Annotated in this window: 48 protein-coding genes (2 of these 48 cut by a window edge); 23 read left to right on the top strand and 25 right to left on the bottom strand. The window is 71.2% G+C overall.

Going from position 1 to position 57,671, the window contains the following annotated elements:
- From OHA30_RS25240 to OHA30_RS25210, 7 genes are all read left to right on the top strand, one after another.
- Positions 1-87 carry the 3' portion of an Lrp/AsnC family transcriptional regulator gene (locus OHA30_RS25240; protein ID WP_328916161.1) on the top strand. 906 nt of this gene lie to the left of the window's left edge, so only the last 87 of its 993 coding nucleotides appear in the window; its start codon lies off the left edge, out of view; the stop codon is at positions 85-87.
- An 87-nt stretch (positions 88-174) separates the two neighbouring features.
- Positions 175-1,674 (top strand): aldehyde dehydrogenase family protein, encoded by a 1,500-nt coding sequence (locus OHA30_RS25235; RefSeq protein ID WP_328916160.1) that lies wholly within the window; start codon positions 175-177, stop codon positions 1,672-1,674.
- Positions 1,671-2,459 (top strand): gamma-glutamyl-gamma-aminobutyrate hydrolase family protein, encoded by a 789-nt coding sequence (locus tag OHA30_RS25230; protein WP_328916159.1) that lies wholly within the window; start codon positions 1,671-1,673, stop codon positions 2,457-2,459. Before OHA30_RS25235 ends, OHA30_RS25230 begins: the two co-directional genes overlap by 4 nt.
- Before the next feature lie 162 nt (positions 2,460-2,621).
- Entirely contained in the window at positions 2,622-3,098 is a 477-nt protein-coding gene (locus OHA30_RS25225; protein ID WP_328916158.1) for a DUF3830 family protein, read from the top strand.
- Between the two features lie 122 nt (positions 3,099-3,220).
- Positions 3,221-4,129, top strand: a complete 909-nt coding sequence (locus OHA30_RS25220; protein ID WP_328916157.1) for a transporter substrate-binding domain-containing protein — start codon at positions 3,221-3,223, stop codon at positions 4,127-4,129.
- A 10-nt stretch (positions 4,130-4,139) separates the two neighbouring features.
- Complete coding sequence (locus tag OHA30_RS25215; RefSeq protein WP_328916156.1) at positions 4,140-5,114, top strand: amino acid ABC transporter permease; 975 nt, start codon at positions 4,140-4,142, stop codon at positions 5,112-5,114.
- Between the two features lie 20 nt (positions 5,115-5,134).
- Entirely contained in the window at positions 5,135-5,890 is a 756-nt protein-coding gene (locus OHA30_RS25210; RefSeq protein WP_328917988.1) for an amino acid ABC transporter ATP-binding protein, read from the top strand.
- Between the two features lie 191 nt (positions 5,891-6,081).
- Here the strand turns inward: OHA30_RS25210 and OHA30_RS25205 are convergent, their stop codons facing one another.
- The 3 genes from OHA30_RS25205 to OHA30_RS25195 form a co-directional block, all read right to left on the bottom strand.
- Entirely contained in the window at positions 6,082-6,681 is a 600-nt protein-coding gene (locus OHA30_RS25205; protein WP_328916155.1) for a hypothetical protein, read from the bottom strand.
- 429 nt (positions 6,682-7,110) lie between these two features.
- Positions 7,111-10,218, bottom strand: coding sequence for a carbohydrate-binding protein (locus OHA30_RS25200; RefSeq protein ID WP_328916154.1), 3,108 nt, complete (start codon positions 10,216-10,218; stop codon positions 7,111-7,113).
- A gap of 493 nt (positions 10,219-10,711) precedes the next feature.
- Positions 10,712-12,727, bottom strand: a complete 2,016-nt coding sequence (locus OHA30_RS25195) for a beta-galactosidase (protein ID WP_328916153.1) — start codon at positions 12,725-12,727, stop codon at positions 10,712-10,714.
- Between the two features lie 250 nt (positions 12,728-12,977).
- Here OHA30_RS25195 and OHA30_RS25190 point away from each other — a divergent pair, with 250 nt between their 5' ends.
- The 4 genes from OHA30_RS25190 (at position 12,978) to OHA30_RS25175 (ending at position 17,259) form a co-directional block, all read left to right on the top strand.
- Positions 12,978-14,315, top strand: a complete 1,338-nt coding sequence (locus tag OHA30_RS25190; protein ID WP_328916152.1) for an ABC transporter substrate-binding protein — start codon at positions 12,978-12,980, stop codon at positions 14,313-14,315.
- Between the two features lie 32 nt (positions 14,316-14,347).
- Complete coding sequence (locus OHA30_RS25185; protein WP_328916151.1) at positions 14,348-15,265, top strand: carbohydrate ABC transporter permease; 918 nt, start codon at positions 14,348-14,350, stop codon at positions 15,263-15,265.
- Between the two features lies 1 nt (position 15,266).
- Positions 15,267-16,133: a carbohydrate ABC transporter permease gene (locus OHA30_RS25180; RefSeq protein ID WP_328916150.1), complete on the top strand. Its 867-nt coding sequence runs from the start codon at positions 15,267-15,269 to the stop codon at positions 16,131-16,133.
- A 79-nt stretch (positions 16,134-16,212) separates the two neighbouring features.
- Positions 16,213-17,259 (top strand): LacI family DNA-binding transcriptional regulator, encoded by a 1,047-nt coding sequence (locus OHA30_RS25175; protein ID WP_328916149.1) that lies wholly within the window; start codon positions 16,213-16,215, stop codon positions 17,257-17,259.
- A gap of 236 nt (positions 17,260-17,495) precedes the next feature.
- On the opposite strand, the gene OHA30_RS25170 is transcribed toward OHA30_RS25175, so the two are convergent.
- Positions 17,496-18,617 carry a glycoside hydrolase family 53 protein gene (locus OHA30_RS25170; RefSeq protein WP_328916148.1) on the bottom strand — a complete coding sequence of 374 codons (1,122 nt, stop codon included), beginning with the start codon at positions 18,615-18,617 and terminating at the stop codon, positions 17,496-17,498.
- Positions 18,618-19,560: 943 nt separating this feature from the next.
- On the opposite strand from OHA30_RS25170, the gene OHA30_RS25165 reads away from it, so the two are divergent.
- A complete protein-coding gene (locus OHA30_RS25165) occupies positions 19,561-20,838 on the top strand; it encodes a glycoside hydrolase family 16 protein (RefSeq protein WP_328916147.1) in 1,278 nt (425 codons plus the stop codon).
- Between the two features lie 94 nt (positions 20,839-20,932).
- On the opposite strand, the gene OHA30_RS25160 is transcribed toward OHA30_RS25165, so the two are convergent.
- The 4 genes from OHA30_RS25160 to OHA30_RS25145 all read right to left on the bottom strand — a co-directional run bounded on the left by OHA30_RS25160 (position 20,933) and on the right by OHA30_RS25145 (position 25,887).
- Positions 20,933-22,276 (bottom strand): alpha/beta hydrolase, encoded by a 1,344-nt coding sequence (locus tag OHA30_RS25160; RefSeq protein WP_328916146.1) that lies wholly within the window; start codon positions 22,274-22,276, stop codon positions 20,933-20,935.
- 109 nt (positions 22,277-22,385) lie between these two features.
- Entirely contained in the window at positions 22,386-23,063 is a 678-nt protein-coding gene (locus OHA30_RS25155) for a response regulator transcription factor (protein WP_328916145.1), read from the bottom strand.
- A complete protein-coding gene (locus tag OHA30_RS25150) occupies positions 23,036-25,405 on the bottom strand; it encodes a sensor histidine kinase (RefSeq protein ID WP_328916144.1) in 2,370 nt (789 codons plus the stop codon). Before OHA30_RS25150 ends, OHA30_RS25155 begins: the two co-directional genes overlap by 28 nt.
- Before the next feature lie 83 nt (positions 25,406-25,488).
- Positions 25,489-25,887 carry a hypothetical protein gene (locus OHA30_RS25145; protein ID WP_328916143.1) on the bottom strand — a complete coding sequence of 133 codons (399 nt, stop codon included), beginning with the start codon at positions 25,885-25,887 and terminating at the stop codon, positions 25,489-25,491.
- 533 nt (positions 25,888-26,420) lie between these two features.
- On the opposite strand from OHA30_RS25145, the gene OHA30_RS25140 reads away from it, so the two are divergent.
- Positions 26,421-27,770: a Fic family protein gene (locus tag OHA30_RS25140; RefSeq protein WP_328916142.1), complete on the top strand. Its 1,350-nt coding sequence runs from the start codon at positions 26,421-26,423 to the stop codon at positions 27,768-27,770.
- Positions 27,771-28,100: 330 nt separating this feature from the next.
- Here the strand turns inward: OHA30_RS25140 and OHA30_RS25135 are convergent, their stop codons facing one another.
- Together OHA30_RS25135 and OHA30_RS25130 are read right to left on the bottom strand one after the other, a co-directional pair.
- A complete protein-coding gene (locus OHA30_RS25135; RefSeq protein ID WP_328916141.1) occupies positions 28,101-29,483 on the bottom strand; it encodes an SGNH/GDSL hydrolase family protein in 1,383 nt (460 codons plus the stop codon).
- A 73-nt stretch (positions 29,484-29,556) separates the two neighbouring features.
- Positions 29,557-30,486 (bottom strand): DMT family transporter, encoded by a 930-nt coding sequence (locus OHA30_RS25130; protein ID WP_328916140.1) that lies wholly within the window; start codon positions 30,484-30,486, stop codon positions 29,557-29,559.
- Positions 30,487-30,833: 347 nt separating this feature from the next.
- Between OHA30_RS25130 and OHA30_RS25125 the strand changes: the two genes are divergently transcribed.
- Both OHA30_RS25125 and OHA30_RS25120 read left to right on the top strand, forming a co-directional pair.
- Positions 30,834-31,601 (top strand): SDR family NAD(P)-dependent oxidoreductase, encoded by a 768-nt coding sequence (locus OHA30_RS25125; protein ID WP_328917987.1) that lies wholly within the window; start codon positions 30,834-30,836, stop codon positions 31,599-31,601.
- Between the two features lie 77 nt (positions 31,602-31,678).
- The gene (locus OHA30_RS25120) at positions 31,679-32,440 is read left to right on the top strand and encodes a polysaccharide deacetylase family protein (RefSeq protein WP_328916139.1); all 762 of its coding nucleotides are present in this window, start codon (positions 31,679-31,681) and stop codon (positions 32,438-32,440) included.
- A 15-nt stretch (positions 32,441-32,455) separates the two neighbouring features.
- Here OHA30_RS25120 and OHA30_RS25115 read toward each other — a convergent pair whose 3' ends face one another.
- Entirely contained in the window at positions 32,456-33,547 is a 1,092-nt protein-coding gene (locus OHA30_RS25115; protein ID WP_405785300.1) for an MGDG synthase family glycosyltransferase, read from the bottom strand.
- A gap of 354 nt (positions 33,548-33,901) precedes the next feature.
- On the opposite strand from OHA30_RS25115, the gene OHA30_RS25110 reads away from it, so the two are divergent.
- Positions 33,902-34,819, top strand: coding sequence for a DMT family transporter (locus OHA30_RS25110; RefSeq protein ID WP_328916138.1), 918 nt, complete (start codon positions 33,902-33,904; stop codon positions 34,817-34,819).
- Positions 34,820-34,861: 42 nt separating this feature from the next.
- Here the strand turns inward: OHA30_RS25110 and OHA30_RS25105 are convergent, their stop codons facing one another.
- The 11 genes from OHA30_RS25105 to OHA30_RS25055 all read right to left on the bottom strand — a co-directional run bounded on the left by OHA30_RS25105 (position 34,862) and on the right by OHA30_RS25055 (position 46,006).
- Complete coding sequence (locus tag OHA30_RS25105; protein ID WP_328917985.1) at positions 34,862-36,190, bottom strand: ammonium transporter; 1,329 nt, start codon at positions 36,188-36,190, stop codon at positions 34,862-34,864.
- Positions 36,191-36,282: 92 nt separating this feature from the next.
- A complete protein-coding gene (locus tag OHA30_RS25100; RefSeq protein WP_328916137.1) occupies positions 36,283-37,245 on the bottom strand; it encodes an urease accessory protein UreD in 963 nt (320 codons plus the stop codon).
- 1 nt (position 37,246) lies between these two features.
- On the bottom strand, positions 37,247-37,867 hold the full coding sequence (gene ureG, locus OHA30_RS25095; protein ID WP_328916136.1) for an urease accessory protein UreG: 621 nt from the start codon (positions 37,865-37,867) through the stop codon (positions 37,247-37,249).
- 59 nt (positions 37,868-37,926) lie between these two features.
- Positions 37,927-38,784 (bottom strand): urease accessory protein UreF, encoded by an 858-nt coding sequence (locus tag OHA30_RS25090; protein WP_328916135.1) that lies wholly within the window; start codon positions 38,782-38,784, stop codon positions 37,927-37,929.
- Positions 38,785-38,788: 4 nt separating this feature from the next.
- Complete coding sequence (gene ureC / locus OHA30_RS25085) at positions 38,789-40,513, bottom strand: urease subunit alpha (RefSeq protein ID WP_328916134.1); 1,725 nt, start codon at positions 40,511-40,513, stop codon at positions 38,789-38,791.
- A complete protein-coding gene (locus OHA30_RS25080) occupies positions 40,513-40,971 on the bottom strand; it encodes an urease subunit beta (protein ID WP_328916133.1) in 459 nt (152 codons plus the stop codon). Before OHA30_RS25080 ends, ureC begins: the two co-directional genes overlap by 1 nt.
- The gene (locus OHA30_RS25075; protein WP_328916132.1) at positions 40,968-41,813 is read right to left on the bottom strand and encodes a sirohydrochlorin chelatase; all 846 of its coding nucleotides are present in this window, start codon (positions 41,811-41,813) and stop codon (positions 40,968-40,970) included. The genes OHA30_RS25080 and OHA30_RS25075 overlap by 4 nt, the downstream gene beginning before the upstream one ends.
- A 5-nt stretch (positions 41,814-41,818) precedes the next feature.
- Positions 41,819-42,124: an urease subunit gamma gene (locus tag OHA30_RS25070; RefSeq protein WP_328916131.1), complete on the bottom strand. Its 306-nt coding sequence runs from the start codon at positions 42,122-42,124 to the stop codon at positions 41,819-41,821.
- Positions 42,121-42,345, bottom strand: a complete 225-nt coding sequence (locus OHA30_RS25065; RefSeq protein ID WP_328917984.1) for a hypothetical protein — start codon at positions 42,343-42,345, stop codon at positions 42,121-42,123. The genes OHA30_RS25070 and OHA30_RS25065 overlap by 4 nt, the downstream gene beginning before the upstream one ends.
- A 503-nt stretch (positions 42,346-42,848) precedes the next feature.
- A complete protein-coding gene (locus OHA30_RS25060) occupies positions 42,849-44,264 on the bottom strand; it encodes a CBM35 domain-containing protein (RefSeq protein WP_328916130.1) in 1,416 nt (471 codons plus the stop codon).
- 422 nt (positions 44,265-44,686) lie between these two features.
- Positions 44,687-46,006: a helix-turn-helix transcriptional regulator gene (locus tag OHA30_RS25055; RefSeq protein WP_328916129.1), complete on the bottom strand. Its 1,320-nt coding sequence runs from the start codon at positions 46,004-46,006 to the stop codon at positions 44,687-44,689.
- A 369-nt stretch (positions 46,007-46,375) separates the two neighbouring features.
- Here OHA30_RS25055 and OHA30_RS25050 point away from each other — a divergent pair, with 369 nt between their 5' ends.
- The 6 genes from OHA30_RS25050 to OHA30_RS25025 all read left to right on the top strand — a co-directional run bounded on the left by OHA30_RS25050 (position 46,376) and on the right by OHA30_RS25025 (position 53,473).
- Entirely contained in the window at positions 46,376-47,536 is a 1,161-nt protein-coding gene (locus OHA30_RS25050) for a cytochrome P450 (RefSeq protein ID WP_328916128.1), read from the top strand.
- A gap of 79 nt (positions 47,537-47,615) precedes the next feature.
- Entirely contained in the window at positions 47,616-49,022 is a 1,407-nt protein-coding gene (locus OHA30_RS25045; RefSeq protein ID WP_328916127.1) for a peptide ligase PGM1-related protein, read from the top strand.
- 15 nt (positions 49,023-49,037) lie between these two features.
- Positions 49,038-50,000 (top strand): aspartyl/asparaginyl beta-hydroxylase domain-containing protein, encoded by a 963-nt coding sequence (locus OHA30_RS25040; protein ID WP_328916126.1) that lies wholly within the window; start codon positions 49,038-49,040, stop codon positions 49,998-50,000.
- A 31-nt stretch (positions 50,001-50,031) separates the two neighbouring features.
- Positions 50,032-51,180: a glycine amidinotransferase gene (locus tag OHA30_RS25035; RefSeq protein WP_328916125.1), complete on the top strand. Its 1,149-nt coding sequence runs from the start codon at positions 50,032-50,034 to the stop codon at positions 51,178-51,180.
- Positions 51,177-52,469 (top strand): ATP-grasp domain-containing protein, encoded by a 1,293-nt coding sequence (locus OHA30_RS25030; protein WP_328916124.1) that lies wholly within the window; start codon positions 51,177-51,179, stop codon positions 52,467-52,469. The genes OHA30_RS25035 and OHA30_RS25030 overlap by 4 nt, the downstream gene beginning before the upstream one ends.
- The gene (locus tag OHA30_RS25025; RefSeq protein ID WP_328916123.1) at positions 52,466-53,473 is read left to right on the top strand and encodes a hypothetical protein; all 1,008 of its coding nucleotides are present in this window, start codon (positions 52,466-52,468) and stop codon (positions 53,471-53,473) included. Before OHA30_RS25030 ends, OHA30_RS25025 begins: the two co-directional genes overlap by 4 nt.
- A gap of 160 nt (positions 53,474-53,633) precedes the next feature.
- Here the strand turns inward: OHA30_RS25025 and OHA30_RS25020 are convergent, their stop codons facing one another.
- Entirely contained in the window at positions 53,634-54,620 is a 987-nt protein-coding gene (locus OHA30_RS25020) for a phosphotransferase family protein (RefSeq protein ID WP_328916122.1), read from the bottom strand.
- A gap of 165 nt (positions 54,621-54,785) precedes the next feature.
- A complete protein-coding gene (locus OHA30_RS25015; protein ID WP_328916121.1) occupies positions 54,786-55,283 on the bottom strand; it encodes a MarR family winged helix-turn-helix transcriptional regulator in 498 nt (165 codons plus the stop codon).
- Between the two features lie 47 nt (positions 55,284-55,330).
- Between OHA30_RS25015 and pip the strand changes: the two genes are divergently transcribed.
- Positions 55,331-56,290 carry a prolyl aminopeptidase gene (gene pip / locus OHA30_RS25010; protein WP_328916120.1) on the top strand — a complete coding sequence of 320 codons (960 nt, stop codon included), beginning with the start codon at positions 55,331-55,333 and terminating at the stop codon, positions 56,288-56,290.
- A gap of 49 nt (positions 56,291-56,339) precedes the next feature.
- On the opposite strand, the gene OHA30_RS25005 is transcribed toward pip, so the two are convergent.
- Positions 56,340-57,671, bottom strand: the 3' portion of a protein-coding gene (locus tag OHA30_RS25005; protein ID WP_328916119.1) for a glycosyl hydrolase 2 galactose-binding domain-containing protein. The gene runs 1,227 nt beyond the window's last position; the window shows 1,332 of its 2,559 coding nt (coding positions 1,228-2,559); the start codon falls outside the window, past its right edge; its stop codon occupies positions 56,340-56,342.

The raw sequence follows: 57,671 nt of genomic DNA, 5'->3' as shown, positions 1-57,671 counted from the left end.
GGCTCGGTCACCGTCGCCCGGTCCTCGGTCGTCCTGGAGGCACTACGGCGGGGCCCGATGCAGATGGCGAACATGAGATACGAGTGAGCCACATCTGTCGGAACAAGAAAGAAACCATTGCCCAAATAGCCGAGTAGGCATAATCTCTCCTCATCCGGAACGTAGGAGAGATCGATGCAGCTTCACGACGCGGCTCCAGCCGCAGCGCTTGACTGGGCGGCCGGCCATCTGGTGGACGGCCGACGGGTCCAGCCGCACGGGGAGCGGGAGATCACCGTGGTCAGCCCGCGCGACGGCAGTGTCGTCGGGCGGCTGGCGGCGGCGGACGAGACGGATGTGGACCAGGCCGTCCGTACGGCCCGCCGGGCCTTCGACGACGGCCGCTGGTCGCGGCTGCCGGCCGCCCGGCGCGGTGAGATCCTGATCCGCTTCGCGGACCTGGTCGCCGCCCACGCCGAGGAACTGGCGCTGCGCGTCGCGATCGAGATGGGCAAGCCCGTACGCGAGGCGCTCGACGTCGAACTGGCCGCCGTCGCCGGCTGTCTGCGCTGGTACGGGCAGCTCGCCGACAAAATCGCGGACGAGAACCCGGCCTCTCCGGGCGACGCGCTCGCCCTGGTCACCCGCGAGCCGGCCGGAGTGGTCGGGGCGGTCGTGCCCTGGAACTTCCCGCTCACGATGACGGCGTGGAAGCTCGGTCCTGCCCTGCTCGCGGGCAACAGCGTGATCCTCAAGCCCGCCGAGCAGACGTCCTTCTCCGCGCTGCGGCTCGGGGACCTCGCCCTGGAGGCGGGAGTCCCCCCGGGCGTGCTCAACGTCCTGCCCGGGCTCGGCCCGGAAGCCGGTGCGGCGCTCGGCCGCCATCCCGACGTCGACGTACTGGCCTTCACCGGATCGGTCGCTGTGGGCCACCGCTTCCTCGGATACGCGGCCGAGTCCAACGGCAAGCGGGTCTGGCCCGAACTGGGCGGGAAGTCGGCCGGCGTGATCCTTCCGGACGCCGACGTCGCCCGGGCCGGGCGCACCACGGCCTGGGCCTGCTTCTACAACCAGGGACAGATGTGCAGCGCCTCCTCGCGCATGATCGTCCACCGGGACGTTGCCGAAGAGGCGATCGCCGCCGCCGTGGAGGAGGCGCGCCGGATGCGGCCGGCCGACCCGCTCGACCCCACGGCGCCCTCGGGCGCCGTGGTGAGCGAGGCCCATCTGGAACGGATCCTCGGCCACGTCCGGGGCGCGCTGCGGGACGGCGCGACGCTCGCCGCGGGAACCGCCGAACGCTTCGTCCCCGACCCGGCGCTCGCGGGGGGCAGCTATCTCGCACCCGTGGTGCTCACCGGAGTCACCGAGAAGATGGCCATCGCCCGCGAAGAGGTCTTCGGCCCTGTGCTGTCGGTGCTCGTCGTCGACAGCACCGACGAGGCGGTACGGCTGGCCAACGCCACCCCGTACGGCCTGGCCGCCGGTCTGTGGACCCGCGATCTGTCCACCGCCCACACAGTGGCGAGGCGGCTGAAGGCGGGATCGGTCTGGGTGAACTGCTACGAGGAGGGTTCCATGTCCATGCCCTTCGGCGGTACGGGCGCGAGCGGCTTCGGCCGTGACAAGTCCGCGCACGCGATCGACAAGTACACCGACCTCAAGAGCACCTGGTTCCAGCTGGAGCCCCGATGAACCGGCCCCTTTCTCACGTTCCTTCGGTTCCTACGGTTCCTCCGGTCCTGATCGCCGTCACGAGCTGGCGCCGACCGCTGGACACCTACCTGGGTGCCGGCACCGACCTCTACACCCTCGGTACCGAGTACGCGCACGCCGTCAGCGCGGCCGGCGGTGTCCCGGTGCTGACCCCCACCCTCACCGCCGAGGAGACCGAGGTGGTCCTGGACACGGTGGCCGGGGTCCTGCTGTCCGGCGGCGGCGACGTCCATCCCGCGAGCTACGGCGCCGCAGGCGCGGCCGGCGAGCACGACCCCGGGCGGGACGCGACGGAGACGGCCCTGGTCCGCGGCGCGCTACGCCGGAAGATGCCCGTCCTGGGCATCTGCCGAGGGTTGCAGATCGCCAATGTGGCCCTGGGCGGCACCCTCCGGGAGGACCTTCCGGTCACCGCGGCCCATCCGGCCGTGCACGGCCCCGAGGCCCTGCGGGACCTGCGGCACGAGGTGCTGACCGACGCGGCCTGGCTCCGTGACTGCCTGCCCGAACCCGCGCGGGTCAATTCCATCCACCACCAGGCCCTCGACCGGGTGGCCGTCGAGCTGCGTCCTGTCGCCTGGGCCGCCGACGGTGTGATCGAGGCGGCGGAGAGCCGTACGCCGGACTGGTACTTCCGGGGGGTCCAGTGGCACCCGGAAAAGATGGCGGCCCCCGGCGAACGGCACCACGCCGACATCCTGTTCGAGGACTTCGTGACCGCGGCCCGCCGGTACGCCGCCGTTCCACCCCGATCCGCCGCCTGACGACCACGGCCGCCGACGGACCTCCAGCCCGCTCATACCCCGCCATTCCTCGCACACCATGAACCTCCTCACAATCTGTTCCTGTCCGAAATATGGCGAACTATCGTTCGCTGTTGTATGCCGTCCCGTATGTGGGGACGGCCATCGCCCCCGGAGAAACCCATGAGCACCGACCGCCGGATCTACCTCCAGTTCGACGACGGCACCCGCGCCGTCGCCACCCTCGCCACGGATGACGCCCCCGCCACCTGCGCGGCCATCTGGGACGCCCTCGCGGAGCCCGTCACCGAGAAGGTCATGCACGCCATGTACGCCGGGCCGGAGATCATGTTCGGCCTCCCCGAGCAGGCGCACACCTTCGACCCCCGGGCCCTGCCCGCGGAGAACCAGCAGGTGATCCCCGGCGCCGGCGACCTCATCTGGTTCTTCCAGGAACCCGGTCAGATGTCCGGGCTGAACTTCGAACTGTGGGAGGTCGGCGTCTTCTACGGGAAGGGCGGCCGCGTGTTCGGGCCGCTGGGCTGGACGCCGTGCACCATCTTCGCCTCGATCACGGAGGGGCTGGCCGAGTTCGCCGCCGCCTGCGCCGAGACCCGGGTCAGCGGCGTGCGGTCGCTGACCATCGGGCGCGTCGAATAGCCGATTCACCTCCTCCCGAATCACCCCGAATCCCCCTGGATTCCCCTGAAACAGACCTGCCATGTGTGTCTCCGGTGCCGCACCGGGAGCCACCCATCTGCGAGAAAGTACGGCGCCCCATCATGAAGATCAGAAAAAGCATCCTCGCCGGCACCGCCGCGGTGGTCGCCGCCGGCGTCCTGACCGCCTGTTCCGGCTCCTCCGGCTCCTCCGCCGACACCAGCGGCGCCACGCCGAAGGACTCCGCCAGCAGCAGCGCTTCCGCGGCCGGCGTGCAGCTTCCCCCGGACAGCGCCAAGGGCGACCTGGTCGCGCCCATGGTCATCGGGTACCCGCCCTACGCGATGCTGGAGTCGGGCAAGCCGGTCGGCGTGGACGTGGACCTGGCCGACGCGCTCAGCGGACCGTTCGGCAAGACGGTCAAGCAGCGTAAGGACTCCTTCGAGAACGCGCTTCTGGGCGTGAACCGCGGAACGTACTTCGGCGTCTTCGGCGCGGACGTCACCGCCGAGCGCGAGAAGGCCTTCGACCAGGTCGCCTTCCTGGAAGACCACTACGAGTTCCTGTCGCTCAAGGACAGCCCGGCGCTCGGCACCTCGATGGACGCTCTCTGCGGCAAGAAGATCTCCATGGTCGCCGCCTCCAGTTCCGTCCCGGTCCTGAAGCAGCAGTCCGCCGACTGCGTCAAGGCCGGCAAGCCGGCCGTCGACGTCAAGACGTTCGCCGACCAGGGCGCCGCCACCCTGGCGGTGCGCAGCAAGCAGGTGGACGCCACGACCGCGACCGTCACCAACCTCGGCTACGTGGCCAAGCAGTCCGGGGACGTCTTCACCCTCGGCGGCCCCCGCTATCTGTCGGTCTACATCGGCGTGGCCACCAAGAAGGGCAACGGGATGGCCCAGGCGGTGGCCGACGGCCTCGACGCGCTGATCAAGGACGGCTCGTACCAGAAGATCCTGGAGCGCTACGGCGTCGAGAAGGCCGGCGTGACCAAGGCGCTCGTCAACCCCACCCCGAACCCGACCCACTGAGGATCCGGCCATGGCCGACACCAGCAAATCTCCCCAGGGGACAGCGCTCCCCGGGAACAACGTGCCGCCCGCGGCCGAACCCGTAGCGGGGGGAGCCGCCGGGCTCCCCCCGCACCCCTTCGCCGGGATGCACCGCTCCCCGCATCCCCATTACGTGCGCAAGGTCGCCGCGGTCGTGGTCGTCCTCGTGTGCGCGTTCTGGCTCCAGGGCCTGGCACGCAACAAGAACCTGGCCTGGGGCACCGTCGGCGACTACTTCTTCGACCACTCGATCATGGAGGGGCTGGAGCGGACGGTGATCATCACCGTCGTCTCCATCGCCATCGCCGTCGTCCTCGGCGCGGTCCTCGCCAACATGCGGCTCTCCGCCAACTCCGTGCTCCGCGGGGCGGCAGGCGCCTACGTGTGGTTCTTCCGCTCCATGCCGCTGCTGGTCCTGCTCATCCTGGTCTACAACTTCTCGCTGATCTACCCCGCGCTGGGGCTCGGCGTCCCGTTCGGACCGCAGTTCTTCGACGTCGACACCAAGAACCTGGTGCAGCCGGTCACCGCGGCCATCATCGCCTTCGGGCTCCAGCAGGCGGCCTACACCTCCGAGGTGCTGCGGGCGGCGATCCTGTCCGTACCGAACGGGCAGCGGGAAGCGGCGACGGCCCTGGGAATGTCGAACATCCGCACCTTGCGGCGGATCGTCTTCCCGCAGGCCCTGCGGATGGCGGTGCCGCCGATCGCCAACGAGTCGATCAACCTGCTGAAGTCCACCTCCCTGGTGGCCTTCATCTCCGTGCCTGACCTGCTCTACTCCGTCCAGCAGATCTACAACAGCAACTTCCAGGTCATCCCGCTGCTCATCGTCGCGAGTCTCTGGTACATGATCATCGTCTCGGTGATGTCGGTGGGCCAGACGCTGCTGGAGCGGACCCTGCGCAACACCCCCGGCCGGTCCGGGGCCCAGCCCAAGGCAATCGAGGTGGATCAGCCGTGACCTCCGCAGACACCGACCCCATCCTGCGCGCGGTGGACATCACCAAGCGGTACGGCGACCAGACGGTCGTGGACCATGTGAGTCTGGACGTGGCGCGCGGCGAGACCATCTGCCTGCTGGGCCCCTCGGGAGCGGGCAAGAGCTCGTTCCTGCGCTGTCTGAACATGCTGGAGAGGGCGGACGAGGGGGCCGTCCTCCTCGACGGCGAACTCCTCGGCTACCGGGCGCACGGCACCTCCGTCCGTGAACTGCCGAACCGCCTGGAGGCCGCGCAGCGCATACACATCGGCATGGTCTTCCAGGGGTTCAATCTCTTCTCCCACCTGACCATCCTCCAGAACATCATCGAGGCACCGGTCGGCGTACTGGGCCGGAGCAAGGCCGAGGCCACCCGGCGGGCGCGGGAACTGCTGGCCCTGGTCGGGCTCCAGGAGAAGGCGGACTCGTACCCCGCCGAGTTGTCCGGCGGCCAGCAGCAGCGGGTGGCCATCGCGCGTGCGCTGGCCATGGACCCCAAGGTCCTCCTCTTCGACGAACCGACCTCGGCGCTGGACCCCGAGCTCGTCGCCGGAGTGCTGGACGTGATCCGGTCACTGGCCAGTACCGGGATGACGATGCTGATCGTCACGCACGAGATCGGCTTCGCGCGTGAGGTGTGCGACCGGTTCGTGTTCATGGAGAACGGCCGGGTGGTGGAGACCGGCCCCTCCGCGCGGCTCACCCCGACCGGCGCCGCCCACGAACGCACACGGGCCTTCCTGTCGAAGGTGCTCTGAAGCCTCCCGGCCGGCCCTGTCCGCGACCGCCGGGCACCGGGCGGCCGTTCGGCGGCAGCGGTACCGGAAGTCATGTGCGCGGCAGAGCGGTAACGGTCATCACGCGCCGGTCGACTGCCGTGCGAGCAAACGCTCGGCCGGGAGACCCCGGCCGAGCGTTTGGTCGAGCCGGCCGCTAGGCCGCCATCAGGTCAGATCGTCGGTGTGTCATCGATGACCTCCTTGTGCGGTTCGACAACGAACTTCCAGCCGTCGCTGGGCTCCATGAACCGCACCCGGGTCGGGTGGATGTCCAGGGCGCGGCGGTCGCGGTTCTGGCTGCCGGTGCCTTTCCGTCCTCGGATCGGCTCCTCGAACAGGTCGACCTTGACGTCCGGCACCGCGACGACTTCCTCGTTCCAGCGCTGAACGATCCCCGCACCGAACGCGTCCCGCGCGGCGGAGTAAAGCGACTCCAGAGAATCCTTGTTCCCCTCGGGAACGAACAGGGCGAGGTTCAGGAGGACACCGGCACTCCGGAGAACTTCGATTGTTTCTCCTGCCTTGTCGGTGACCCAGACCCCGGACTCTTCGGTGCTGTCCGGGAGAACACTGATCTCGTCGCCGAAGATTGTCCTTGCGGTGAAGGACCCTCCCTCGAAATCCTTACCCGGCTTCACAAGAAAAGCCGGAGCGTAGCAGTCGAGAGGAAGACCGGCCGTCTCCGCCGAGACGAAGATTCCGTCCTGGAGGCCCAACTCCGCGACCTCACCGGCCGTAAGACGTCGAGCCGTAACCTTCTCGGTATTCACGCCATTCCCCTTTTTTCGGCGTCCCATGAATTCAACCCGACTCTATCATGGAATCAACGTGCCAGTTCCCGCTGTTCGCGGCTCCGCGGTCACGCGAGTTCCGGTCGACTCTGCGTGCGATTCGCCGACGACCCATGAAGTGAATCAACACACCACCTGGAATCGGGCGCAAGAAATTCCCCGGACCACTGCGGAAATCCGCCGGCCCCGGCAAAACAATCGAGCCATTATTCGGCGCATTGACGACCACGGAATCCAGTACGCCATTCTCACCGACTCCGCTCTTCCCGGGTCTGCCGCGGAAGACACGTCGGGGAAGACCACGAACAAAACCCCCGTGGCCCCGCCGGCGTGTGGAGCACGCCGGCGGGGCCACGGGGGTCGGACGGGGTCGGGTCGGACAGGTCGCCCGGGTCGTACGGGGTCGGGTCAGGAGTTCCAGACCTGGAAGTCCGAGATCTGGCCCGCCGGCCAGCCCGAGTTGCCCGTGACGTTCACCCGGAACCAGCGCTGAGTGGTGGCGGGGAAGGTGATCGTGACGGTGTTGTTGCTCGCCGGGTCGAAGCTGTAGGCCGCCGACGCCTTCACCGTCGTGAACGTGGAGCCGTCGGTGCTCCCTTGCAGGGACAGCGTCTGGGTGCGGGAACCCCAGTCGGCGGGCAGCCGCAGGACGACGCGGGACGCGCTCTGCGCGGAGCCGAGGTCCACCTGGACCCACTGCGGGAAGGCGTTGTTGGCGCTCTCCCAGTAGGTGGACTGGTTGCCGTCCGTCACGTTCGACGAGCCGTACGTCTGCGTGTGGCTGGATTCTCCGGTGCCCTTGCCGGCCGCGAGGTCGGTGCTCGGGGTGGCGCCGGTGCCGGTGCCGGACAGAGCCACGGTGGTGGGGCTGTTGGACGCGTTGCTGGTGACGGTGACGCTGCCGGTACGGGTGCCGGCCGCGGTCGGTGTGAAGGTGACGGCGATCGTGCAGGTGGCCCCGGCGGCGATGGACGTACCGCAGGTGTTGGTCTGCGCGAAGTCGCCGCCGGCCACGAGGGAGGTGACCGAGGCGGCGGCCGTACCGGAGTTGGTCACCGTGACGCTCTGCGCGGGGCTGGTGGTGTTCACCGTCCGGGCGGCGAAGGTCAGCGAGGCCGGCGAGGCCGCGAGGGCCGCCGCCGGGGTGCCGGTGCCCGCTGCCGTGAAGGTGAGGTGGTTGAGGTTCCAGTTGCCGTTGTCCTGGTTGAGTGTGAGGACCTGCCGGCCGGCCGGGAGTGTGACGCGGGCGGTGACCGTCGACCAGGTCTGCCAGTCGCCGGTGGCGGGGATGGCGACCGCTCCGCTGAGGTCGGTCCCGGACGCGTTGGACAGGTGCAGCGCGCCGGTCACCGCGGCGGGAGCCGCGACCCTCAGGCCGACGGTGTACGTACCGGCCGTGGCGACGTTCACCGTGTAACGGAACCACTGCCCGCCGCTGGTCCAGCCGAGGTTGTAGCCGCCGCCGGTGTCGGAGGTGGCCTCCAGGTCGACGCCGTCGGAGCGGTAGGCGGTGCCGTTGCCGTTGACCGAGTTGACGTTGTACGCGACGCTCTGGCCGCCGGTGTCGTAGTTCTCCGCCTGTACGGTGCCGGGCACCGCGGCCGGGGTGCCGCCGAAGGGCGCCTCGACCGGGGCCGGGCCGCCCTGCCAGCTGTTGCCGCTCAACGTCGCGGTGAAGCCGCTGGAGTTGTTGGCGAAGGCGGTGGCGCCGGCCTTGAGCCCGGACAGGGTGTTGCCGGTGATGTTCGCCGACCCCGTGGGCGCCGGGTAGAACGGCGGCGCGATCACGACGCCGTTACGGCCCGGGGTGGTGATCGTGTTGTTCTGGAGCAGGGTGTTGGTCGAGGTGGAGAAGCCGACCGCGTCGTAGAGGGAGTCGGTCACGGTGTTGCCGGTCACGGTGACGTGGTCGACGACCCCGGTGTTCTGGCCGTCACCGCCGTTGCCGATCTGGAGCGCGGGCTGGCCCTGGCTGTAGCCGTTGCCGCCCGACCTGACGACGACATTGCCGGACAGCGTCGCCGACAGCAGATCACTGCCGTTGACGCCGAAGCGGCCGGCGCCCAGGCCGATGTACCGCGCGGTGTCGCTGATGTAGTTGCCGCTGACCAGGTGGCCGCTGCCGCCGTAGATTCCGATGCCCTTGCCTCCCCACGGCGCGATCGTGGTGTTGTTGGTCATCGTGATGTTGGTCATCGCGTTGTAGTAGGTCGTGCTGCTGCCGTTGGTGTTGTAGTTGACCGAGTTGATGGCCATCGCGTCGTCACCGGTGCCGCGCACGAAGTTGTTGGTGGCGGTCAGGTTGTTTCCGGTGTTCGAGTCGAGCGACACGTTGTTCAGGTTGATCCCGTCGGCCCAGATCGAGGTCAGGCGGCTGTTCTGCACCTTGCCGCCGGTGCCCGAGGCCCAGAAGCCGGACATCGTGTGCTGGGTCCAGATGCCGTCGGCCGACCAGTTGGTGCCGGTGGTGTCCATGGCGCCGCCGTCGCCGCCGATGGTGCTGCGGCTGACGGCGTTGGCGTCGATGTGGAAGTTCCGCACGGTGCACGAGGTCAGGGAGAACAGCGCGGCCAGCGGGGTGTTGTTGGGCACCGGCACATCGCGGTAGACCGTGGTGTACCAGAGGCCGGCCCCGGCGATGGTGATGCCCCGGGCCTGGAGGCCCGCGGTGCCCTTCACATAGAAGGTGCCCTGGGGGATCCAGAGGATCTTGCCCTGGGACTGCGCCTGGTTGATGCAGTTCTGGATGGCGGGGCCGCTGTCCACCGACTGGCTGTCGGCGGACCCGTTGGTCGGGTTGCCGTCCGACACCGCGCCGCAGCTGGTGATGGAGATCGAGTTGGCGGGCTGGGCGATCGGCGCCGGCGGGTTCTCCACGTCGATGGCGTCCACGTCGTAGAACGACGCGCCGTTCGAGGAGTCCTTCTGCAGGGAGAAGGTGCTGCCGGGGGCGATGGGCGTGCCGGTGACGAAGGTGTGCGCCTCGTCGAAGAACACGCGCGGGGAGCCGTCCGACGGGATCTGGTCGTCGCTGTTGTTGTAGTTGTTGCTGCCCTCGTACACCCACGTCTGCTTGGAGTTGAGGTTCAGCGCCTGCCGGAAGGTGCCGTTGACGTACAGGTCGAGCGTGCCGGTGATGCCGCCGCCCGCCGAGGAGTCCGGGATGCTGGCACGGACGTTGACGAAGCTGATCGGCTGGCCGGTGTTGTTCGTCCACTGCACCGACTGGCCGGTGGCGCCGAGATGGACGTACGCGTGCCCGGACGCCTCAAGTGCGGCGCTGGAGTACTGAGTCGTCGGCGCCGAGGTCAGCGCGACCGTGCCGGCGCCCCCGCCCAGGGTTCCCGCCTCGGCCTCGTAGGTGGTGAACGGAGTGTCGGCGCCCGCCCCCGCGCTCGCGGCCGACGCCGCTGGAGCGGCCGCGGTGTGTGACGCGGCGCCGGCCGACGCGGCGGACATCCCCACCATGCCGAGCACGGCGACCAGAGCCACGGCCAGACGCGGGACGAGCCTCATGTCGCCTAAAGGTCTTGGGATCTCACGCATCTGACGCTCCTTCGAGGGCACGTGGATGGCGGGCGCCACGACCGTACAGAGCACGTCAGAAGACCGCAAGGTTCCGATCAGATAAAGAAAATATTACGCAGTGTATGGGAAGAGTGCGCGCCTACCCGCTGACTTCAGGTGACGGACCTCCTGACGCGCCGTGGGCGATCCGCCACGGCACCACCGAGCGCGCCCACGGCCCGCCGGGTCCGGCAGCGGCCCGGGCGTGCCGCACATCCGCGCGGGCGCCGGGCCGTACGGGGACGGTCGGCCCGGGGGAAGTCGGCCAGGGGGAAGTCGGCCAGGGGCCCCGGGCCGGGGGCAGTCGGCCGGGGCGCCCGCGCGGGGTCGGACAAGCGGTCGAACGGGCGGCCGGCAGGCGGCCGAACCGGCATGCGGTCAAAGGGGACGCAGCCGGCCAGGGCGCGGGCGCCAGGGGCGCGGGCGCATCGCCCTCAGGCCGTCACGGGTCGAGCCGGACCACGCGTACGGCGCCCGCCGGCAGGGCCAGGCTGCCGGCGACCCGCTCGTCGCCGAGCAGGTCGGTGCCGGCCCGCTCCAGCGGCACCTTCGCTTCGGCGGCGGTGTGGTTGATGGCGAAAAGGTAGGCGTACTCGGTGCCTTCGCGCACGACGACCTCGACATCGCGCGGCAGACCGGACCGGTCGGGGACACGGCCGCCGGCGCAGGCCCGGTCCAGTACGCGGCCCAGTCCCTCGGGCGTGAGCCGGGTGGAGACGTACCACGCCTGGCCGGCGCCCAGCATGTGCCGGGTGACGGCGGGGCGGCCGGCGGCGGGACCGTCGGTGTAGGTCCAGACCGGCTCCGCTCCGCGCGGCACCACGTCCTCGGTCCACACCGTGCCCCGCAGCGTGTCGCCGACGGTGGGGCCGGCCACCTCGCCCAGCCCCACCCGCTCCCCCTCCCGCAGCGGCAGGAACTCCTCGACGGTGAGCCCGAGCACGTCCCGCAGCACACCGGGGTGCGGCCCGGGGTGCACCCGGTCGTCCGTGTCGACGATGCCGGAGAAGTACGAGACGACGAGTGTGCCGCCCTGCTCGACGTACGCCCGCAGACCGGCTCCGGCAGCCTCGCTCGCCAGGTACAGGGCGGGCACGACCACCAGCGGATACGCCGTCAGGTCCTGCTCGGGATGGGCGAAGTCGACGGTGAGGTGCCGGTCGAAGAGGGCTTCGTAGAACGCGTCGGCGCGCTCGTCGGCGCGGTGGTCCTGGCTGGGCCGCCACTCCAGACCCTGCGCCCACCAGGACTGCCAGTCCCAGACGACCGCCGCGTCCGCGCGCACCCGGGTGCCGGCGATCTCGGCGAGTCGGCCGATGTCCGCGCCGAGGGCCACGACCTCGTGCCAGATCCGGCTGTCGGTACCGGCGTGCGGCAGCATCGCGGAGTGGAACTTCTCGGCGCCGTAACGCGAGGCCCGCCACTGGAAGAACATCGCGCCCTCCGAGCCGCGCGCGATGTGCGCGAGGCTGTTGCGGGCGAGTTCGCCGGGCCGCTTGGCGAGGTTGCGCGGCTGCCAGTTGACCGCGCCGGTGGAGTGCTCAAGCAGCAGCCAGGGGGCACCGCCGGCCACCGAACGGGTCAGGTCGGCGCTCATCGACAGGTTGACGTGGCTGCGCTCGGACTCGGAGACGAGGTAGTGGTCATTGCTGACCAGGTCCACCTCCGGCCCCCAGGCCCAGTAGTCCACGCTGCGGCACTGGCTGAGCGCGGTCATGAAGTTGGTGGTGACCGGGATGCCCGGGGACAGTCGGTGCAGGATGTCGCGTTCGGCCCGGAAGTTGGCGAGCATGGCGTCATTGCTGAAACGGGCGAAGTCCAGCTGCTGGGCGGGGTTGCCCGCGGTGGGCGTGAGCCGGGGAGTGCCGATCTGCGACCAGTCGCCGTAGCTCTGGCCCCAGAAGCGGGTGCCCCAGGTGTCGTTGAGCGCGTCGAGCGATCCGTACCGCTCGCGCAGCCACCGCCGGAAGTCGTCGGCGGAGACCTCGCAGTAGCACGCGGAGACCGGTGCGCCGTACTCGTTGTGGACGTGCCACAGGGCCAGCGCCGGGTGGTCCCGGTAGCGCCCGGCGAGCGCGGTGGTGATGTCGGCGGCGGCCGCGCGGTAGTGCGGGTTGCTGTGGCAGATCGCGGCGCGGCCGCCGAACGCCAGGCGCCGGCCGTCCTTGGTGACCGGCAGGGCCTCGGGGTGCGCCTGGTAGAACCAGGCGGGCGGGACGACGGTCGGGGTGCCCAGGTCGGCCCGGATGCCGTGGCCGTGCAGTTGGTCGAGCAGCCGGTCGAGCCAGCCGAAGTCGTGTACGCCCGGGGACGGTTCGAGCAGCGCCCAGGAGAAGATGCCGACGCTGACCATCGTCACGCCCGCCTCGCGCATCAGCGCCATGTCCTCGGCCCACATGTGTTCCGGCCACTGCTCGGGGTTGTAGTCCCCGCCGAAGGCGAGCCGCTGCCCGGTCATTCGATCTCCCCACCTGTCCGTGAACGTGCACACCGTAGTCCACCCACCGAGGGGATCGGCAAGGGGGCAAGTCCTTGGCCGCTCGGAAGGGAACACCGTGTTTTCTACGCAATGTTGGGGATTGTCCACGCTGCCACTTCGTTACTGCGCAATGCCTTGACAGGTATCGGGCTGATTTCCCTACTGTGAACGCTCACAGCAGCCGGGAGATGAGCCGCAACCTGCGGACGCGCTGCCAGAGGGAGGACCCATGCTTTCGAAGCACCGCCGTCTCGCCGTCGGAGTCGCCCTGACCGTGATGGTCGGCACTCTCGTCGCCGGCTGCGACGGATCGTCCGACTCCGGTGCGAAGGGATCGTCGTCCGCCACGGCCAAGGACTCCGCCGCCGGCCCGGTCAAGCTCACCTACTGGGCGTGGGCGCCCAACCTGGACAAGGTCGTCGCCCTGTGGAACACCTCCCACCCGGACATCCAGGTCACCGTCGAGAAGCAGGCCTCCGGCGACGACCTGCTCACCAAGGTCATCACCGCCTCCAAGGCCGGCGGCGGCCCCGACCTGCTCCAGGCCGAGTACCAGGCGCTGCCCACCCTGGTCAGCAACGACGTCCTGGCCGATGTCACCGAGCAGGCCGGCAGCGCCTCGGACAAGTTCGCTCCGGGCCTGTGGAAGCAGGTCACGCTCGGCACCGACGCCGTCTACGCCGTCCCGCAGGACAGCGGGCCGCTGATGTTCTACTACCGCAAGGACCTGTTCAAGAAGTACGGCCTGACCGTCCCCACCACCTGGGACGAGTTCGCCGCCGACGCGCGCAAGCTGCGTACCGAGGACAGCGGCAAGTACCTCACCACGTTCTCCAGCAACGACCCGGGGCTGTTCGCGGGCCTGGCCCAACAGGCGGGCGCCTCCTGGTGGACCACGTCGGGCGACACCTGGAAGGTCGCCATGAACGACGCCGCCACCCGCAAGGTCGCCGGCTTCTGGGGCGGCCTCGTCAAGGAGGGCGCGATCAGCAACCAGCCGATGTACACCCCCGCCTGGAACAAGGCACTGGACACCGGCACGCAGATCGCCTGGGTCTCCGCGGTGTGGGCGCCCGGCGTGCTGTCCAGCAGCGCGCCCAGCGGCAAGGGCAAGTGGGCGATGGCGCCGCTCCCGCAGTGGGGCGCCGGGCAGGACACCACCGGCAGTTGGGGCGGTTCCTCGACCGGCATCAGCTCCCACTCCAAGCACCAGGACGCGGCCGCGCAGTTCGCGCTGTGGCTCAACACCGACCCGCAGGCCGTGAACGCCCTGGTCAAGGAGTCCTCCGTCTACCCGGCCGCCACCGACGCGCAGACCGGCGGCGCCCTGGCGACCGCCCCCGACTACTTCGCCGACCAGCCCGACTTCTACGCCACCGCCGCGAAGATCGCCGCCACCACCGCCCCCGCCGCCTGGGGCCCGAACGTCAACACCGCCTACAGCGCCTTCAAGGACGCCTTCGGCAAGGCCGCCCAGGACAGGACCGACTTCCTGTCCGCGCTGGACACCGTGCAGTCGACGACCGCGGCCGACATGCGCAAGCAGGGCTTCAAGGTCGCGGACTGAGCCGGCCGCCGAGCAGGAAGGAAACCTGACCCATGGCCGGCCGACACCCCCGCCGGAGCGTGACGCGGCTCGCGCCGTACGCCTTCATCGCCCCCGCCGTCGCCCTGTTCACCCTGCTGCTGGCGGTGCCGATCGGCTACGCGGTCTACCTCAGCTTCCGCAAGGTCCATGTCTCGGGCCTCGGTCTCGGCCCGGGCGCCCGCAGCGAGCAGTGGGCGGGCCTGACCAACTACACCGCGGCGCTCGGCGACTCCGAGCTGATCGCCGGCACCGTACGGGTTCTTGGCTACGGCCTGGTCCTGGTGCCGACGATGCTCGGGCTCGCCCTGCTCTTCGCCCTGCTGCTGGACGCGGACCACACCCGGCTGCGCGCCTTCTCCCGGATCGCGATCTTCCTGCCGTACGCCGTCCCGGGCGTCGTCGCGACCCTGCTGTGGGGGTTCCTGTACCTGCCGAGCACCAGCCCCGGCTACTTCCTGCTGGACCGACTGGGCATGGAGGGACCGCAGTTGCTGCAAGGCGGCGGGCTGTACGTGGCCCTCGCCAATATCGCGGTGTGGGGCGGCACCGGGTTCAACATGATCGTCATCTACACCTCGCTGCGGTCCATCCCCGGTGACCTGTACGAGGCGGCCCGGCTGGACGGCGCGAGCGAACTGGTGATCGCGCTGCGGATCAAGGTGCCGATGGTGCGGCCCGCCCTGGTGCTCACCTTCTTCTTCTCCATGATCGCCACGCTCCAGGTGTACAGCGAGCCGACCACCCTCAAGCCGCTCACCAACGGCCTGTCCTCCACCTGGAGCCCGTTGATGAAGGTGTACCGCGACGCCTTCACCCGCGGTGACATCTATTCCGCGTCCGCGACCTCGGTGGTCATCGCGGTGGTGACCCTCGTCCTGTCCTTCGGCTTCCTGAAACTGGCCGGCCGCCGCGCGTACGGAGACCACTGACATGACCAGTACCGAGACCCCCGGCGCCGCCCGGGGCGCCCGCCGCGGCGGCTGGCTGCCCACCGTCGTACTGCTGTTCGGCGCCCTGTACGCCCTGCTGCCCGTGCTGTGGGTGGTGGCCGCGGCCACCAAGAGCGGCCGGGAGCTGTTCTCCAGCTTCACGCTGCTGCCGGGCAGCGGGCTGATGTCCAACCTGCGCGATCTGAACGCCTACCGCGACGGCGAGTTCTGGCGGTGGATGCTCAACTCGGCGCTGTACGCGGGTGGCGGCGCCGCCCTGTCGGCGGTGCTGTCCGGCGTGACCGGCTACGCGCTCGCGAAGTACCGCTTCGCCGGGCGGTCGGCGGTCTTCAACATCCTGCTGGCAGGGGTGCTGATGCCGCCCATCGTGCTGGCGGTGCCGCAGTACCTGCTGTTCGCCAAGGTCGGCCTGGCAGACAGCTACTGGTCGGTACTGCTGCCGAGCATCGTCAGCCCGTACGGCATCTACCTCGCCCGGATCTACGCCGCCGGGGCCATCCCCGACGACGTGCTGGAGGCCGGACGGGTGGACGGCAGCGGCGAGTGGCGGCTGTTCCGCTCGGTCGCCCTGCCCATGATGGCCCCCGGGCTGGTCACCGTGTTCCTCTTCCAGTTCGTGGCGGTGTGGAACAACTTCCTGCTGCCCTACATCATGCTCGGCGACGACCGGAAGTTCCCCGTCACCGTCGGGCTGTTCACCCTGCTCCAGCAGGGCGCGTCCGCCCCCGCCCTCTACACCCTGGTCATCACCGGCTCGCTGCTCTCGGTGATCCCGCTGATCGCCCTCTTCCTGTCCCTTCAGCGGTTCTGGCGCCTCGATCTGCTCTCGGGGGCCGTAAAGTCCTGACCAGTGTCACGGCCGCTCCCGCCGTCGATCGACAGGCTGCCGCGGAACCGCGTCCCCGCCCTGGAGGAAGTACCGTCCCATGCCCGCGCAATCCGCCATCCCGCCGTCCGGCAACGGCCGCCCCCGGCCGCCGACGATCCACGACGTCGCGCGTGAGGCCGGTATCTCGCGCGGCACCGTCTCCCGGGTGCTCAACGGCGGGCACAACGTCAGCCCCGAGTCGCTGCGCGCGGTCAACGCCGCCATCAAGAAGACCGGTTACGTGGTCAACCGGCACGCCCGCAGCCTGGTCACCCAGCGCTCGGACTCGGTTGCCTTCCTGCTGACCGAGCCGCAGCAGCGCTTCTTCGAGGACCCCAACTTCGGCCAGCTGCTGCGCGGCTGCACGGCGGCACTGGCCAAGCACGACATCCCGCTGCTGCTGATGATCGCCGCCACCAAGGAGGAACGGCGGCGGATCGGACGGTACATCACCTCCGGTCATGTGGACGGCGTCCTGCTGGTCTCCTCGCACTCCGGCAACCCGATGGTCGAACTGCTCCAGCAGGCCAGGATGCCGGTCGTGGCCTGCGGGAAACCGCTGGGCCAGGCCGCCACTCCGGCGTACGTCGCCGCCGACGACCGGAACGGCGCCCGGCAGATGCTGCACCACCTCATCGGCCTCGGCCGCCGGCGCATCGGCACCGTCACCGGCCCGCTCGACACCCCCGGCGGCGTCGACCGCCTCTCCGGCTACCGCGAGGTGCTCGCCGAGGCGGGCCTGCCCTACGACCCGGCGCTCGTCGTCGAGGGCGACTACTCCCGGTCCGGCGGCGAGGCCGCGACGGCCCGCCTGCTGGACCAGGCCCCCGACCTCGACGCGGTCTTCGTGGCCTCCGACCTGATGGCCGACGGCGCCCTGGCCGCCCTCGCCCGCGCCGGGCGCCGCGTCCCCGAGGACATCGCGGTCGGCGGCTTCGACGACTCGACCTCCGCCGCCTCCTCCCGCCCCGCCCTGACCACCGTCCGCCAGCCCTGGGAGCGGATCAGCTCCGAGATGGTCCGGCTGCTGCTCTGCCTGATCGCCGGCGATCCCCCGGCCTCGGTGATCCTCCCGACCGAACTCGTCGTCCGGGACTCGGCGTAGCGGTACTGCGGTGGCCGCGGGTCATCTTTTGCGGCCGGGTCATCGGGACCGGCCGGGTCACCGACGGCCCGGGTGGACCGCGGGACGGTGAGCGGCCGACCGGCGGGCGCCGACGGCGACGGCGACGGGCGACGGGCGACGGCGACGGGCGACCCGGGACAGACCCGGCCGCCCGCCACCGAAGTCGGGGCCGGTCGGGACCGGCAGCCGCTCGGGGCGGACGACCCGTCAGACGCCTACGACGTCCACCTGACACTCGGGTTGACGTGGCCGGTCCGGTCGAAGACGGCCATGTTGTCCCAGCCGTCTCCGCTGTTGTTGATGTCGGCCGGGTCCCAGCCGTTGCCGGGGACCGCGTACCAGGTCGGTTCCCAGTAGAAGACGCCGATCGCGCCGGCGTTACGGGCGGTGTTCTGCACATCGGTGAAGTTCGCGGCCTGGCCCTGCGGGGTGAGCGGATAGCCCGAGCACCCGGAGGTGACCGAATTGCCGGTGCTGTCGGCGTTCGCCGAGGTGAAGGGGTAGGCCGTCTCGGCGATGACCACGTCCTTGCCGTAGCGGGACTTCATGTCGGAGACGACGCTGCCCATGTTGGACAGCGTGCCGTGCCACATGCAGTAGTACGACAGCCCGGTGATGTCCCAGTTGACGCCCTTCGCCTTGATCCCGTCGTAGAACCAGCGCGCGTTGGCGTCGCTGTCCGCGTCCGCGGTGTGAATGATCACCTGGGTCGCGCTGTTGCACGCCTTGGTGGCGTTGTAGCCCGACTTGAGGAGCAGGCTGAGGTTGGTGAAGTCGTTGTTGACCACCTTGCCGTCGTTCCACAGCATGCCCACGTTGATCTCGTTGCCGATCTGCACGCTGTCCGGTGTCGTGCCCTGGGACTTGAGGCTGTTGCAGACGTCGTAGGTGTAGTTGTAGACGTCCGTCTGGAGCTGGCTGATGCCGTGACCGGCCCAGGCCGCGGGCTTGGCCTGCTTGCCCGGGTCCGCCCAGGTGTCCGAGTAGTGGAAGTCGATCAGCAGCTTGAGGCCCTTCGCCTTGACCGTCTTCGCGTACTGGAGCACCTTCGCCTTGTTGTTGTAGCCACTGGCCGGGTTGTTCCAGACGCGCAGGCGGACATAGTTCACGCCGGCGTCCTTGAGGATGTCGAGCGGGTCCCTGGCCGTGCCGTTCGCGTCGTAGAACTTGGCGCCGAGGTCGAGAGCCCGCTGCGCGGTCGACACGTCGGCCCCGCGCACGCTCAGCGAGTTCGCCGCGGAGGCGCTCGTGGACGTGGTGAGCATGGTCGCCGGCAGGGCGACGGCCGCCAACAGCACGGCGATCTTCGCTCGGCGGCGGGTTTTGTCCATCGTCATTCCGATCTCCATTCGGTGGGTTCGGCGGGACGGACCCGCCGGATCGGATCGGCCAAGGGGGCCGCCTTGGCTCTGTGCACGTTCACATAATTGATGAGCAGCAGACCACGAACGCTTTCCGGATGGGCTTGAGGTGCACCACGCAGCTTCCCGATCGGTAACTCAACTGTCAACAGGAAGTGACCGATCGCCGGGAGGGGTCGTGCGATCCAGATCGGCGAAGCAGGCCCGGTTTCCGTTCTTCCTGCCTGCGCCCCAAAGGAATCAGCCCAGGTCAAAGCCATTCACTAGCAGAGCCAGGTCCATGGGGGTGCCGGATCGGAGACCATCGCGCTCCCCCGCATTCGAACATGATCGAACATCAGATCCCGACAGGGTCCTTGACGGCGTGCCGGAGCCTTCCTACTCTCACATCGGCTGGGAGCGTTCCCATACACCCTGAGCAGATCCGGTTCTCGCGCCCTCCCCGCCGAACACCGGGTCCGCCCGTCCCCCACACCGGAGACCACCGTGGCCGACTCACAGCGGGCGCCCGGTACGGGGTGGCGCCGGCAGCCTTCCGGGGCAGGTGGGTCTGCGGCGGTCCCATGCGGTTGTGTCCTTCCCCTTGACGGGACAAGGGGAAGGGCCTCTAATTTCTGCCCGAGGCTGAGAGCGCTCTCAGCCCACTCAGGCGCCACCCGCGCACAGATGACGGACAACCGTCCCGGACTTCTGCGCCGCGGCCGCGTTCCCCCCATCCACTCATCCGTTGCCCCCGCCCGGCACCAAGTGCCGAAGCGTCACGGAATTCCCCACTGGTCCTGGACGACGGCCGGCTTTCCGGCCATATGCGGCGACGGATTCTCCAAAAGGAGAATGCATGTTCTTCAAGCGAGAACGAGCAGTCCAGGAGGCGCCGGTGACGCCACACCGCCACGGCCTCCGGCGCAGTCAGGCACCTGTGATCGGCTTAGCCGTCGCCGTGCTGGGAGTGGCCGGCCTCGCGGTCAGCGCCTCAAGCGGCGGGGCGGCCGCGGCGGCCGTCCCGGCGGCGGCGCCCGCCGCCGTGGCGGCTCCGCCTGCCGGCTTCAGCCTCACCTGGAGCGACGACTTCACCGGTGCCTCGGGCACCGGGGTGAACGGCACGAACTGGAAGTACGACACCGGTCCGGGGAGCAGTTTCGGTACCGGTGAGATCGAGACGATGACGAACAGTACGGCCAATGTGTACCAGGACGGGAACGGCCATCTGGTGCTCAAGGCCCTGCATTCGGGCACCGACCCGCGGTCCGGCTGGACCTCGGGCCGTATCGAGACCCAGTCCTCGTCCTTCGGCGCGCCCGCGGGCGGTGTGGTGCGGATGGAGTCGTCCATCCAGCAGCCCAACGTCACCACCGCCAACGGCGCCGGCTACTGGCCCGCGTTCTGGATGCTCGGCTCCACCCTCCGCGACGGCGTCACCTGGCCCAAATCCGGCGAAGTCGACATCCTCGAAGACATCAACGGCCGCAGCTCCGTCTTCGGCACCCTGCACTGCGGCACCAACCCCGGCGGCGTCTGCAACGAATCCACCGGCATCGGCAGCGGAGAGCGCGCCTGCGGCGGCTGCCAGACCGGCTACCACGACTACGCCGTCGAAATCGACCGCTCCACCAGCCCCGAACAGATCCGCTGGTACCTCGACGGCAACAACTACTTCACCGTCAAGGCCAACCAGGTCGACGCCACCACCTGGGCCAACGCCGTCGACCACCCCTTCTTCATCATCTACGACCTCGCCATGGGCGGCGGCTTCCCCGACGCCTTCGGCGGCGGCCCCAACGCCAACACCGTCTCCGGCGCACAAATGAACATCGACTGGGTCGCCGTCTACAACAAGGGACCCGGCAGTAGCACGACCGGCGGCACGACGACCGGGGGCACCACAACCGGGGGCACGACGACCGGTGGCACGACCGGCGGCGGGACCACCACGGGGGACTACACCGCCAACGTGACGCGGGTCAGCGCCTCCTCCGCGCAGATCTCGTTCAAGCCGACCACGCCCGCGCAGTACGTGGACGTCCACTACCTGGTCAACGGCGCGAACCAGCAGAACTTCCGGATGGCCAACAACGGCGGCACCTGGACCCAGACGGTCAACGGCCTTTCCTCCGGCACGGTGTTGACCTACTGGTTCACCTACGAGAAGAACGGTCCGCAGTACGACTCCCCGCACTACACCTACACGCAGAGCTGAGATCGGGGAGCGGTACGACACTGACGCACGGCGGGTCCCGCCCGCCGTGCGTCAGCCCTCCCTCGCCACCATCCGGCGACCTGGGACCGCCCGGTCAGCGGCCGTCGGAGGCCGTCGGGGTGCGCTGCCCGGTGGACTCGGCCGGTTGCCCGGCTGCGGTGTCCGGCGGGGTCGCCGCGGTGTACGGGGGCAGCGGCAGCGGCCGGTCGAGCAGGAAGGCACGGAGGGCGGCCTGGTAGATCGCGGGCCGGTCGATCGCGATGGCGTGTCCGGCGCCGGGCACGTACACCAGGGTGGAGTCGGGAAGGGTGCGTTTGTAGTCGTAGGTGACCTCCCACTTCTTGTAGTCGCACTCGCCGCGCATGATGAGCGTCGGCACGTGCGCCGCCCGCAGCCGGGGGCGCGGGTCCGGCAGGTGTTCGGCGTCGTCGATGGTGAACTGGTTGACGTAGAAGCCTGTCCGGTTGTCCGGGAGGCTCGCCGGGGGCCTGCCAGGGCACTGGGCGGCGGGCAGGGAGGCCGTGAGGATCTCGCGGAAGCGCTGGTCGGCCTCCCGGTCTCCGACAAGATGGTGCGCCGCCTCGGGGTTGACCTGCTGGAGCAGCGCCAGGGCGATCATCCGGGGACTGCTGGTGAGGCTGTCGAACCGCCGCTTGGCGTCGGGCGTCAGCCGGTCGAACAACTCACCGGTCTCGCCGTCCGGGAAGGCCCCGTACCAGAGCACACCCGGGGAGCTGAGGACGGCCTTGGCGACCCGGTCCGGGTGCGCGGCCATGTAGTGGGCGGCGAGCGAGCCGCCCCAGGACTGGCCGACCAGGATGATCCGCTCGGCGCCGATCGTCCGGCGGATGGCGTCCAGGTCCGCCACCTGCCGGGCGTCGGTGTACTGGGTCACGTCGCGCAGCCTGCTGGAGCGGCCCGAGCCGACCTGGTCGTAGGAGTAGACGTCGAAGCCGTCGGTGGCCAGCGCGCGTCCGACCTCGGAGATGTCGTCGTTGGCGGTGCCCGGGCCGCCGTGCAGGAAGATCACGGGCGCGGGGTGGGCGGGGCCGGTGGCGGCCGCCTCGCGGTAGGCGATCCGGGAGCCGGTGGGCAGGTTCCAGAAGTGCACGTCCGGCGGCACGGCCTGGTCGGCGGGCCGCGCCATCGGCCGCAGGACGGTCACCCCCGACAGCGCCGCGACCAGTACGGCGAGCACGCCGGCGGAGACCACCGCGGCCCGGCGCCGCCGGACCACGCCGTACAGCGCGTACCCGGGCCACGCCGTCAGGAAGGTGACGCCGAAGAGGGCGGCGAGCGCGGCCGTCACCAGCAGCGGGATGGAGGCGGTGGCGACGGCCGCGCCCAGGAAGCCGGCCACGGCGGCGGCGAGCCCCAGGACCGCGGCCACCAGGAGGAGCAGGACGCCGCCGGTACGGCGGAGGAGTGTCTGTGCCATGAGGACCACGCTAGGAGCGCGCTCGGGCGCGTTCTTCCTGCTCAGGGAGGGGTTCGGTGGGTGCTCGGGGCACCCGGGCGGCGGGTCGCGGCCCCGCCGTGCGGCGGGGTCAGCGGACGCCGGGGCGGATCAGACCCGACTCGTACGCCGCGATGGTGGCGTGGACGCGGTCGCGTACGCCCAACTTGCCCAGGATGACGGCGACATGGTCCTTGACGGTGGCCGCGCTGATGCCGAGCGCCGTCGCGATCTCGGCGTTCGTCCCGCCACGCGCCACCTGGACGAGCACCTGCGTCTCCCGGCGCGTCAGCGCCGCCAGCCGGGTCGCGTCACCGGGGCCCGGCGCGGACGCGAAGTGGTCGATCAGACTCCGGGTCACGCCGGGGTCGAGCAGGGCGTTCCCGGCGGCGACGACCCGTACGGCCTCGATGACCCGCTCGGGCTCGGCGTCCTTGAGCAGGAAGCCGGCGGCACCGGCGCGCAGCGCGGCGAAGACGTACTCCTCCAGGCCGAACGTCGTCAGCACCAGCACCCGGGTGTGCGGAACGGCGGCCGTGATGCGCGCGGCGGCGGCGATGCCGTCCAGCTCCGGCATCCGGATGTCGACCACCGCCACGTCGGGGCGCAGCGCGGTGGCGAGTTCCACGGCGGCCCGCCCGTCGGCGCACTGGCCGACGACGCTCAGGTCGGCCTCGGCGTCGAGCACCGCGGCGATACCGGCCCGTACCACGGCCTGGTCGTCCGCGACCGTCACCCGGATCACGCCGACACCACCTCCGGAAGCCACACGTGGACGGTGCCGTCACCGGTCGCGGAGAGTGTACCGCCGACAGCGTCGGCCATCGCGTGCAGCCGCCGCCGCAGCGACGGCCCGGGAGCGGGCCGGCGGCCGACGACGACCTCGACCCCGTCACCGGCGAAGTGCACGGTGACCAGGGCCTCTTCGGACATCAGCGCCTCCGCCGACCGGTAGGCGACGACCTCGACCGCCGCCGGCAGCGGCCGTACTCGCCCGGTCAGCCGGGTCACCGCGCGGTGCTGCGCGGCCAGTGCGGCGATGCCCGCCACGGTGGGCGGCGGTGTGTCGTCGTCCGCCGCGGGCAGTCCGCGCACCTCGGTCAGCAGGTCGCGCAGCGCGCCCAGGCCGCCGCGCGCCTCGGCCAGGACCCGTGGCAGATCGGCGCGGTCGGCGGCGGCCACCATGTCCGCCACCGGGCGGCGGGCCGTGGCGCGCAGTTCGGCGGCCAGCCGCAGCCGCTCGGCCCGCGTCGCCTCGGCGGCCGTCCGCTCCAGCAGCGCCCGCCGGGCGCTCTCGCCGCCTGCCTTGGCCCGGCGGCGCCCGCCGGCCCGGACCCCGCACGCCCAGACGGCCAGCGCGGGCACCGCGGTCAGCGCGCCGAACACCGCCCAGCCTAGGGCGACTTGCCGTACACCCTCGCTGGCCAGGGCCAGGCCCGCCACGGCGGCGACGGCGACCACCGCGGGCCAGGTGCGCCGCGCGTCCCGGGCGCTCGGCGCCCTGGACGCGACCGAGTGCAACAGGACCAGGTCGCCCCACCAGCACCACAGCAGCAGGTCGGTGGTGTGCGGTGCGGTCACGCCCAGCCGGTCGCACCCGAGCCACAGCAGCAGCCCGGCGGAGGCCGCCGCGAGTCCGGTTCCGGGCGCCGAACGCCGCCGGGCCAGCGGCAGCGCGTGCAGGGCGAGCAGTACGAGGAGCGCGGCATGGCGGGCGGCGCCGGCGCCGGCGGGGAAGACATCCGGGCCGCCGGCGGGCAGCAGTCCCGCACCGAGCGGAACCGCGAAGACGAGCAGCGCGAGGGCGGCGTCCCGTGCGGCCGGGCCGCGCCGGCCGGCCCCGAGGCGGCGTCCCCCGGGGCGTCGCGCGGCGGGGGCCGCGGTCGCCAGGGGCAGTCGCGCCCGGACCCGCCAACCGGCCCCGACGCGGCCCGCCGACAGCCGGCCGCCGCCGGCCGCGACCGCCTCGCGCAGTACGGCCAGACCGCTGCCGCTGCCGAGGCCGGCGACCGGGGTCGTACCGCCGCTGTCGCACACCTCGACGACCAGGTCGACCAGGTCGGCGCGGTCAGCGCGGTCAGCGCGGTCAGCGCGGTCAGCGCGGTCAGCGCGGTCAGCGCGGTCAGCGCGGTCAGCGCGGTCAGCGCGGTCAGCGCGGTCAGCGCGGTCAGCGCGGTCAGCGCGGTCAGCGCGGTCAGCGGCCAGTCGTACCTCCACCTCCACCTCCGCTCCGGCGGCGTAGCGGACGGTGTTCGTCAGGGCCTCACGGACGACACGGAAGGCCAGTGCGGCCACGGCGGGTTCGGCTGCGGTGACCTCGCGGGTGTACCGGACCCCCGGGAAGGCCGCCACGAGCGTGTCGATGTCCTCCAGGAAGCGGGGGACGGCGAGGGCTTCGGCCAGCGCGTCGAGTTCGAGGAGTGCCTGCCGCCCTGCCCGGCCCGCGTGCCCGGTCGCCTCCGCCACCAGGGCGGGACGTCCGAGCCGGAGCGCGGCGGCGGCCGACACGACGACCCCGGTCAGCCGGTGCGCCGCGATGTCGTGCAACTCGGCGGCGAAGCTCAGGCGTTCGGTCCGTGTGGTGTGCCGGAGCAGGGCGGGAGTCCGCAGGACGTACTCGGCGCGCGCGGAACCGACGGCCCGCCGTCGCCGTCGGGAGCGGCCCAGTACCCACACCGCCGCCGCCCCGGCACAGGTCAGCAAGGCCGCGGCGGCCACGATCCGCGGCTCCTCGCCGTGCCACCGCGCGAGGCCGCCGACGGTCAGGGCGACCACGCCCGCCCCGAGCGCGGACACGCCCGCGGTGCGGCGCAGGGCGAGCGAGTGCAGCGCGATGACCACCGCGGCCGTGGTGACCGGCGCGCAGGCCAGGACCCGGGAGACGTCCGCGCCCGCGACGGCGGCGAGCGCGGCGCCCAGGGCCACCGCCGGCGCCGTACGCCGCAGTGCCACCGCGCCGACCGCGACCCCGGTGACGACCGCGACCAGCACTGTCCGGTCCGGGTCGGGCGGCGTGTCCCGACCCGTCACGACGGCGGCCCACCACACGGCTTGAAGGACGACCAGGACGCCCGGCGCCAGCAACTCCGGGCGCCCGCGATCCTCTCCCATGACTGGAGGCTACCGGCCCGCCCGGCCGGCGCCGCCGGACCGGCGGCGGCTGCCGCACGTGGCGGGTGCGACGGGAGCGCGCGTCACACGGCCGGACGCGGGTTCTCGGTCTCGGGGCCCTGTTCCGGGCCGGTGACGACCAGTTGCCCCACCCACAGGTCATCCAGGTCCTCGCCTTTGCGGACCCGGTGGCCCTCGGCTTCCAGGACGGCGGTGATCGCCGTGTTCATGGCCCGTATCGCGGTCTGCCGCGTGCGCACCTTGGGGTCGGTGAGGAGTTGATCGTGGGGGACGGTCAGGAAGTGCGCGTTCAACGACGGATGCGCCCGCCACTCGACGAGGGCGACGGGCGGGTCGCTCGTGTCGTCGACACTGATGTGCGCACCCGCCTCCAGCGAGTGATCGGGGGTCGCGGCGATCGGCAGTCCGGCCCGGATCAGGACAGCGGTGATCTTGTAGGCGAAGAGGTCGTGCGCGATCACACCGGCTCCTTTCGTGGAGGAACGGGGTGCGGGAACGGCCCCGGGCCGGGGGGAGCATATGCGGCCGACCCCAAGTACGCCGGTTACGGGACGAGTTTGGACAGGAGGACCTGTTGGTCGGCCAGGGCGATGGCGAGTTCGCCGGCCGCCGTGGGGTGGAGGGGGGCCTTGCCGGCCGTGCCTGAGCGGCACACGAGCTTCTGCCCTGCCGACCGCGGACCGGAGGAAGGCCGGCCCGTCACATCGGTAACCGCGCTGACCCGCGGTCCTCCTCCTGGTCGACGAGTGGGCGCCAGCTGGTTGCTCCGCATGCATAGGTCCTGACCTGCGGATGAAGGCTTTCTACCAGTCTGGTAGAAACTAGTAGAAGACTGGTAGTAGCACGATGTCGATCACTGGACACTGGCGCGCCGCCCGCCTGGACGAAGAACCTCCTACTAGTCTGGTAGAAACTAGTAGAAGACTGGTAGTTGCCTCCGCCCACACCCACGCCCCCGGCGAGGCACCCCAAGCGCGAACGGAGTTGCCCACCGATGAAGCGCCCACCGACCCCACCCGACGCTCAGGCAATCCTGAAAAATCTGGCCCGGGATAATCCGGAGAAGGTAATCCGAATTCTCACCAACCCCGGCGGTGGACCCGCGGACACCTATCTTCCATGGGATAAGATCAGATTCAAGACACCCCCCGACAGCCTTACCCATGAGGAATGGTGGGCGGCAATCAAGTTCACGCGTCTCCAGATGCGCCGCACGCTTCCACTGGCCGACGTGGAAGGCGTACCGTTCACTTTCGCACTACCCGATATCGTTCTCAAATCACTGGAAGAAGTGAACAGGGACGCGAGTGGGCAAATCGCCGCCAGTGAACAAGTAACGAATCCTGCCACTCGTGATCGCTATCTCATCAACTCTCTTATCGAAGAAGCAATCAACTCAAGCCAACTCGAAGGAGCTTCTACGACCCGTCAGGTCGCGAAGGAGATGATCCGGGCCGGCCGCTTGCCGCGAACGCGCGACGAACGCATGATTGCCAATAACTTTTCCGCCATGCGAATGATCGGCGAATTGCGAAAGGAGAAGCTGACCTCTGAGCTCATCTGCGAGATCCATCGTGTGGTCACCGATGGAACACTGGACAATCCAGAATCATCCGGCAGGTTCCAACTGCCGTCCGAGGATCGAGTCAGCGTATTCGCGGATACGGGCGTCTTGCTGCACACACCGCCACCCGCAGAGATGCTGCCCGAACGGGTGGACCGCCTGTGCGCCTTCGCAAATGCCGAACTCGACGACAGCTATATACCGCCGGTACTGCGTGCCATCACGATTCACTTCATGATCGGATACGATCATCCATTCGAGGACGGAAACGGCCGCACGGCACGCGCATTGTTCTACTGGTCGATGCTCAATCAGGGATACTGGCTGACAGAATATGTTGCCATTTCTTCGATTTTGAAGAACGCTCCGGCGCGATACGCTCGCAGCTACCTCTACACCGAGGACGACGAGAACGACCTCACCTATTTCCACATGTACCAACTGAGCGTGCTGCAGCGCAGCATCGTACAGTTGCACGACTATCTGGCGAGCAAGACACAGGAAGTCCGTGAGCTCCAAAGAAAAATCTCCGGCGCGGTCGACTTCAACCACCGCCAAATTGCACTGCTAAGTTATACGATGAAGCACCCCGAAGCTTCCGTGACCGCACAATCGCATATGTCAAGCCATAACGTGGTGTACGAAACAGCAAGACAGGATCTCATCGGCCTTGAACGGCGAGGCCTTCTCGACAAGCGACGCTCCGGAAAAGCATACGTATGGACACCGGTTGCCGACCTGGAGTCCAGGATTCATAATCTCGACACCGGAGACCAATAACATCAGGCTCAATGAGTGAGCTGTCAGAAGATCCTCTGGCCTGGGCTGAGGGGCACACGCGTGAAGGGCGTGCGGTCCCGCAGAAGAGGCCAAAGCAGCTGCGAACCTGGGGAGTTGGATGATGGCCGCCGCCTTTTCCGCGCGCGGCGACGCGGGTGCTTTCGGTACGGTCATCCAAGCTCACGACGGCCGACCTGGTCCGCTGGGCAAGCTTCTGGCCTCGCATCCCGACTGTCACACCCGCCTGCACCATCTGGCGCCGTACCTGGAGTCACATCGCTGAGCCGGGGCCGGGTGCTTGCGAGCCCCCGGAAGCTCCAAGTACGCCGGTCATGGGATGAGTTTGGACAGGAGGACCTGTTGGTCGGCCAGGGCGATGGCGAGTTCGCCGGCCGCCGTGGGGTGGAGGGGGGCCTTGCCGGCCGTGCCCTGGACGTACGGCTGGCCGGTGCACAGTTCGTGCCCGGCGAAACGCGGCCGCGCGACGGGGAAGCCCGCTGTCGTGGCGCCCTGGTCCAGCACGGTGTTGAGCGCCGCCAGCCGTGAACGCAGGACGTCGACCTTGACCGTGGTGAGCCCCTCACGTTTCAGGCAACCGATGTCCGGGCCGAAGGGGTCGTAGTACTCGTTGATCAGTACGGCCGGGTGCTGCGGCAGCGCGGTGAGCTGGCCCAGCAGCTTGCGGTAGTCGAGGGCGAAGCGGGTCAGCCTGCTGCGGAAGTACGCGTTCGTGGCCCGGTCGTCGCACACCGGGGCTGCGGCGCACAGCCGGGCCAGGTCCGCCCAGCCGACGTCGTTCGCCCCGATGCTGACGATGAGCGCCTGCGCCTTCGTGGCGCGCTGTGCCTCGGCGAGCTGGGGCGGGGCCACATGGTCGCCCACGATCTGCACGCCGAGGATGCCGTCGCGGACGGTGGCGCCGGAGCAGGCCAGGTTGAGCACGTTCCAATCGTTGGTCCCTGACAGCGCCTCGGCGTAGGAATCGGCGCTGCGCTCGCACGCCTTGTCGAGCGCGTCGGGCTTCGGCAGCGGCCGGTTGCCCGTGCCGGCCGCGGTGGAGTCGCCCAGGACGACCACGCGCACCTGGGCCAGCCGCGGGCCCGAAGCGGGCGGGACCGGGGCCAGCGGGCTGCGCCCGACCAGGTCGTCGAGGGAGCGCACCCGGTCCAGGGCGCGCGGGGTGCCGGAGGCCAGCAGGCCGAAGCCAAGCAGGTTGACCACGCAGACCGCCACCACTCCCCCGGCCAGCACACCGGCGGTCCGGCGGGGCGAGGTCCGCCGCAGCCCGGTCACCGCGGCCAGTACGACCAGCAGGACCCCCGCGGCCACGGCCGTCTCCCACAGGGCGTAGCGCACCCAGCCGGATGTGAGTTCGCGGCCCACGGTCAGGGTCAGCTTCCCGTGGCCGCCGGACTCCAGCAGCTCGGCGACCTGCGGGTCCTGGGCGATACGGGTGAGTTCGAGCCGTGGCCGGATGGGCCCGGTGAAGTGCTGCCTGGTGGGGATCGTCTGGCCGAAGAGTTCCAGCTCCCCCGGCCCTGACACCCCGAGACGCGGAGACGCGGCACCCACCCGGACCGTCTGACCGGCGGCCGACACGGCCTGGAGCGGCGTGATCCGCACCGCGAGCCAGGTGGCCGCGAAGGCGAGCAGCAGGATCAGGACCGCGTACAGGGCCGCGGTCGCCAGCCGCCTCGGCCAAGGACGTGCCACAGGATCTCCTTCCACGGACCATCGTCCGCCAGGACGCCGCGCCCCGCTCCCGGGCGCGCGGCGCGTTCTGACGTCATGTCCGGTGCCGTGCCTGGTGGGGGTGGTGATGGACCGGGACTTCGGGGCGCCGCTTGCCGGTGGGCATGACCGGGTGCCGCCCGAGGACGAAGACGCCGGTGACCGCCGCGACGACTCCGATCATCTGCAGGGCCAGCGCGCCGGGCGTGGTGCGCAGCTGGTCGTTGAGGAAGCCGATGCCGCAGGCGATGCCGCTCAGGGGTTCGGCCGCGCTCAGGGCCGGCAGGGACAGGCGCAGCGGCCCGGCCTCGAAGGCGCTCTGCACCAGGAGCAGACCCACGATCGCGAGGGCCACGACGGTCCAGGGCTGCCACGAGACGAGCAGTCCGGTGATTCCCCGGTCGCCGATGATCCCGCCGGAGACCCGGGTGAGGGCGTCCTGGAGGCCGTAGAGGATGCCCGCCGCGGCGGCCAGCAGGGGTGGACGCCGCAGCAGTCGCAGGCGCTGGGAGACGAGGACGAGGAGCCCCGCCGTTCCCACCACGCAGGCGATCACGAGCCAGTGGCGCAGCGCGCCGACGTGGCCATGGCCTCCGTGCGGGCGGCCCGCCAGGATGAAGGCCGCCACTCCGCAGCTGAGGGCGAGCGCTCCCAGCCACCCCGACCATCCCAGCGGCTGGACGCCCCTCCACCGGGCCAGCGCCATCGCGAACAGCAGGTTCGTGGTGAGCAGCGGCTCCACCTGGCTCAGTTCGCCGTGGGCCAGCGCCAGCGCCCCGAGGATCTGGCCCATGACCATGCAGCCGATACCCGCCAGCCAGAGCGGGACACGGGCCAGGTCCAGCAGGAGCCGGAAGGACAGCATCATGGACAGCGGTTCGCGTTCGGCCGCCTGTTGCTGGAGCACGAAGCCGAAGCCGAGCAGACACGCGGCGGGAAGGCTGAAGAGGTAGACCACGGTGTGCCATCCTCCTGCCGCGACCACGCCGAGGATTGTCAACGGCCGTACCCCGGGCGGGTCGGTTCCGCAAAGACACACGTGCGGCCTATCGCCGGGCCTGCGGACGCCCGCCCGGCCCGGGCGCGGGCAGACCCCGCTCCCGGACTCCTTCCGGCCGTACGCGCCCGTCGGAACGGCGGTGCGGAAGGTTTGAACACGGCGAGTCGCGGCTACCCCTCGATGGTCGATGCCGTCGCCGACGGCAGGGATGTGCGAGCCGGGCCGCAGCAGGTCCGCCCGCGGGCGGCCGGCGGACTCCGGCGCCGTATCGGGGCCCATCGGAGGAGGTCAGATTGGGACGCGCCACGGCGGATCCGTACGCGGCCCCGTCCATGCTCCCGTCACGCACCGCGGCCGCACCGGGCGCGGCGCTGGTGACGGGTGCCTCCTCCGGGATCGGGGCCGCTGTCGCGCGCCGGCTGGCGCGGGAGGGCTGGACGCTGCTGGCGGCCGGCCGTGACCGGGCACGGCTGGACTCCGTGGCGCGCGAGACGTCCGCCGTCACGATCGCCTGCGACCTGTCGACCCCCGACGGCGTCCGCCACTTGGCGGACCGGGCGCTCGGTCAGGTGGAGGGCATCGACCTGGTCGTCGCCGCCGCCGGCGTGGGCTGGGCCGGGCCGTTCACCTCCATGCCCGGCGAGGAGGTGGACCGGGTGCTCACCGTGGACCTGGTCTCGGTGGTGCAGCTGGTCCGGCAGGTCCTGCCGCACATGGTGGCGCGGCGACGCGGTCATCTGGTGCTGATCGGTTCGGTCGCGGGCTGTGTCGGAGTGCGGGACGAGGCGGTGTACTCCGCGGCGAAAGCGGGCCTGGGGGCCTTCGCCGACGCGCTGCGGTACGAGCTGTCCGGGACCGGGGTACGGCTGACGCACGTGGTGCCGGGCGTGGTCGACACTCCGTTCTTCGCCCGGCGGGGCGTGCCCTACCTCCGCGCCCGGCCGCGTCCGATCCCGCCCGAACGGGTGGCCGACGCGGTGCTGGAGGCGGTGCGCCGGGAGCACGACGAGGTGTTCGTGCCCGGATGGCTCCGCGTGGCGACCGGGATCCGCGTCCTGGCGCCCGCCTCGTACCGGCGTCTGGCCGCTCGCTTCGGCTGAGCCGGTCGGGCCCGCGGCCGGACGGGGGAACCCACGGACGTACGGGGGAACCCGACCGCACGAGAAGGGAGCCACGCATGCCGGACGGTGTCCACCGCGGCCGTGCGCTCGCCGCGGCCGTCGCCGCCGTCCCGGCGCTCGCTGTCGCGGCCCACGCCGGGCCGGCCGGGACCTGGCTCGCCGGCCCGCGACGCGCCCTGCTGCCGTCCCTGGCGGGCGCCGGCAGCACCGGCCATGTGGCGCTCACCTTCGACGACGGGCCCGATCCCCGCTCCACGCCCGCCTTTCTGGACGCGCTGGACGAACTGGGGGTCCGGGCCACGTTCTTCGTTCTCGGCGAACAGGTGCGCGCCCACCGCCGGCTGAGCCAGGACATCGTCCGGCGCGGCCACGAACTGGCGGTCCACGGCTGGACGCACAACCGCCCCTGGTGGCCGTCGCCGGTGAGGGAGGCGCGGCTGCTGGCGCGGGCCGCGCACGCGGTGGCGGAGGTGTCGGGCGCCGCTCCGACCTGGTACCGGCCCCCGTACGGCATTCTGACCGGGGACCGGCTGTGGGCCGCCCGCCGCACCGGGCTGCGCCCGGTCCTGTGGACCGCCTGGGGCCGCGACTGGACCGCTCACGCCACGGCGGGGTCCGTCCTGGCCACCGTGCTCAAGGACCTGCGGGGCGGCGGCACGGTGCTGCTGCACGACACCGACCGCCAGGCGGCACCGGGCTGCTGGCGGGCGGCACTGGCCGCGCTGCCCGCCCTGGTGGCCTCCTGCCGGACCGACGGCCTGACGGTCGGGCCGCTCGGCGAGCACAGCGTCGCGTGCCGCCGGGCCCTGCACACCTGAGCGCCTGAGCGGCCGTCAGACCTCCGCCCCGGCGGCGAGCCGCTCCAGCGGGCGTACGACATCGCCCCGGAAGAGGCCGCGCCCGGCCCGGGTGAGCCGCTCGCGCACCGGATCGCCGGAGGTGATCCGGTCCAGGGACTGCACCAGTTGCCAGGAGTCCGCGGCGTACTCGGTCAGGCCGAGCGCCGCCATCGCGCGTACGCCCTCGACGCCGTGGCCGGGGATGGGACGGTAGCCGATGACGGGGAGGCCGACGGCGAGCGCTTCGAGCGCCGTCTGTCCCGCGGCGTTGTCGACCAGTGCGGCGGCGGCCGCCATCAGGCCCGGCATGTCGTCGACCCACCCCAGGGCGACCGTGTCCGGCACCTTCGACAGCCGGCGGCGCAGCCGGTCGTTCCGCCCGCACAGCGCGACCGGCAGAAAGCCCGCGCCGGACAGCAGCCCGGCCGTCTCCTCCAGGCGGCTTCCCACCCCCCACGCCCCCGTGGCCAGCAGTACGGGCGGGCGCCCGTCGGCCGCCGCGAGCCGTTGCCGCCAGTACGCCTCGCCGTCCGGGTGCGGGTGGAAGCGGTCGGGCAGCAGCGGGCCGCACACCGCGGCGGGTCGGCCCAGGCGGCGCCCCACGTCCCGGGCGATCCGCGGGGTGAGGCACAAGGTGAGGTCGTTCCCCCGGTGCAGCCACTGCCGGTGGACGGCGAAGTCGGTGATGACCACCGCGCTGGGGACCGTGAGCCGCCCGCGGGCGCGCATCCGGCCGGTCAGCTGGGCGGCGAGGTGGAAGACGGCGACGACCGCGTCGGCGCCCCGGCCCGCCACCTCCGCCCGCAACCGGTCCTCGGCGAGCGCCGCGAGCGGCGCGCTGCCCGGCCGGGGGCCGCCGCCGGCCCGGAAGAACGCCGCGTAGATCCCCGCGTACACCACGGGGACATGCCGGATCGCCGAGCGGTAGAAGCCGCGCACACCGGCCCCGATGCTCCCGGGCAGCAGGTCCAGTACGTCGGCGTGCACGGCCTCGTGCCCGGCGTCGCGCAGCCGCCGGGACAGCTCGTCGGCCACCGCGTCGTGACCCGACCCCATGCTCGCGCCGAGGACCAGCAGACGGCTCACGGCGCCCGCCACCCGGGCTCGGCGAGGGCGGTGGGTACGGACGCCGAGGCGGACGGACCGGCGCAGGGGGAGAGACGGAGGCAGGGGTACGGGTACGGGCCGGGGCAGGGGGCCGTGATGTGCGGGCACGGGCGAAGGCAGGCGGGCGGCATGGGCACCTCGTATCTCGCGATGAGCCAACAGGTATCCGCAGGGCCTGCCGTCAAACGGGCGCGGGCCGGTATCCACCCGTCGTGCGTAGCCGGTCCTCAAAGGTTTATACACCCCCTTCGGGAGGATATGTCTCCTTTCTCCTGCCCGCCCATCCGGTGCGCGTGGGCGCCCGCCGGGACCCGGTGAACGACAGGGATCCACATGAATGTGCTCACCGTCGTCATGGCCCTGTTCTCCGCGCTGTCCAACGCGGCGGCGTCGGTGCTCCAGCGCCGGGCCGCCGTCGAGCCGGACGGTGTCTCCGGCCGCGGCGTCAGAGCGGCGGCCGCCCGGCTGGGGGAACTCCTGCACCGGGGGTACTGGTGGGCGGGGGCGGCGGCCATGGTGCTCTCCGCGGTCTTCCAGGTCATCGCCCTGGACTCCGGGCAGCTGTCGGTGGTGCAGCCCCTGCTGGCCACCGAACTGCTGTTCACGCTGCTCATCGCGGCCGTGGTGTTCCGTCACCGGCCCGGCGTCGTGACCTGGTTGTCCTTCGTGATGCTCGCCACCGGGCTCGCGGTCTTCCTGATCGCCGCGTCCCCCTCCCACGGCGGCGACCGGGCCGCCGACTGGCGCTGGCTCGTCGTGGGAGGGCTCCTGGCGCTGGCGGTCGGCTTCCTGCTCTACGCCGCCAACCGCCTGCGCGGACCGGGACCCGTACGGGCCGCCACGCTCGGTACGGCGACGGCCGCCTGCTTCGCGGTCACGGCCGCGCTCATCAAGGAAGTGACCGGGCGTTTCCCTGACGGGCTGTCCGCGGTCCTGTCCACCTGGCACACCTACGCGGGCGCGTTCACCGGCCTGGTGAGTGTGCTGCTGCTCCAGTGGACGCTCAAGGCGGGCACCCTCGCCGCTTCCCAGCCCGCCCTGACCCTGGGCGACGCTCTGATCAGCGTGGCCCTCGGCGTCGTGCTGTTCGGGGAGAGCGTCTCCGTGGGACTGCGTCTGCTGCCCGAGGCCGGGGGCGTCGTCCTCATGGCTGCGGGCATCGTCGGCCTGACCCGGTCGCCCGCGGTGGCCGGCGGGGAGAGCTGGGACAACGTCAAACCGGAATCGTCCCGCAAGCGCCGTGTCCGGTGACCCGGGCGAGCCCGGACGCCGGTGTCCCACGGCCGCGGGCGGCTATCCGGCGTCCCTGCGGGCCCGCAGCAGGGTCGCGATCTGCCGGACCAGTTCGTCGTCGCTGCCGACCGGCTTGCCGGAGACGAGGGCGCCCAGCCGCTCGGCGGTCTGGAAGTCGTACGCCCGCTCCCGGTCCGCTCCGGGCACGCTGCCGTACTCCTCCTCCGAGCGGAACCCGACGGTCAGGTCGACCGCCTTCGCGATCAGCCAGCTGAGGACGAAGGAGAACGCGATGACGGAGACAATCGCCACGAGCTGACGGCCCAGCAGTCCCCAGCCGCCGTCGTAGAAGAGGCCCTTCTTGCCGCTGATCCGTGCCGTGGCGAACAGCCCCACCATGATCAGGCCGATCAGGCCGCCGACCCCGTGCACGCCGACCACGTCGAGTGTGTCGTCGACGTTGAAACGGAACTTCAGGGTGATGGCGAAGGCGCACACCGCGCCCACCACCAGACCGGTGACGACGGCGCCCAGGGTGTTGATCTCACCGCAGGCGGGGGTGATCGCGACCATGCCCGCGACCGCGCCGGACACGACGCCCACGGTGGTGACCCTGCCCGTGCGCCACTTCTCGACCAGCGGCCAGGTGACCATCGCCCCCGCGGCGCCCAGCTGGGTGTTGAGGAACGCGGCGGCCGCGTTGCCCTGGTCGGTCAGCGCCGAGCCGGAGTTGAAGCCGAACCAGCCGAACCAGAGCAGCGCGACCCCGATCACCAGGAGCGGGATGTTGTTGGGCCGCTCCTCGCGGCGGGCGAAGTCGCGCGGGGCGCGCAGCACCAGCGCCACCGCGAGACCGGAGACCCCGGAGTTGAGCTCCACCGGCAGACCGCCCGCGAAGTCCAGCGCGCCCAGGTGCCGCACGATCCAGCCGTCCCGGTCGAACACCCAGTGGGCGAGGGGCACGTAGACGATCAGCAGCCACAGGACGACGAAGACGAGCCAGCCCTTCATGGTGGCCCGGTCGGCGATGGAGCCGCTGATCAGGGCGACCGTGATGATCGCGAAGCCCATCTGGAAGGTGCTGAAGATATAGGTGGGGATGTGCCCGGACAGCGTGGTCAGCCCGATGCCCCGCATGAACGCGTGGTCGAGGTTGCCGAGAAGTCCGGCACCACCGATGTCCGGCCCGAACGCCAGGGTGTATCCGGCCACCCACCAGACGAGCGTGCCGAAGGCGAGCGCGGCGAAGCTCATCTTGATCATCATCAGGATGTGCCGGGTGCGCACCATGCCGCCGTAGAAGAAGGCCAGACCCGGCGTCATCAGCAGCACCATGGCGGCGGAGGTCAGCAGCCAGGCGGTGTCACCGGAGTCGTACGCGGGGGGCATCGGCGCGAAGACGGCGTTCACGGCGGGAGACCTCACAGGAATGGGGGTGCGGGAAGGTCGGGTGCGGGTCGCGTACGGACCGGGTTCACGGGCTACGCCTTGCGCAGGTCGGGAGCCGGAAGGCCGGTGAGGAGTTCACGCACGCGGTGCCACGCGGCGGTACGGGCGGCGGCGACCCGGACCGGGTCGCTGTCCAGGATCCGGACCCACGCGCCGCAGTCCCGCGGCAGCACGCTGGCCCCGTACAGGACCCCGAGGCCCGCCAGCGCCTCGTGCAGGGTGTCGGCGATCTCCGCGGCGGGCCTGCGGTCGGTGATCACGAAGAACGAGGAGACGTGGTCGGCGCCGGCGAAGACCGCGGGCCCGCCGCCGGGTCCGGGGCCCGCCGTGCCGGGCATCAGGCGGAGGGTGTCGACGGCGAGCAGGGTGCCGTCGGGCCGGGCCACGTGCAGATCGATGGCGAGGGCCCGGTACTCGTGGCGCTCACCGCGGGCGAGCCGGCCCGCGGTGACGGTGTCCCCGAGCAGGACGGTCGCGCCGGGGGCCACCGTGACCTCGGTCCGCTGGTAGAACCGGGAGTCCTTGAACGGGATCAGCGGATCGGGCAGATACTCCACATAGCTGCCGGTCCCCGCGGTCAGATGGACGAGCTGCGTGGCGTAGTCGTACTCCGTCCGGAGCACCTTGGCGGCCGCCTGACTGGTCAGATGCACCTGGGTGCCGGGACCGCAGCGGAAGTCCATCCGGTAGCGGTCGGCCTGGACGATCCCGCCGCCCGTGGACATCAGATAGACGTAGGCCATACCCGGCAGCGCGGGGTCGATCCACAGCGGCCGCATGATCTGCAACGGCGTCTTCTGGTACCGCTCGACCAGTTCGGTGCGCCCTCCCCGCACCGCGAAGGCCAGATCGAGAATGCCCACCTTGGCCGGTGAGCCGGCGGGCAGCGTGTCGGGGACCGCGGGCGAGCCTGCCAGGTCCGGGGGCAGGCGGACCGCGGTGTAGTAGCCGGGGGCGAGCCGGTCGGGCCGCGGGCGTTCCGGGGCGGCCCGCATGTCAGACCAGCACCGTACGGCGGGACTCGAGGTAGGTCGCGATGGCGTCGATGCCGATCCCGGTGAGGCAGTCGGTCAGGACCACCGGGCGGTTGTCGCGGACCCGGTGGGCGTCGGACTCCATGACGCCGATGTCCGTCCGTACGTACCGCGCGATGTCGATCTTGTTGATGACCAGCAGGTCCGAGTCCGTGATGCCCGGTCCCCGCTTGCGCGGCATCTTCTCGCCCTCGGCGGTGTCCAGCACGAAGAGGAAGAGATCGACCAGGGCGGGGCTGAAGGTCAGGGTGAGGTTGTCGCCGCCGGACTCGTAGAACAGCATGTCGGTGTCCGGGAAGCGCTCCAGCATCTCGGCGCCTGCCGCGAGGTTCATCGTGGGGTCGTCGCGCACGGCGGTGTGCGGGCAGGCCCCCGTCTCCACCCCGACCACCCGCTCGGGGTCCAGGACGCCCTGGAGGGCGGTGCGGACGTGCTGCGCGTCCTCCTGTGTGTAGATGTCGTTGGTGATCACCGAGGGGTGGTGGCCGCGTTCGATCAGCACCGGCACCAGCGCCTCGATGAGCGCGGTCTTTCCGGACCCCACCGGTCCGCCGATACCGATCCGCAGGACGTTGTCGTTCACGGTGCTCCCTGGCTTGGTCGTGGGCGTGGGTCGTTCCGGCCCGTCGTGGGCGCGGGTGGTCAGCTGGCGAAGAGCCTGGCCTCGGCCCGCTCATGACGGCCCGACATGATGTCCGAGGCGAAGGCGGTGGCTCCGACGTCGGCGAGGTCCCGGCGCACGGCCGCTGCCGCGGCGGCCTCGATAACGGGCGCGGCCCGCCGGAGCAGCACCTGTGCCTTGCGGTGATCGGTCAGCCGCAGCCGCAGGGCCGCGCCCGCGAAGCTCACGCAGAAGGCGAAGAGGTCCGAGACGACGGCCTGCCGCAGCGGTACGCCCGCCGCCGCGTAGATGATCCCGGCGGCCACCGCCTGCGTCCCGGGGGCCTCCCGGCGCCGGACCCGCTCGAAGTAGTCGCCGATCTCCGGGTGGTCGAAGACCTCCCGGGCGAGGTCGAGCAGTTGCCGGCCGGTCCGGGTCGCCGCGAGGCGCGTCTCCCGGCCCAGCTTGGTGGCGAACAGATACTCGTCGATCCGGACGACGGCCGCCGGGTCGCCCGCCCGGGTCGCCCGGTGGGCGAGCGCGAGCGCGGTGGCGTCGGCCGGGCCGACGGCGTGCAGCAGCAGGTCGTCGAGCAGCAGCGGCAGGGATTCGGCGTCGACCGCCTTGGCCTGGGCGAAGCCCTCCAGGGTGTGCGACAGGGTGTAGAAGCCGCTCGGGAAGGCGGAGTCGGTCAGCTGGAGGCTGACCAGCAGCGAGCCGATCCGGGACGCGGAAGCCGGCCCGGACCCGGGCTCGTACCCCGACCCGGGCTCGTACCCCGGCCCGGACCCGGCCTCGTGCCCCGGCCCGGACCCGGGCTCCGGGAGGGCCGTCGCCGCGGGGTCCGCCGCCGTCGCCGGGGCGGGCTCCCCCGGTGTGCCGCTCTCGTCGCGGTACATGGGCCTAGACCAGGAAGTACAGGTGGTTGAGGGGCAGTTCATCGGCGGGATCGATGGTCGCGACCTTGCCGTTGAGGGTGACCTTGAATGTCTCCGGGTCGATCCTGATGTCCGGCAGCGCGCTGTTGCGGACCATGTTGTGCTTGCCGATCGTGCGGGTACGGCGGACCGGCAGGACCTTGCGCTCCAGGCCGAGTTCGGCCGGCACCCCGGCGGCGATGCCGGCCTGGGACATGAAGGTGACGTGCGTCGACGCGAGAGCCTTGCCGTACCGCCCGAACATCGGCCGGTAGATCACCGGCTGGGGGGTCGGCAGGGAGGCGTTGGTGTCGCCCATCTGGGCCCAGGAGATGATGCCGCCCTTGATCACCATCTTCGGCTTGGCCCCGAAGGAGTGGATGGGCCAGAGCACGATGTCCGCCAGTTTGCCCTTCTCGATCGAGCCCACGTAGTCCGAGATGCCGGTGGCGATGGCCGGGTTGATGGTGAGCTTCGCGAGGTAGCGCAGGACCCGCTGGTTGTCGTTGCGCTCGGAGTCGCCCTCCAGCGGGCCGAACTTGTCCTTGCAGTGGTGCGCGGTCTGGAAGGCCCGGGTGACGGACTCCCCCACCCGGCCCATGGCCTGGGAGTCGGAGGAGAACATGCTGATCACGCCGAGGTCGTGCAGGACCGTCTCGGCGGCGATCGTCTCGGCGCGGACCCGGCTGTCGGCGAACGAGACGTCCTCGGGGATGTCATGGCTGAGGTGGTGGCAGACCATCACCATGTCCAGCAGCTCGTCGACCGAGTTCCTGGTGTACGGCAGCGTCGGGTTGGTCGAGGACGGCAGGATGTTCGGCTCGCCCGCGACCCGCATGATGTCCGGCGCGTGGCCGCCTCCCGCGCCCTCGCTGTGGAAGGTGTGGATGGTACGGCCGTCGATCGCGGAACGGGTGTCCTCGAAGAAACCGGACTCGTTGAGGCTGTCGGTGTGGATCGCCACCTGGATGTCGTGCCGGTCGGCCACGTTCAGGGCGTTGTCGATCACCGCGGGGGTCGAGCCCCAGTCCTCGTGGACCTTCAGGGCGCAGGCACCAGCCACGACCTGCTCCTCCAGCGCCTCCGGCAGGCTCCCGTTGCCCTTGCCCATGATGCCGAGGTTGACCGGCACGCCCTCGGTCGCCTGGAGCAGACGCGCGATGTTGTACGGGCCCGGGGTGCAGGTGGTGCCGTTCGTGCCGTCGGACGGGCCGGTGCCACCGCCGATCAGGGTGGTGATGCCGTTGGTGAGGGCCTGATCGGCCTGTTGCGGGGCCACGAGGTGGACATGGGTGTCGATGGCGCCCGCGGTGGCGATGAGGTGCTCGCCCGCGACGGCCTCGGTGCCGGGCCCGATGATCAGGTCGGGGTGGACGTTGTTCTGGGTCTGCGGGTTCCCCGACTTGCCGATGCCCGCGATCATGCCGTCCTTGATGCCGATGTCGCACTTGACGACTCCGACCATCGGGTCGATGACCACGACATTGGTGATGACGGTGTCGAGCGCGCCCTGCGCGCTGGTGGCCTGCGGGTCGGAGGCCATGCCGTCCCGCATGGTCTTGCCGCCGCCGTAGAGGACCTCGTCCCCGTACTGGCCCTCGCTGAAGTCCTTTTCGACCTCGACGACGAGATTGGTGTCCGCGAGGTGGAAGCGGTCGCCGACGGTCGGGCCGAACATGTCGGTGTACTGCTTGCGGGGCAGGATGGGCATCAGTGCGAACCCTTCTTCTTCTGGTGGGACTTCTTGCCGCTCCTCGTGCTCGGCCGCGCCGCGTGGGAGTCGGCGTGCGCCCGGTCCCGGGCGCCCTGGAAGCCCTGTTCGATCGCCTTGCGGACCGCTTCGACCCTGATCGGGTGCGAGGAGACGCTGCCGTTGAACAGCCCGCTGAAGCCGACGAGGCGGCCGGTCCCGGCGTACGCGCACAGCTCGACCTCGCGCGTTCCGCCGGGTTCGACGCGCACCGAGGTACCGGCCGGGATGTTGAGGTGCATCCCGAGCGCCTTCTGCCGGTCGAACAGCAGCGCGGAGTTCACTTCGAAGAAGTGGTAGTGCGAGCCGATCTGGATCGCCCGGTCGCCGGTGTTGCTGACGGAGAGCGTGACCGTGCGGCGGCCGGCGTTGATCTCGATCGGACCTTCGCCGTACAGGTACTTCTGACGGAACGTCATGCCGTACTCCTGTTGACTCGGCCCGCGCCAGGGGCGGGCGGGTGCTGATGCGCGTGGGCGTGCGCGTGTGCGTGGCCGCCGGGAGGACCGTGGCCGTGGTCGTGGCCCTCGCCGGGCGCGTGGGTGTGGGCGTAGCCGTGATCGGCGGCGAAGCCCAGGCCGGTCGCGAAGCCGTCGTCGCCGTGCTCGCTCCACCGCCGGCGGGCGTCGGCGACGCGCTCGGCGAGCACCCGGGCCAGCGCCGCCGGGGAGAGCAGCGGACCGTGGCGGTGGACCCGCGGACCGGCGTCGTCCGGGACCTCGGGCGGTACGAACGCGGCGGGCAGCAGCGTCACCCGGGAGGCACCGAGCCGCCGGCAGCGCCGTACGCCCTCGGCCGGATCGGGGTCGCCCCCGGTGAACGCGACCTCGACCAGGGTGTGGCGGCCGTGGCGGCGTACCAGGCTCGCGACCCGGTACAGCTCGGCGTCGTCGAAGGGGTCGCCGCAAGGGGCGGTGAGCAGCAGGGCGCTGTCGTCGGGAATCCGGCCCGCGGCCGCGCGCAGCCAGGAGACCAGGTGCTGGGAGGTGCCGAAGGGCGCGGCGAGCAGCGTTCCGCGGCGTTCGCCCTCGGGCAGGGCCCGCAGGGTACGGGCGGTGTCCGCGACGAGTTCCGGGTTGCGGCCCAGCGTCATGGGGACGACGCACACCTCCTCGCCCCCGAGCCGCAGCTCCGTGACGCGCCGGAACAGCTCCCGCCCGCTGCTGACGACGGACACGTCGAGCCCGGCCGCGTCGCTCAGGTCCCGCCCGGAACCGGCCTCGTGGCCGTACGCGGCGACCACCCGGCAGCGCTGGGACACCGCGCTCAGCCGCCGACGGGGTCGTGGCAGGACACCAGCTTGGTGCCGTCCTTGAAGGACGCCTCGACCTGGAGCAGTCCGAGCATGTCCCGTACGCCCGGCATGGTGTCGTCCTCGCCGACGACGTGCCGTCCGAGTTCCATGCAGTCGGCCACGCTCCTGCCGTCCCGCGCCGCCTCCAGGATGGCCTCGGAGATCAGCGCGACGGACTCGCTGTAATTCAGCTTGAGACCGCGGTCCCGGCGTTTGCGGGCCAGGTCGGCCACCACGTACACCAGCAGTTTGTCCACCTCGCGGGGGGCGAGATTCACGTCGGTACCTTCCTCGGGATGTACGGAGGGGAAAGGCGGATTCGCGGGCGGGCGTTCCTCCCGCCCGCCGGAAACGGGGGCATCGCCGGGACGGCCGCCGTGAACGTCCGGGTCGTGAGGGTGAAGGGCCGGGTGAAGGTGTGGCCGTCGAAGGTCTTGAGGAACGACGTCGGCGAGGCCGTCGCACCCGTGGTGGCCGCGGCGCCGATGAGGGCGTACACCCCGTTCCGCACCGTCGTGGTGAGAAAGACCGCGGCGGTCGGCACGACTGTTCCCGGCGTCGTGAACGGTCCGATCCGCCGGCCCGCCGCCCAGGGCCCGGCCGGGATGAGCACGCCGGTCCGCACACGGCTGAAGGTCGACCTGGCCGACACCCCGCACGGAGGCCGGGAGGAATCCGTGCGGCTGTTTCCTCTCGAATTTCCGGAGGAATTCCGGTGCGGCGATGAGCAAGGCGAACCCCAGTGTCGGGCGGGAGACCGGCAGGCAGCCCGACCCGTGAGGAGACCCGATGCCGCCCGAGCATCATGACATGAAATACGATGTTTGTCCGTAAATGATCTGATTCAACACACCCATTCGGACGGCAGGGCGGGCGCCGCGCGCGGGTGTGCGGACGGTCCGCGTCGCCGGTGAAACGACGGCAGCCGTACAGGCGTCTGCACCTGTACGGCTGCTTCCTATCGGGGCACGTCGGTTCGCGTCACCGGACGACGCCCGGTTCTCAGACGACGATGCGGTCCAGGTTGGGGGCGCCGGTGGGGTTGGAGAACTGGATGGTGTTGCCGCTGCCGGCCTTGAGGGCGACCGTGACCGTCTTGGTGACGACCGTGTTGTAGTCGGGGGTCTCGGGGAAGCTGACCGTCTGCGCGGTGCCGTTGACGGTGACGACGGCGGTGCGCGCCTGGCCGACGCTCATGAAGTAGATCGTCAGGGTGTAGTTGCCCGCGGCCGGTTCGGAGACTCCGGTGAAGGTCGCGGTGCCGCCGCTGCCGAGGTAGCTGATCTTCTGGCCGCCGGAGCAGTGGGCGCAGCTGGTGACGGTCGTGCCGCCGGCCAGGGTCGCCGCCTCGGCCTCGTACGACTTGCCGCCGGCCGGAGGGGCGGTCGTCGGCGGGGCCGTGGTGGGAGGCGCGGTGGTGGGGGGTGCCGTGGTCGGAGGCGTGCTCGTGGGCGGGGTGCTGGTGCCGCTGGTGATCTTGTTGAAGATCTTGGAGTAGGCGTACCCGGTGCCCTTGTCGTAGCCGTCGACCTCCCAGAAGGCCAACTCCTGGACGCCGTTGGTGGCGGCGAAGCTCTCCAGGGTGGTGGCGTTGGCCTGGGTGAAGTTCTCGTTGTCGTCGTTCTTGCCGGCGATCGGGGTCAGGCCCATCCGGCCGTACGCCGCCGAGGTGGAGATGCCGTAGAGGCTCGCGAGCTGCGACGCGGTGCCCTTGGCGGCCGACTGGGCGTCGTTGAGGGCGTTGTGGCCGTTGCCGAAGTCCATGGTCATGATGTTGACGACGCTGACGTTGACGCCCTTGCTCTTGGCGTCCTTGAGCAGGTTCAGGGTGTCGGACTCCAGGCCGGACGGGTCCACCGCCAGGGTGTAGTCGACCTCGACCGACGGGTTCTGCGCCTGGAGGGCGGCGAGGGCCTGGTTGCGGCGGGTGTTGGCCGCGGTGTTGCCGAGGGTGCTGCCCTCGATGTCGAAGTCGAGCCGGGTGATGCCGTACGTGCTGACCACGCTGGCGTACGCGGCGGTCAGCGAGGTGACCGAGGTGCAGGTCTGGGCCAGCTCCCCTCCCTCCGCGCCGCCGAAGGAGATGATGACGTTGCCGCCCGCCGACTTCAGGGAGTTGACCTGCGAGGTGAAGGCGCCGAGGGAGCTGCCGCCGTTCTCCCACTGCGGGGTGCAGCCGGACTTGGGGATCAGGAAGGCGAGCGTGTAGTTCTTCAGCCCGGTGGCCTTCATGTCGGCCGCCATGTCGCCGGCGGTGTTGCTGGAGAGTTCCAGGTAGGGCGCGGCGTAGTGGGCCGGGAAGGCGCTCGCCCCCTGGGAGCTGGCACTGGCGCTGGCGTTGGCGGCGAGGGCCATCGCCAGCGCCGCCAACGGCAGCGTGGACGCGACCAGGGCCTTATTGCGGCGTGACCATGTCACGGATTTCCTCCAGGTGGGGTCGGGAGCGGGGGTGCCCCCGGGGGCGGTCGGCGCTCCGGCCGCGCCGAGGGACCCGGGGTCGCGGGGATGGCCTACGAGAACCCGGGAAAGCGGCGTGCCGAAGGAAGGGGTTGCCGCATGCGACGTCTCGACAGCGGGCGTGGCGGATCCGGGAGTTGAGCAGGGCGTGGCTGTTCCGCGCGGTGAGCCGAGGGCGGCCTCACCGACCGGAAACCGTTGTCGGAACATGTCAAAGTCCCGGCAGCGCCAGAGTCAACTCGCGTCCGTGGGGCCCGTCAAGGGTTCTCGTAAGGAAAGTTTCCTAACAGTGCGGGCCCTCCACGGTGAGCAGGCCGAATCCGGCCGCGAGCGGGTCGCGGCCGGTGTGGCGCTCGACGTCGTCGACAGCCGATGACGGAGCTTCAGCCGACGGCTCGGAGCTGTTCGAGGAGTTCGCCGACGCCGACCATGTGCGCGTATCGCGAGAGTTCCGGTTCGAGGTCGCGGATCATGGTCACGCATCTGGGTGCGTCGATCCGGCTGGCCAGGTCCAGGGAGTGGGTGGCGGTCGCCGCGGCGATCTCCGGTTCGCCGTCCCGGAGATAGGTTTCGGCCTGGTAGGCCAGGAACACGGATTTGGTCTTGGAACGGGTGGTGCCCAGCAGGGTGATGCCTTCGTCCATGAGCTGGTGGGCCTGACGGCGCCGGCCGAGGTCCGCAAGGCAGCGGCCGCTGTCCGCGGCCAGGTCGGCGTGCGACATCCACGCGCACCAGGCGGGGGCCGGGTCGTACGAGGGTGTGTCGAGTGCCTTCTCGGCGGCGGCGAGGGCCCGGCGGCACAGGCTGTCCTCGTTGAGGACGGCCAGGGCACGGGCCTGACGCAGGTGCAGCAGGGAGCGTGCGGTGGGGTGCTGGGTGCGGGGGATGACGTGTTCGAGGATGTCGGCGGCGGTCCGGGCGTCGTTGAGCCACAGCAGTTGGTAGGCGAGGTCGGACAGAATGCCCGCGCCGAGGTCGCGCTGGTGGGCGGTGTGGGCGTTGTGGAGGGCGGCGTGCCAGAAGTGGCCGGCGGCGGTGTGGCGGCGTTCGTCGAACTGGGCCCAGGCGATGGCCTGGGCCAGGGTGGCGGCCAGGGTGTGGAGGCGCCGACCGGCGGTGGTGGTGTAGCGGGATTCGCTGATGAATTCGGCAACGGTGGTCAGGTGCGCGTCGAGCAGGTGGTGGGTGCGGCGTCTGCGCTCGGTGGCGAGACGGATCAGCTCCGCTCCGGTCGCCTCCAGCCAGTCCAGCATCTCGGCGTCGACCGCTCGGGGTGCGGCGAATCGCGCGATCCGGCCGGGTTCGGTGTCGGCCCATTGACGGGCGAGTGCGGCCAGGGAGCCGCTGGTGTAGGCGAGGAAAGTGCGGCGGTCCAGGGAGGTCATCAGGGCCTCTCGGAGTGAGGGGACGGCGCTGTGCGGGCCGAGGGTCATCGGCTTGTCCTGGCCCGGGAGCCAGTGGGGCCAGCCGAGATGGGCGACGGCCTCGTAGTCGATGCCGAAGACCTCGGCGATCAGTGGCTGGGATTCGTCGTCGTCGGGGGTGGCCCAGTTGGTCTCCCACTTGGAGACCCGCGATCCCCTGGTGCCCGAGCGCAGGCCCCGTCGGGCGGCGGCCTGCCGGATACGGCGGGCCAGTTCCTCCTGCGACCATCCGCGCTCGTTCCTGGCGTGTGCGAGGGGGTGGCGGATCTCGTCGTCCACTCCCCCACTTCATCATCTGCTCCGCGTCCGGGAGAGCTGTTCCGGAGAACCGGGGATAGGGCGGGGATAGGCATTTGCTCTGGGCACGACGCCCGCCGGCGGCTGTACTCGTTGTGTTCCGCCCGGCACCCCGTGTGACTGGGCGGGGCGCGGTGGCAGCCGTTCCCCCATGGGTCTTGTCCCGCCCGCCGGGCTGGGGTCTCTCCGCCTGTCGGGCGAGGGCCCGGGGGAACCTTCGCCGTCCGCAGTACGCCTACCGCCGCCGACGCACAGGGAGGGGCTGCCATGTCGTACGACCACTGAGCCCGAGGTACCCGGGGCGGGCCCGCTGAGGTGGGCCCGCCCCTCCCGCTCCGGAAAGGACCCGCGATGCCGTCTGTGACTGACCGTTACGACCCCCTGGACCCGGAGATCCTACGCGACCCGTACCCGGTGCTGGCCGAACTGCGCGAGCGTGAGCCGGTGTTCTGGCACGCGGGCATGAAGTCGTGGGTACTGGCCCGGTACGCGGACAGCATGCGGGTGCTGCGCGACCACGGGACATTCGCCCGCGACCCGCGCCGCACCGGGGGCACGGTGCCCGAGCCGTCATTGAGCGTGCAGACGCTCGACCCGCCGCAGCAGAACGCGGTGCGCTCCTTGTTCATGACCGCGCTGCGCGCCCAGGACCTGACCGGGGTCGAGGACCGTGCCCGCGCCCTGGTGCGCGAGCGGCTCGACCAACTGGCCGGCGGGGGCCCGTTCGATGTGGTGGCCGAGATCGCGGTACCGCTGTCCGTGGCGGTCGTGTCCGGTGTGCTGGGTGTCGAGCCCCCTCCGTACGGGGAGTTCGCCGCGGTGTCGGACGCGATCATGAGGAGTATGGACGGCGGTCTGAACCCGGCGCTCGTCGAGCCGGGCCGCGTGGCCCGCCGACGGCTGAGCGACCTGGTCGACTCCTGGTTCGCGGCCTCGGCCCGGCCCGGCCTGCTGGCCCGGGTGCGGCAGGCCGCGGTGCCCGACGCGCTGAGCCGACTGTACGTGACGAACACCGCCAGGGTGATGTTCCAGGGCGGCTACAGCACGATGGCGGCCGCCGCCGGCAACGCCGTGTACACCCTCCTCACCCGCCCGGGAGCCCTCGAACAGTTGCGGGACCCGGCACTGCTGGCCACGGGAGTGGATGAACTGGTGCGCTTCGACGGGCCGGTGCAGGGCACCACCCGCGTTGCGGTGCGTTCCTGCCGGATCGGCCGCGTCGACATCGCCCCCGGGCAGAAGGTCGTCGCCTTGTTCGCGGCGGCCAACCGCGACCCGGCCGCCTTCACGCGGGCGGACGAGCTGGTGCTGGACCGCACCCCGAACCGCCACCTCGGCTACGGGTGGGGGCCGCACTCCTGCATCGGGTCGACGGTCGCCCAGGCCGGGCTGCGCGCCCTGATCGCGGCCCTGAACGACCACCCGACCCGCCTGGCCGCGGCCGGCGACAGCGTGAGGCGCCGCACCGCGACCATGCGGGCCTTCGAGACACTGCCCGCCCTCCTCCCCTGACCCCGCCCCCTCCCCGCCTGCCCCCGGGCGCCGCTCACCGCGCCCGCGGGGTTTCCGACCACGTCTTCAGGAGTCCCCTGTGCGCATCCTCATCGGCAACCACATCGACCCCTCGATCCGCGAACGCGGCGACATGCGGGCCTGGACGCAGCGCCTGCTGTGGTTCGCCCGCCCCGGTGACCTGATCATCTTGTGCTGCGAGCCGGACACGGCGTTCACCGGATACGCCCTGGCCCACACCGGCGTGCCGCGCGAGGAGCTGACCGTGCTGGCGACCCCGGCCGGAGTGTGGGGCGACCGGTTGCTCGATCCCGCCTCCCTGACCACCCCGGCGTTCGTGGACCGGGTACGCGCCGCGCTCGGTCCGGCCGGGGCCGGCGCGGTGAGCGAGGTGTTCGCGCTGTGGCCGTCTGCCGCCGTGGCGCGGCTCGCCGACGCCCTGGGCGTGGCCGACCGCTTCCCAGGGGCGGCCTTCTTCGTGCAGGGCGGCGGGGAGATCGGCAACAGCAAGGCGAACTTCCGGGCACTGGCCGCGGCGGCCGGGGTGCCGGTCCTGCCGGGCCGGGTCTGCCGCAGCCGCGCCGAAGCGGTGGAGGCGACCGGCGCACTGCTGGAGCACTCCCCGTGCGGGGCCGTCGTGGTCAAGCAGGCTCACAACGGGGCCGGCGTCGGCAACCAGTTGCTCGTACGCGAGCCGAGCACGGCCGTCGACCACGTCGGGGCCCGGCACCTGCACCATCTGGCCCCGGGCCCGGACGGCATCGCCGCGTACTGGGATCAGCGGTGGCCGTGGGCGAGCGGCGAGGGCCGGTGGCCTGTCGTCGTCGAGGAGTTCGCGCCCGGCGCCGATGCGGTGTGCTCCGAGCACTACGCCGCAGACGCGGGCACCCGGCCCACCGAGACGGGCCGCCTGTTCTACGTCGGGCGGCGCCTGAGCCACCAGGTCGTGCCGCTGAACGGAGTCACCGAGCAGGTACGGGCGGCGTTGCTGGACGGCGGCGCCCGGCTGGCCGAGGCGTACCGGGCGTTCGGCTACCGCGGACACCTCAGCGCGGACGCCCTGGTCCTGCCCGACGGATCCGTGGTGTTCACCGAGGTCAACGCCCAGGTCTCCGGCAGCCTGCACATCTACCGGCCGATCGCCCACGGCATCGTCGACGTCACCGCCGTCCCGGCCCGGCAGGTGTGCGAGTACCACGTCCCGCCCACCTGGGCGGTGCCCGACTTCGGAACGTTCCTGGCCGCGCTCGACGAGCTCGGCCTGGCCTACGACCCGGCCACCCGTACCGGGGTGATCGTGTCGATGCCCGCCATCCCCCTCGCGCCGGGCGAGCCGGTGCAGTTCGTGTTCTGCGTCGCCTACGACCCCGCCGAGGGCCACGCCGCGGTGTTCGACCGGCTCGACGCGCGGTTCGCGAGCGTACCGGCCGGCACCTACGACGCCAGCCGGCACATCGGCACCGGCGCCGTGTCCTTCTCCTCCTGACAGGGAGCCACATCCATGACCACCTCCCCTGCCGAGGCCGCCCGTCTCTCCCCCGTCTTCGACGCCGGCCGGCTCGCCGCCGAACTCACGGCCGTCACCGGCCACACCTGGAACGCGCAGCGCACCCACATCTACGGCGGACAGGTCGGCACCCCCGCCGCGATCGACTGGCGGGTCCTGCCCCTGCGCAGCCTCGGCGGCGACCCGGAGCGCACCGACCCCGGCGGCCCCGGCCCTCAGCCGTTCGCGGCCACGCACTGGCTCGGCGATCTGCCCTACCTCGCGCAGATCCTGGACTCGATCCCGGCCCCGCTGAACGCGGTGCGGCTGATGGCGCTGGGGCGCGGCGCCGTCTCGGACCCGCACCGCGACCCCAAGTACCGCCTGGACCGGGGCATCGTGCGCCTGCACATCCCCGTCGTCACCGACCCGGCCGCCGTACTCGTCCTGGACGGCGTCGAACACTGCTGGCAGCCGGGCACCTTCTGGTACGGCGACTTCTCCCGCGAGCACCTGGTACGCAACACCAGCCAGACGGTGACCCGCGTCCATATCGTCATCGACGCCCTGCTCACCGCCGGCCTCGCGGCCTGGTTCCCGGCCTCCTGGCAGGAACTCCTCACCCACGGCGAGGTCCTGATCAACCACACCAATCGGGCCGATGCCCCCGCCTGGCCCACCGGGCTGCCGTACGAGGGGCTGCTGCCGTCCGGATTCGCGGACTTCGACGCGGCCGCCCCGCTGGACGGCTCCCTCATCCCCGCCCGCATCGGCCACGGCCCCGACAGTGTCCTGGCCCTGACCACCGCCGGGCGGACCTTCGCGCTCGTCCCGGCCGGCGGGGGTGAGTTCCGGTTCTCCGGCTGGAGCGAGCAGCGAACCCTCCAGCCGGACAGCGACGGCGGCCTGATCCTGCGCTCCCGCCGCGGCCGGGCGACCGCCGACCGGCATGTGACCGCCGCACCCCGCACCGCCTGACCCCGCCCCACAGCCCTGAGAGGAACCGCTCATGCGCCTGAACTGCCACGACGACTTCACCCCGCTCCGGGAGGTCATCGTCGGGTCCGCCGCCAACTACGTGGGACACGACCGCGATGTCAGCTTCGAGTTGTTCCACCACCAGAACCTGACGGGCTTCCGCTCTGACTGGGCCTACCCCCGACTTACGCAGGCCGGGCACGGCACCCGCGGGCAGAACTGGGCCATCAGGCAGCGCTACGCCGAAGAACTGCACGAGGACGTCGAGGGCCTGGCCGTCACCCTCGCCGGGCTCGGCGCGGTCGTGCACCGGCCGCTGCCCCTGCCTGCGGACGCGGCGCCCATCGCGGGCCTGGGCTGGCAGGCCGCCCCGACCCCGGCGCTGAACATCCGCGACAACACCCTGATCCTCGGGGACGAGATCATCGAGACGCCGCCCGCGGTCCGGTCCCGCTACCTGGAGACCCGCCTGCTCGCCCCCGTCTTCACCGGCTACTGGGAGTGCGGTGCGCGGTGGACGACGATGCCCCGCCCCACCCTCACCGACGCGTCATTCGACCTGTCGTACGCGCGGGACGCCGCAACCACCCTGGGCGGGCCGACCGAGGCCATCGAGGACCCGCGGCCGGGCCCGTACGACGTCGGCGTGGAGATGATGCTCGACGGCGCGCAGGTCCTGCGGCTGGGCCGCGACCTGGTCGTCAATGTCGCGCAGGACAACCACACCCGGGGCGCGGAATGGCTTCAGCGGCACCTGGGCGACAGGTACCGCGTCCACCGGGTGTGGCGGATGGCGGACAACCACATCGACAGCATGGTCCTCGCCCTGAAGCCGGGGGTGTTCCTGGCCCGGCACGACGGCATCCGGGACCTGATGCCCGAACCGCTGCGCTCGTGGCGCTACATCGTGCCCCCGGAGCCGGACGCGGGAGCGTTCCCGGTCTACGACGACTACGAGGACCTGATCCTCACCAGCCCCTACATCGACCTCAACGTACTGTCGGTCGACGAGCACACGGTGCTCGTCAACGAGGAGTGCGCCGGCCTGATCAAGGTGCTGGAGGCGGAGCACTTCACGGTGGTGCCCGTACGGCACCGGCACCGGCGCCTGTTCGGGGGCGGATTCCACTGCTTCACCCTGGACACGCACCGCACCGGCGGCTTCGAGGACTACCTGTGACCGCTCCCGGCGTCCTGCTGCTGGACGCGGCCGGCCCCGAGTCCGGCGCGATCGCCGCAGCGGCTGCCGCGCGCGGACACCAGGTCCATGCCGCGACCACCGCTGTCGCGTACGAGGGGTACGGGCAGGCGTTGAAGGGCCTGCTGACCGGACGGGTTGTCACCGACTTCGCCCGGCCCGGCCAAGCTCTCGACGAGATCGCCGCGTACGCCCGCCGCCGCGGTGTCGGCGCGGTGCTGACCGTCAACGAGTACCTGACCGAGCTCGCCGCGCGCGTCTGCGCCGAGCTGAGGGTGCCCGGCAACGACCCCGGCCGGGCGCGGGCGGCCCGGGACAAGGCCGCCATGGCCGAGGCGTTCGCGGCGGCGGGGGTGGACGCCCCCTACACGGTCCTCGTCTGCGACGACGCAGGGCTGCGGTCCGCGCTGGCAGACTCACAGGTCGGCTTCCCGTGCGTCGTCAAACCGCTGTCCGGGGCCGGCTCCGCAGGCGTCACGGTGGTGTCCGGAGCGGACGGCGCGGCCACGGCCGCCGACGCCGCCCGCGCGGCGGTCGGCATGTACGGAAGGGTGGGTGACCCGCGCATCCTGATCCAGGCATACGTCGTGGGGACGGAGTACAGCGTCGAATCGTTCACACAGGACGGCAATACAACACATCTGTGTGTCACCGAAAAGACCGTCACCAAGGGCGCGCACCGGGTGGAGACCGGCCACAGCCTGCCGGCCTCCCTGCCCCCGGTCGCGGAACAGGCCGTCTACGCGGGGGTGGAGAAGGCGATCGCCGCGGTCGGCATTCGCAACGGCGCTTCCCACACCGAGGTCATCGTCGGCCCGGAGGCCCGCTGCACGGTCATCGAGATCGGCGCCCGCCTCGGCGCCGGCCAGATCGGCTTCCTCATCCAGCAGGCACTGGGTATCGACCCGTGGACCGCTCTGCTCGACACTGCCCTGGGCCGTCCCGCCAACCTCACCCCTACGCGTCACGATTACGCCACCGTACGGTTTCTGACCAGCCCTCGGTCCGGGCGGCTGGCGTCGGTGACCGGACTTCCCCCGGTCGGACCGGGTGTTCCCTTTGTCAGCCTCCGTACATCCGTCGGCAGCCGCGTGGACGGAGCACGGACCAACGGCCATCGGCTGGGGTCGTTCGTGGTCACCGGCTCAAACGCCCAGGCCGTGGAAGAGCGGGCCGACGCGCAACTGCGGCAGATCCGCGTCGAAGTGGAACCGCACCCGAACGGCGAACCGGACCCGGTCCCCGGCAGCTTGGCCAGGGCGGGCCGATGAGCGGGCCACCCACTCCTGCGGAGACTCACGGTTCTCTCTCCGCTCCGGAGATCACAGCTGCCTGCTTCCCTGTTCCTGCCCTGCTCCTGCGCACCAATGACCCGGCAGCCCAGCGAACCATCAGCGCTTTCGCCCACCAGCAGGCCGGGACGGCGCGCACCTTGCACCGGGCCCTGAGCATCGCTCTCCACTCGGCCCACGACACCGGCACCCGGGTCGCAGCGTTCACCACGATGTTCAAAGCAGCGGAGGACTGGAGGTACGAGGCGGCGGCAACCAGCCCGCACAGCGTCGGCCGGTACAGCCCCCGCTGGGCGGAACGATTCCGAACGCCGGTCACCGACGACAACCCCAACCTCTTCCGCATCGGGGATCACGCCCGGTTCCGGGACGGCGCCAAGTGGGATCCGGCCACCCGCATCTACCGGGGAGGCGCCGAGACCCCGGCCAGCCGGACCATGCGAAGGTTCGAGGCGATCGCCGCCGCGAGGTTCCCCCAGTCGCCGAGTGTCGACGCCGTGTGCAACCGCGTCGCCCTGCCCGACGGCCGTATCGCAGAAGGAACGCGGCTCCTGCGCGGTAGTGCCGCCCGTCAGGCCGCAGCCGAGATGGCCGCCCGGATCTCAGCACGGGGCGGGGACATTTCCCGCATCACCACCGACGGATCCCTGATCTATGCCGCCAGTACACCGGGGACAGACCACCGCGCGATCTTCCACCGGGCCATGACCCTGCTCGCCGTGGAGCACGCCACCCCCGCCGACGCACTGGCCGCCTGGCTCCAGGCGGCCTACCTCCTCTACCAGGCCCCCCGCAAGAAGCGAGGCGCCGATGCGACGATCCGCACCTTCCTCATCGCGGCGGGCGTTCAACTGCTGCCCGAACCGCCCGTACTTCCGCACGACATCGACTTGCGTGCCTACGTCCAGACGCAAGATCTGTTCGTGACCGAGCTACGGACCGTCCAGAACATCGCCAAGGCTCCTGTCAGACGGCCGGCCTGACCCGCTCGCTCGATCAACTCAGGCCGGCTTGTCTCCATCCATCCGGCCGTGCTCGCCCCACGGCACGCAGGTACGCGACCGGGCGGTTCCTGACCGGCCCGCGCGCCTGAGGCCGGCGAGTCCGTATCCGCGTCGAGCCCGTCCGGGGAAACGGGTCCGGTCAGGTCAGGCCGACCAGCACCTCGGCCAGCGCGTCGTAGCTCTCGCGGACCGCGTCCGCCTTGGCCAGCCGGTGCCGCTCAAGTCGGATCGCGCCCAGGTGCCGGGCCTCATACACCCTCGCCCGCCACACCTCGGCGGGCGAGCGCTCCGGAACACCGTAGGACTCCCAGAACGCGGTCCGCTCGTCCCCCTTGGCCATCGCCATGCGGATGGTCCAGTCAGCGGCGGGGTCACCGAACCATGTGCGATCGAAGTCCAGCACTCCGGTGATGACCGGTTCGGGGGCTGCCGGGCCCATCAGGGCGTTGACGGTCCACAGGTCCCCGGTGAGCAGTCTCGGTTCAGTGACCTCGTCGAGCAGGACGCAGTCGTGCGCGGCCACCGCGGCAACCTTCCGCAGGTCGGCCGAGTCCAGGCCGACACTGTCCAGGTCGGCGGCGATCTCCTCCAGCGACGCGACCACCGCCTCGCTCCACGTGGCGTGCCCCGGGCCGTTGACAGGCCCGAAGTGCGGGCCGCGCACATCGTGCACGGAGCGGGCGATGGCTCCCATCTGCCGGAAGAACGTCGGCCACGCCGTACGTGGATACGTCCCCAGATGCTCAGGAGCGGGGATTCCGTCCAGGTGGCTCTGGATCATCCAGTCCCGGCCGAGCACCTCGTGCGACCAGTCCGCAGCGAGCACCTGCGGCATCAACGGCGCGATCACCGCCAGCCAGGGCTGGCTCGCGTACTCGTTCCGCATCAGGTGGCGCTCACTGCGGAACTGGCGGCCCTCATCCGGCGCGACCCGCAGGATCACCGGCCGATCCCGCCCGGCCAGGGTCACGCGATAGACGTTGTTGTACATACCCGTGCCCAGCTCGACGGCGGACACCGGCATGGCCTCGCCCCCGAAGGCCCGTCGGCAGACCTTTCCGATCTCCTCCGCGGTCAGTGACTGCTGGAACGCCTCTGAGGCACGCTCAACCGGCTGAAAGTCCATGCAGCTCAGAATGGCCCGCTCGTCGGCCGTTCGTCACATCCATCGCGTACGGCGATGCGGCCGGGAACGCATCCGTGCTGGTGACGGCGGCCGGATCACCGCCTGTCATGACTTCCGACTGCAACACCAGCCTCCTTGTCCTGCCCGGCCGGCGTGACCCGCGGGTCAGTGTGCCGGGGCCGCTGCCTGCGGCCGGTGGTGCGCCGCGACGCGGTCGCGGAACGGGCGGCGGTGTACCGCCTCCGCGACCTCCGTCAGCAACTTTCCGAGTGGCATGGAGAGTTCGGCGTCCAGGGCCGCCATCGCCGCCGCCGTCGCGTCCCACTCCGCCTCGATCCGCGGCAGCAACGCATGGGCCTTCGGCGTGAGCGCGACGAGTCGGCGGCGGGCGTCTCGCGGGTCGGGGGTGTGCGTGACCAGGCCGGCGCGGGCCATCTGGGCCGCCGTCTGGCTCGCGGCCGAGTGCGTGACGCCCACCACTGCCGCCAAGTCGCTTACCGAGAGCGGACCTTGGGCCAGGAGAGCCCGTACGGCCGGGGAGAAGCGGGGGCGGTACTCGGCGAGGCCCTGCTCCTCGTAGAGCTTGGCCACGTCGCCGTCGAGGAGTTCGAGGACGTGGCGGAGGAGGGTGCCGACGGCGGCCGGGTCGGGGTGAGCGCTCACGGTTGTAATATAACAGCGCTGTCAGATCTCAGGAGGACGTGTCTCCCATGGCCGAGCTCTATCCCCCCATCGAGCCGTACGAGCACGGCATGCTCGACGTCGGCGACGGCAACGGCGTGTACTGGGAGGTCTGCGGTAACCCCGCGGGCAAGCCCGCCGTCGTCCTGCACGGCGGGCCGGGTTCCGGCGCGGGGCCGTTCTGGCGGCGGCTGTTCGACCCGGTGGCGTACCGTGTCGTACTCCTCGACCAGCGCGGGTGCGGGCGGAGCACGCCGGACGCCGCCGATCCGGGGACCTCGCTCGCCGTCAACACCACGCCGCGTCTGATCACCGACATCGAGCTGCTGCGGCGGCACCTCGGCATCGAGAAGTGGCTGGTCATGGGCGGCTCCTGGGGCGTGACCCTCGCGTTGGCCTACGCCGAGCAACACTCCGCGCGCGTATCCGAGTTGGTGCTCTTCAGCGTCACCAACACCACCCGCCGCGAAGTGGAGTGGGTCACCCGGGACATGGGGCGGATCTTCCCCGAGGAGTGGGCCCGCTTCCGCGACGCCGTACCGGGGCCGGAGCGCGACGGCAGCCTGGTGGAGGCGTACGCGCGGATGCTCGCCGACCCCGATCCGGCCGTACGGGAACGGGCGGCGCGGGAGTGGTGCCGCTGGGAGGACGTGCACGTGTCCACCCACCGGGGGTACCGGCCCGATCCCCGCTACGACGACCCGCGCTTCCGGATGCGCTTCGCCCGCCTCGTCACGCACTACTGGCGGCACGCCGGCTTCCTGGAGGACGGGGCACTGCTGCGCGACGCCGGAAAGCTCGCGGGCATCCCCGGCGTGATGGTCCACGGCCGGATGGACATCAGCGGCCCCCCGGACATCGCGTGGCACCTGTCTCAGGCATGGCCGGACGCGGACCTCGTCCTGATCGACGAGGAGGGCCACGGCCTGTCGGGCGACGCGACAACGACGGCGGTCCTCACGGCGACAACCCGCTTCGCCACAAGCTAGAAAACCGCGCCGCCCCGGCGGCAGGGGGCCGCCGGGGCGGCGGGCGGGGTCAGGTGGTCAGCTCCTCGGCGGAGCGGACCGCGAGGTCAAGAACGCGGGCGTCGGCGAGGAGGACGGACACGTTTCCGGGCAGCGGGAGGCCGTCGCGGCGGGTGATCCGGAAGACATGGCGCTCCCCCGGCAGCAGCGTGACCAGAGCGCTGTCCACGGCCAGTTCGGCCGGTTCGACGCCGAGCGGCCCGGCGAGCCGGTCGGCGAAGACACACACGTCCCGCAGCACGGTCACCGCCGTGACCGTCACCAGGAGTGCGCCGTCCACGACCGCCGGGTCGACCGCGCGCTCGGGCCGCGGGCGGGTCAGCTCCCGGTCCGGGCGATAGGTCCAGACGGTCCTGACCCCGTCGGCGTCCACGACGAGCATTTCGGCGCGCGGGTCGCCGGGCAGGGCGACGTCGGGGTCGAGGACCACCCGCAGCAGACCCCCGGCCGGGCAGTCGGGCCGCAGCCGGGCCCGCGCGTGCTCCCGGCCGTCGAACCCGACCCGCCGGACGAGCACGTCGGGCCGCCAGTCGCCGTCGGAGTCGTTGACGAGCGCGAGCACGAGCCCCCCGTCACCGGTCGGGTCGTGGGTCGGTCCCGGGTGGACCGGCTGGACCGTGGCCAGCCGAGGCGCGAACGCGTGCCGCAGCGCGTGCCACAGCGGCTTCTCGATCCCCGCGCTGTCGACCGCCGACCAACTGATCGCGGGCCAGCAGTCGTTGAGCTGCCATACGACGACCCCGCCGCAGCGCTCGCGGGAGCGCAGCCACTCGGTACCCGCCGCGACGGCACGCGCCTGGACCAGTTGGGTCGCGAAGTGCCAGTCGGCGCCGTTGCCGGGCGTGGGCACATGCGGCTGGAGGCCGCGGGTGAGCTTGTGCATGCCGTCGATCGCCCGCAGATGGTGGCGGGTGAGCGGCGAGTCGGGCCCGGGGGTCTCACCGTCGAGGACCCGGGTCAGCGTGGTCCACGCGGCGGGCCCGCACCACCCCATCTCCGCGACGAACGACGGGTCGTGGTCGCGGTAGTGCGCGTAGTCGGCGTCGTTCCAGGGGTCCCACAGATGGCTGGGGCCGTGGCTGTCGGCCAGCGGGTCGCGCTCGACGGTGCCCGACCAGGGCGAGTTCGGCAGGTAGGGGCGGGTCGGGTCGAGGCGGGCCAGCACCCGGGGCAGTACGTCCAGGTAGTAGGCCGCGCCCCAGCCGCGCGTACCGAGCTGGTCGGCCCAGCCCCAGTGGTGCCGGCCGAGAACGGTCTCGTTGCCGCCGCACCAGAGCACGAGACTGGGGTGCGCCGACATCCGCGCGACGGCCTGTTCCGCCTCGGCGGTGACCAGTTCGGC

The sequence above is a fragment of the Streptomyces sp. NBC_00223 genome (assembly GCF_036199905.1).
Lineage (GTDB): Bacteria > Actinomycetota > Actinomycetes > Streptomycetales > Streptomycetaceae > Actinacidiphila.
This window is presented reverse-complemented; position numbering and strand designations above follow the sequence as displayed.

Bases quoted from the DNA above. Each gene is read 5' to 3' on its own strand.
- OHA30_RS25235 (WP_328916160.1), top strand. From the start codon at position 175: ATGCAGCTTCACGACGCGGCTCCAGCCGCAGCGCTTGACTGGGCGGCC.
- OHA30_RS25230 (WP_328916159.1), top strand. From the start codon at position 1,671: ATGAACCGGCCCCTTTCTCACGTTCCTTCGGTTCCTACGGTTCCTCCG.
- OHA30_RS25225 (WP_328916158.1), top strand. From the start codon at position 2,622: ATGAGCACCGACCGCCGGATCTACCTCCAGTTCGACGACGGCACCCGC.
- OHA30_RS25220 (WP_328916157.1), top strand. From the start codon at position 3,221: ATGAAGATCAGAAAAAGCATCCTCGCCGGCACCGCCGCGGTGGTCGCC.
- OHA30_RS25215 (WP_328916156.1), top strand. From the start codon at position 4,140: ATGGCCGACACCAGCAAATCTCCCCAGGGGACAGCGCTCCCCGGGAAC.
- OHA30_RS25200 (WP_328916154.1), bottom strand. From the start codon at position 10,218: ATGAGGCTCGTCCCGCGTCTGGCCGTGGCTCTGGTCGCCGTGCTCGGC.
- OHA30_RS25195 (WP_328916153.1), bottom strand. From the start codon at position 12,727: ATGACCGGGCAGCGGCTCGCCTTCGGCGGGGACTACAACCCCGAGCAG.
- OHA30_RS25190 (WP_328916152.1), top strand. From the start codon at position 12,978: ATGCTTTCGAAGCACCGCCGTCTCGCCGTCGGAGTCGCCCTGACCGTG.
- OHA30_RS25185 (WP_328916151.1), top strand. From the start codon at position 14,348: ATGGCCGGCCGACACCCCCGCCGGAGCGTGACGCGGCTCGCGCCGTAC.
- OHA30_RS25180 (WP_328916150.1), top strand. From the start codon at position 15,267: ATGACCAGTACCGAGACCCCCGGCGCCGCCCGGGGCGCCCGCCGCGGC.
- OHA30_RS25175 (WP_328916149.1), top strand. From the start codon at position 16,213: ATGCCCGCGCAATCCGCCATCCCGCCGTCCGGCAACGGCCGCCCCCGG.
- OHA30_RS25170 (WP_328916148.1), bottom strand. From the start codon at position 18,617: ATGACGATGGACAAAACCCGCCGCCGAGCGAAGATCGCCGTGCTGTTG.
- OHA30_RS25160 (WP_328916146.1), bottom strand. From the start codon at position 22,276: ATGGCACAGACACTCCTCCGCCGTACCGGCGGCGTCCTGCTCCTCCTG.
- OHA30_RS25150 (WP_328916144.1), bottom strand. From the start codon at position 25,405: ATGGGAGAGGATCGCGGGCGCCCGGAGTTGCTGGCGCCGGGCGTCCTG.
- OHA30_RS25140 (WP_328916142.1), top strand. From the start codon at position 26,421: ATGAAGCGCCCACCGACCCCACCCGACGCTCAGGCAATCCTGAAAAAT.
- OHA30_RS25125 (WP_328917987.1), top strand. From the start codon at position 30,834: ATGCTCCCGTCACGCACCGCGGCCGCACCGGGCGCGGCGCTGGTGACG.
- OHA30_RS25120 (WP_328916139.1), top strand. From the start codon at position 31,679: ATGCCGGACGGTGTCCACCGCGGCCGTGCGCTCGCCGCGGCCGTCGCC.
- OHA30_RS25110 (WP_328916138.1), top strand. From the start codon at position 33,902: ATGAATGTGCTCACCGTCGTCATGGCCCTGTTCTCCGCGCTGTCCAAC.
- OHA30_RS25105 (WP_328917985.1), bottom strand. From the start codon at position 36,190: ATGCCCCCCGCGTACGACTCCGGTGACACCGCCTGGCTGCTGACCTCC.
- OHA30_RS25100 (WP_328916137.1), bottom strand. From the start codon at position 37,245: ATGCGGGCCGCCCCGGAACGCCCGCGGCCCGACCGGCTCGCCCCCGGC.
- OHA30_RS25090 (WP_328916135.1), bottom strand. From the start codon at position 38,784: ATGTACCGCGACGAGAGCGGCACACCGGGGGAGCCCGCCCCGGCGACG.
- ureC (WP_328916134.1), bottom strand. From the start codon at position 40,513: ATGCCCATCCTGCCCCGCAAGCAGTACACCGACATGTTCGGCCCGACC.
- OHA30_RS25080 (WP_328916133.1), bottom strand. From the start codon at position 40,971: ATGACGTTCCGTCAGAAGTACCTGTACGGCGAAGGTCCGATCGAGATC.
- OHA30_RS25050 (WP_328916128.1), top strand. From the start codon at position 46,376: ATGCCGTCTGTGACTGACCGTTACGACCCCCTGGACCCGGAGATCCTA.
- OHA30_RS25040 (WP_328916126.1), top strand. From the start codon at position 49,038: ATGACCACCTCCCCTGCCGAGGCCGCCCGTCTCTCCCCCGTCTTCGAC.
- OHA30_RS25035 (WP_328916125.1), top strand. From the start codon at position 50,032: ATGCGCCTGAACTGCCACGACGACTTCACCCCGCTCCGGGAGGTCATC.
- OHA30_RS25025 (WP_328916123.1), top strand. From the start codon at position 52,466: ATGAGCGGGCCACCCACTCCTGCGGAGACTCACGGTTCTCTCTCCGCT.
- OHA30_RS25020 (WP_328916122.1), bottom strand. From the start codon at position 54,620: ATGGACTTTCAGCCGGTTGAGCGTGCCTCAGAGGCGTTCCAGCAGTCA.
- pip (WP_328916120.1), top strand. From the start codon at position 55,331: ATGGCCGAGCTCTATCCCCCCATCGAGCCGTACGAGCACGGCATGCTC.